The organism is Fructobacillus pseudoficulneus (assembly GCF_900108455.1).
GTDB classification, from domain to species: Bacteria; Bacillota; Bacilli; order Lactobacillales; family Lactobacillaceae; genus Fructobacillus; species Fructobacillus pseudoficulneus.
The window spans coordinates 1-56891 of sequence record NZ_FNWS01000004.1 but is presented as its reverse complement, the minus strand read 5'-3'; the positions used below and the strand labels follow the sequence as shown (position 1 = coordinate 56891).

General features: G+C 44.9%; 56 protein-coding genes, 1 tRNA gene and 1 riboswitch (1 of these 58 running past the window's edge). Of the genes, 42 read left to right on the top strand and 15 right to left on the bottom strand.

Annotated features, from left to right (window positions below; genetic code table 11):
* The 3 genes in view from BLW39_RS04615 to lepB are tightly spaced (at most 45 nt apart) and all read left to right on the top strand, a layout consistent with a single transcriptional unit that may run on beyond the window.
* Window positions 1-332, top strand: partial view of a ribokinase gene (locus BLW39_RS04615; RefSeq protein WP_059378843.1) — the 3' end only. It extends 604 nt beyond the left edge of the window; only the last 332 of its 936 coding nucleotides appear in the window; the start codon falls outside the window, past its left edge; its stop codon occupies window positions 330-332.
* A gap of 15 nt (window positions 333-347) precedes the next feature.
* The gene (locus BLW39_RS04610; protein WP_059378752.1) at window positions 348-656 is read left to right on the top strand and encodes a hypothetical protein; all 309 of its coding nucleotides are present in this window, start codon (window positions 348-350) and stop codon (window positions 654-656) included.
* A gap of 45 nt (window positions 657-701) precedes the next feature.
* A complete protein-coding gene (gene lepB, locus BLW39_RS04605) occupies window positions 702-1331 on the top strand; it encodes a signal peptidase I (protein WP_059378751.1) in 630 nt (209 codons plus the stop codon).
* Between the two features lie 111 nt (window positions 1332-1442).
* On the opposite strand, the gene BLW39_RS04600 is transcribed toward lepB, so the two are convergent.
* Window positions 1443-3107: an alpha-keto acid decarboxylase family protein gene (locus tag BLW39_RS04600; protein WP_059378750.1), complete on the bottom strand. Its 1665-nt coding sequence runs from the start codon at window positions 3105-3107 to the stop codon at window positions 1443-1445.
* A gap of 162 nt (window positions 3108-3269) precedes the next feature.
* Here BLW39_RS04600 and BLW39_RS04595 point away from each other — a divergent pair, with 162 nt between their 5' ends.
* Window positions 3270-3623, top strand: a complete 354-nt coding sequence (locus tag BLW39_RS04595) for a MarR family winged helix-turn-helix transcriptional regulator (protein ID WP_143404253.1) — start codon at window positions 3270-3272, stop codon at window positions 3621-3623.
* Window positions 3624-3648: 25 nt separating this feature from the next.
* Here BLW39_RS04595 and BLW39_RS04590 read toward each other — a convergent pair whose 3' ends face one another.
* A complete protein-coding gene (locus BLW39_RS04590; RefSeq protein ID WP_074717788.1) occupies window positions 3649-4158 on the bottom strand; it encodes a hypothetical protein in 510 nt (169 codons plus the stop codon).
* Window positions 4159-4392: 234 nt separating this feature from the next.
* Window positions 4393-4938 (bottom strand): YbhB/YbcL family Raf kinase inhibitor-like protein, encoded by a 546-nt coding sequence (locus tag BLW39_RS04585; protein WP_059378745.1) that lies wholly within the window; start codon window positions 4936-4938, stop codon window positions 4393-4395.
* Between the two features lie 191 nt (window positions 4939-5129).
* On the opposite strand from BLW39_RS04585, the gene BLW39_RS04580 reads away from it, so the two are divergent.
* The 4 genes from BLW39_RS04580 to BLW39_RS04565 all read left to right on the top strand — a co-directional run bounded on the left by BLW39_RS04580 (window position 5130) and on the right by BLW39_RS04565 (window position 7290).
* A complete protein-coding gene (locus BLW39_RS04580) occupies window positions 5130-5624 on the top strand; it encodes a DUF1440 domain-containing protein (protein ID WP_059378743.1) in 495 nt (164 codons plus the stop codon).
* A gap of 118 nt (window positions 5625-5742) precedes the next feature.
* Window positions 5743-6042, top strand: coding sequence for a helix-turn-helix domain-containing protein (locus BLW39_RS04575; RefSeq protein WP_059378741.1), 300 nt, complete (start codon window positions 5743-5745; stop codon window positions 6040-6042).
* Window positions 6043-6084: 42 nt separating this feature from the next.
* Window positions 6085-6765, top strand: coding sequence for an HD domain-containing protein (locus BLW39_RS04570; RefSeq protein ID WP_059378740.1), 681 nt, complete (start codon window positions 6085-6087; stop codon window positions 6763-6765).
* Window positions 6766-6771: 6 nt separating this feature from the next.
* On the top strand, window positions 6772-7290 hold the full coding sequence (locus tag BLW39_RS04565; protein WP_059378738.1) for a GNAT family N-acetyltransferase: 519 nt from the start codon (window positions 6772-6774) through the stop codon (window positions 7288-7290).
* Window positions 7291-7341: 51 nt separating this feature from the next.
* Here BLW39_RS04565 and zwf read toward each other — a convergent pair whose 3' ends face one another.
* Window positions 7342-8802: a glucose-6-phosphate dehydrogenase gene (gene zwf / locus BLW39_RS04560; protein WP_059378735.1), complete on the bottom strand. Its 1461-nt coding sequence runs from the start codon at window positions 8800-8802 to the stop codon at window positions 7342-7344.
* Window positions 8803-9005: 203 nt separating this feature from the next.
* On the opposite strand from zwf, the gene BLW39_RS04555 reads away from it, so the two are divergent.
* From BLW39_RS04555 to dnaB, 8 genes are all read left to right on the top strand, one after another.
* Window positions 9006-10220, top strand: a complete 1215-nt coding sequence (locus BLW39_RS04555) for an MFS transporter (protein ID WP_059378733.1) — start codon at window positions 9006-9008, stop codon at window positions 10218-10220.
* A 6-nt stretch (window positions 10221-10226) separates the two neighbouring features.
* Window positions 10227-11603 (top strand): Na+/H+ antiporter NhaC family protein, encoded by a 1377-nt coding sequence (locus BLW39_RS04550; protein WP_059378731.1) that lies wholly within the window; start codon window positions 10227-10229, stop codon window positions 11601-11603.
* Between the two features lie 181 nt (window positions 11604-11784).
* Window positions 11785-12081, top strand: a complete 297-nt coding sequence (gene rpsF, locus BLW39_RS04545) for a 30S ribosomal protein S6 (RefSeq protein WP_059378729.1) — start codon at window positions 11785-11787, stop codon at window positions 12079-12081.
* A gap of 31 nt (window positions 12082-12112) precedes the next feature.
* Window positions 12113-12637, top strand: a complete 525-nt coding sequence (gene ssb / locus BLW39_RS04540; RefSeq protein WP_059378727.1) for a single-stranded DNA-binding protein — start codon at window positions 12113-12115, stop codon at window positions 12635-12637.
* Window positions 12638-12667: 30 nt separating this feature from the next.
* Window positions 12668-12931 (top strand): 30S ribosomal protein S18, encoded by a 264-nt coding sequence (gene rpsR, locus BLW39_RS04535; protein ID WP_059378726.1) that lies wholly within the window; start codon window positions 12668-12670, stop codon window positions 12929-12931.
* A 136-nt stretch (window positions 12932-13067) separates the two neighbouring features.
* The gene (locus BLW39_RS04530; protein WP_059378724.1) at window positions 13068-15101 is read left to right on the top strand and encodes a DHH family phosphoesterase; all 2034 of its coding nucleotides are present in this window, start codon (window positions 13068-13070) and stop codon (window positions 15099-15101) included.
* Window positions 15102-15181: 80 nt separating this feature from the next.
* Complete coding sequence (gene rplI / locus BLW39_RS04525; protein WP_059378722.1) at window positions 15182-15634, top strand: 50S ribosomal protein L9; 453 nt, start codon at window positions 15182-15184, stop codon at window positions 15632-15634.
* Window positions 15635-15636: 2 nt separating this feature from the next.
* On the top strand, window positions 15637-17121 hold the full coding sequence (dnaB, locus tag BLW39_RS04520; protein WP_114666323.1) for a replicative DNA helicase: 1485 nt from the start codon (window positions 15637-15639) through the stop codon (window positions 17119-17121).
* A 51-nt stretch (window positions 17122-17172) separates the two neighbouring features.
* Here dnaB and BLW39_RS04515 read toward each other — a convergent pair whose 3' ends face one another.
* Window positions 17173-17670 (bottom strand): aminoacyl-tRNA deacylase, encoded by a 498-nt coding sequence (locus BLW39_RS04515; protein WP_059378720.1) that lies wholly within the window; start codon window positions 17668-17670, stop codon window positions 17173-17175.
* Window positions 17671-17763: 93 nt separating this feature from the next.
* On the opposite strand from BLW39_RS04515, the gene BLW39_RS04510 reads away from it, so the two are divergent.
* The 8 genes from BLW39_RS04510 (at window position 17764) to BLW39_RS04475 (ending at window position 27988) form a co-directional block, all read left to right on the top strand.
* The gene (locus BLW39_RS04510; RefSeq protein WP_059378718.1) at window positions 17764-18492 is read left to right on the top strand and encodes a GntR family transcriptional regulator; all 729 of its coding nucleotides are present in this window, start codon (window positions 17764-17766) and stop codon (window positions 18490-18492) included.
* Window positions 18493-18702: 210 nt separating this feature from the next.
* Window positions 18703-21156 (top strand): phosphoketolase family protein, encoded by a 2454-nt coding sequence (locus BLW39_RS04505; protein WP_059378716.1) that lies wholly within the window; start codon window positions 18703-18705, stop codon window positions 21154-21156.
* 115 nt (window positions 21157-21271) lie between these two features.
* A complete protein-coding gene (locus BLW39_RS04500; protein WP_059378712.1) occupies window positions 21272-22090 on the top strand; it encodes a Cof-type HAD-IIB family hydrolase in 819 nt (272 codons plus the stop codon).
* 127 nt (window positions 22091-22217) lie between these two features.
* A complete protein-coding gene (locus BLW39_RS04495; protein WP_059378710.1) occupies window positions 22218-23201 on the top strand; it encodes a ribose-phosphate diphosphokinase in 984 nt (327 codons plus the stop codon).
* 179 nt (window positions 23202-23380) lie between these two features.
* Window positions 23381-24094 (top strand): response regulator YycF, encoded by a 714-nt coding sequence (yycF, locus tag BLW39_RS04490; RefSeq protein ID WP_059378708.1) that lies wholly within the window; start codon window positions 23381-23383, stop codon window positions 24092-24094.
* Window positions 24095-24139: 45 nt separating this feature from the next.
* Complete coding sequence (locus BLW39_RS04485; RefSeq protein ID WP_059378707.1) at window positions 24140-26017, top strand: ATP-binding protein; 1878 nt, start codon at window positions 24140-24142, stop codon at window positions 26015-26017.
* Window positions 26018-26085: 68 nt separating this feature from the next.
* Complete coding sequence (locus BLW39_RS04480) at window positions 26086-27228, top strand: S1C family serine protease (protein ID WP_059378705.1); 1143 nt, start codon at window positions 26086-26088, stop codon at window positions 27226-27228.
* Between the two features lie 118 nt (window positions 27229-27346).
* Window positions 27347-27988 (top strand): deoxynucleoside kinase, encoded by a 642-nt coding sequence (locus BLW39_RS04475; RefSeq protein WP_059378702.1) that lies wholly within the window; start codon window positions 27347-27349, stop codon window positions 27986-27988.
* A 38-nt stretch (window positions 27989-28026) separates the two neighbouring features.
* On the opposite strand, the gene BLW39_RS04470 is transcribed toward BLW39_RS04475, so the two are convergent.
* Window positions 28027-28983, bottom strand: a complete 957-nt coding sequence (locus BLW39_RS04470; RefSeq protein ID WP_059378700.1) for a nucleoside hydrolase — start codon at window positions 28981-28983, stop codon at window positions 28027-28029.
* A gap of 77 nt (window positions 28984-29060) precedes the next feature.
* On the opposite strand from BLW39_RS04470, the gene BLW39_RS04465 reads away from it, so the two are divergent.
* On the top strand, window positions 29061-30059 hold the full coding sequence (locus BLW39_RS04465; RefSeq protein WP_059378695.1) for an NAD(P)/FAD-dependent oxidoreductase: 999 nt from the start codon (window positions 29061-29063) through the stop codon (window positions 30057-30059).
* 28 nt (window positions 30060-30087) lie between these two features.
* Here BLW39_RS04465 and BLW39_RS04460 read toward each other — a convergent pair whose 3' ends face one another.
* Together BLW39_RS04460 and BLW39_RS04455 are read right to left on the bottom strand one after the other, a co-directional pair.
* The gene (locus BLW39_RS04460) at window positions 30088-30504 is read right to left on the bottom strand and encodes a hypothetical protein (RefSeq protein WP_059378693.1); all 417 of its coding nucleotides are present in this window, start codon (window positions 30502-30504) and stop codon (window positions 30088-30090) included.
* Window positions 30482-31048, bottom strand: a complete 567-nt coding sequence (locus BLW39_RS04455) for a type I phosphomannose isomerase catalytic subunit (RefSeq protein ID WP_059378691.1) — start codon at window positions 31046-31048, stop codon at window positions 30482-30484. The genes BLW39_RS04460 and BLW39_RS04455 overlap by 23 nt, the downstream gene beginning before the upstream one ends.
* 257 nt (window positions 31049-31305) lie before the next feature.
* Here BLW39_RS04455 and BLW39_RS04450 point away from each other — a divergent pair, with 257 nt between their 5' ends.
* The 3 genes from BLW39_RS04450 (at window position 31306) to BLW39_RS04440 (ending at window position 32563) form a co-directional block, all read left to right on the top strand.
* Entirely contained in the window at window positions 31306-31830 is a 525-nt protein-coding gene (locus BLW39_RS04450) for a LysM peptidoglycan-binding domain-containing protein (RefSeq protein WP_059378689.1), read from the top strand.
* 110 nt (window positions 31831-31940) lie between these two features.
* Window positions 31941-32159 carry a hypothetical protein gene (locus BLW39_RS04445; protein ID WP_059378687.1) on the top strand — a complete coding sequence of 73 codons (219 nt, stop codon included), beginning with the start codon at window positions 31941-31943 and terminating at the stop codon, window positions 32157-32159.
* A complete protein-coding gene (locus BLW39_RS04440) occupies window positions 32156-32563 on the top strand; it encodes a peptidoglycan amidohydrolase family protein (protein ID WP_059378686.1) in 408 nt (135 codons plus the stop codon). The genes BLW39_RS04445 and BLW39_RS04440 overlap by 4 nt, the downstream gene beginning before the upstream one ends.
* A 42-nt stretch (window positions 32564-32605) precedes the next feature.
* Here the strand turns inward: BLW39_RS04440 and BLW39_RS04435 are convergent, their stop codons facing one another.
* From BLW39_RS04435 to BLW39_RS04425, 3 genes are all read right to left on the bottom strand, one after another.
* Window positions 32606-33700 (bottom strand): MFS transporter, encoded by a 1095-nt coding sequence (locus BLW39_RS04435; RefSeq protein ID WP_275936414.1) that lies wholly within the window; start codon window positions 33698-33700, stop codon window positions 32606-32608.
* A 353-nt stretch (window positions 33701-34053) separates the two neighbouring features.
* Window positions 34054-34126: transfer RNA gene (locus BLW39_RS04430), tRNA-Lys, on the bottom strand.
* A 108-nt stretch (window positions 34127-34234) separates the two neighbouring features.
* Window positions 34235-34564, bottom strand: a complete 330-nt coding sequence (locus BLW39_RS04425; protein ID WP_059378682.1) for a VOC family protein — start codon at window positions 34562-34564, stop codon at window positions 34235-34237.
* Window positions 34565-34695: 131 nt separating this feature from the next.
* On the opposite strand from BLW39_RS04425, the gene BLW39_RS04420 reads away from it, so the two are divergent.
* From BLW39_RS04420 to BLW39_RS04385, 8 genes are all read left to right on the top strand, one after another.
* Entirely contained in the window at window positions 34696-36252 is a 1557-nt protein-coding gene (locus BLW39_RS04420) for an ABC-F family ATP-binding cassette domain-containing protein (RefSeq protein WP_059378679.1), read from the top strand.
* Window positions 36253-36480: 228 nt separating this feature from the next.
* On the top strand, window positions 36481-38121 hold the full coding sequence (locus tag BLW39_RS04415) for a peptide ABC transporter substrate-binding protein (RefSeq protein ID WP_059378674.1): 1641 nt from the start codon (window positions 36481-36483) through the stop codon (window positions 38119-38121).
* Between the two features lie 188 nt (window positions 38122-38309).
* The gene (locus BLW39_RS04410) at window positions 38310-39227 is read left to right on the top strand and encodes an ABC transporter permease (protein WP_059378670.1); all 918 of its coding nucleotides are present in this window, start codon (window positions 38310-38312) and stop codon (window positions 39225-39227) included.
* 10 nt (window positions 39228-39237) lie between these two features.
* Window positions 39238-40260 carry an ABC transporter permease gene (locus BLW39_RS04405; RefSeq protein WP_059378666.1) on the top strand — a complete coding sequence of 341 codons (1023 nt, stop codon included), beginning with the start codon at window positions 39238-39240 and terminating at the stop codon, window positions 40258-40260.
* 10 nt (window positions 40261-40270) lie between these two features.
* Window positions 40271-41323: an ABC transporter ATP-binding protein gene (locus BLW39_RS04400; RefSeq protein ID WP_059378660.1), complete on the top strand. Its 1053-nt coding sequence runs from the start codon at window positions 40271-40273 to the stop codon at window positions 41321-41323.
* Window positions 41323-42258, top strand: coding sequence for an ABC transporter ATP-binding protein (locus BLW39_RS04395; protein ID WP_059378656.1), 936 nt, complete (start codon window positions 41323-41325; stop codon window positions 42256-42258). The genes BLW39_RS04400 and BLW39_RS04395 overlap by 1 nt, the downstream gene beginning before the upstream one ends.
* Before the next feature lie 140 nt (window positions 42259-42398).
* Window positions 42399-43910: a peptide chain release factor 3 gene (locus tag BLW39_RS04390; RefSeq protein WP_059378654.1), complete on the top strand. Its 1512-nt coding sequence runs from the start codon at window positions 42399-42401 to the stop codon at window positions 43908-43910.
* A 157-nt stretch (window positions 43911-44067) separates the two neighbouring features.
* Window positions 44068-44162, top strand: a riboswitch (THF riboswitch).
* 31 nt (window positions 44163-44193) lie between these two features.
* Window positions 44194-44784, top strand: coding sequence for a folate family ECF transporter S component (locus BLW39_RS04385; RefSeq protein WP_059378651.1), 591 nt, complete (start codon window positions 44194-44196; stop codon window positions 44782-44784).
* Window positions 44785-44823: 39 nt separating this feature from the next.
* Here BLW39_RS04385 and BLW39_RS04380 read toward each other — a convergent pair whose 3' ends face one another.
* The 3 genes from BLW39_RS04380 to BLW39_RS04370 form a co-directional block, all read right to left on the bottom strand.
* Window positions 44824-45528 carry a DUF6198 family protein gene (locus BLW39_RS04380; protein ID WP_059378649.1) on the bottom strand — a complete coding sequence of 235 codons (705 nt, stop codon included), beginning with the start codon at window positions 45526-45528 and terminating at the stop codon, window positions 44824-44826.
* A gap of 84 nt (window positions 45529-45612) precedes the next feature.
* The gene (gene rlmD, locus BLW39_RS04375) at window positions 45613-47061 is read right to left on the bottom strand and encodes a 23S rRNA (uracil(1939)-C(5))-methyltransferase RlmD (protein ID WP_059378647.1); all 1449 of its coding nucleotides are present in this window, start codon (window positions 47059-47061) and stop codon (window positions 45613-45615) included.
* 58 nt (window positions 47062-47119) lie between these two features.
* The gene (locus BLW39_RS04370; protein WP_059378645.1) at window positions 47120-48289 is read right to left on the bottom strand and encodes a DUF998 domain-containing protein; all 1170 of its coding nucleotides are present in this window, start codon (window positions 48287-48289) and stop codon (window positions 47120-47122) included.
* Between the two features lie 204 nt (window positions 48290-48493).
* On the opposite strand from BLW39_RS04370, the gene BLW39_RS04365 reads away from it, so the two are divergent.
* Window positions 48494-48775, top strand: coding sequence for a hypothetical protein (locus tag BLW39_RS04365; RefSeq protein WP_059378644.1), 282 nt, complete (start codon window positions 48494-48496; stop codon window positions 48773-48775).
* Between the two features lie 57 nt (window positions 48776-48832).
* Window positions 48833-50983, top strand: coding sequence for an AAA family ATPase (locus BLW39_RS04360; RefSeq protein WP_059378643.1), 2151 nt, complete (start codon window positions 48833-48835; stop codon window positions 50981-50983).
* A 76-nt stretch (window positions 50984-51059) separates the two neighbouring features.
* Here BLW39_RS04360 and BLW39_RS04355 read toward each other — a convergent pair whose 3' ends face one another.
* Entirely contained in the window at window positions 51060-51374 is a 315-nt protein-coding gene (locus BLW39_RS04355) for a GNAT family N-acetyltransferase (RefSeq protein ID WP_059378641.1), read from the bottom strand.
* A gap of 102 nt (window positions 51375-51476) precedes the next feature.
* On the opposite strand from BLW39_RS04355, the gene dut reads away from it, so the two are divergent.
* The 4 genes from dut to cysS all read left to right on the top strand — a co-directional run bounded on the left by dut (window position 51477) and on the right by cysS (window position 56432).
* Window positions 51477-51947: a dUTP diphosphatase gene (gene dut, locus BLW39_RS04350; protein ID WP_059378640.1), complete on the top strand. Its 471-nt coding sequence runs from the start codon at window positions 51477-51479 to the stop codon at window positions 51945-51947.
* Window positions 51947-53314 carry a DNA repair protein RadA gene (gene radA / locus BLW39_RS04345; RefSeq protein ID WP_074717782.1) on the top strand — a complete coding sequence of 456 codons (1368 nt, stop codon included), beginning with the start codon at window positions 51947-51949 and terminating at the stop codon, window positions 53312-53314. Before dut ends, radA begins: the two co-directional genes overlap by 1 nt.
* Before the next feature lie 127 nt (window positions 53315-53441).
* Window positions 53442-54938, top strand: a complete 1497-nt coding sequence (gltX, locus tag BLW39_RS04340) for a glutamate--tRNA ligase (RefSeq protein WP_059378638.1) — start codon at window positions 53442-53444, stop codon at window positions 54936-54938.
* 72 nt (window positions 54939-55010) lie between these two features.
* A complete protein-coding gene (gene cysS / locus BLW39_RS04335) occupies window positions 55011-56432 on the top strand; it encodes a cysteine--tRNA ligase (RefSeq protein ID WP_059378634.1) in 1422 nt (473 codons plus the stop codon).
* Window positions 56433-56891: the final 459 nt, after the last annotated feature.

Here is a 56891-nt window from a genome sequence, read left to right as displayed (position 1 = left end):
GGGACTCATTGATTCAAAATGCCGAATTTTTCTTTGCGGCCGGAGTGAAGCACGTCTTGATTACTCTTGGCGACCGCGGCGCCTTTTACAAGTCGGTGACTGGTAAGGAAGTCATGGTCAACGCCATCAAGACGACGGCCATTGATACCACGGCTGCGGGCGACACCTTTATCGGTGCTCTGCTGTCACGGTTGACGCCGGACTTTGATAACATTGAAGGTGCCATCAAATTTGCCGTGGCCGCTTCTTCCTTGACGGTGGCTCAGCCAGGGGCGTTGCCATCAATCCCAAAAGAAGCCGATATCTTAGCCCAACTACCGAAAACAAACTGAACTAGGGGAGGAAGTATGCGGATTGCTGAAATGAAATTACCGCGAAAAGATTACTGGGTTTCGCTGCAAGAACAAGTGGCGGCAGGTGCAGAACCGGTTCCCGAACTGGACTATCGGGTGTTGGCCTTTTCTTATGAGGACAACCTGATTATTGATTGGAACCAAACTTTTCCCGGTCCGAACCCAACCGATTTGATTGCCGGCCTGTTAATGGATGACCAGGTCAAAAATTTAAATTTGGTCCACGGAATTTACCATTTCGATACAAATGGGCTCATAAGTGATAAAATCTATCATGTAACAATTAATACCGTCCGTTCGTAGGGAGAGACGAGACGTTATCTTTAATAGAGAATAAGGAAAAACAATATGAAAAAATTTTTAAGCTTTCTCTGGAATTGGATTGCACCGATCGCCTTTGGAATTGCGGTTTACGCCGTGGTCACAACTTTTTGGGTGAACGTGGTTACCATTAACGGTGATTCAATGGCTCCTAATTTGCTTGACCAACAAAAGGTTTTGGTGACCAAGACCCATAATGTGAAGCGTGGGGATGTTGTTGTCTTTGACGCTCGGAAGGAAGATCCGCGTATTCAAGCCGGCAACAAGGACTACGTGAAGCGAGTTATCGGAATCCCTGGTGACACGGTTGAATACCGCGATGGGGATTTGTACGTTAACAACAAGAAGGTGAACGAATCTTTCATTTCAACCGATGAACAACAAAGTGGAACTGAGGCTAGCTTCGGTTCATCATGGTCATTAGGAACGCTTTCTGCTACGGGTATGTGGAAGAAGGATGATCAAGGGAAGACGGTTGTTCCAAAGGGAACTTACTTCGTCCTAGGAGACCACCGTTCCGTTTCAAATGATAGCCGTTACTTTGGTTTTGTTTCCAAGGAACACGTCATTGGTCGTGTTGTGGTGCCATTCTGGTATAGTGACACGGTTCGCAAGAACATTGGTAGCGAACGCAACCACTTCTTTGCAACCGCTTAAAGCGCTTAAAAATTAATACTGAAAAAGCCGGCCTACGAGAAATGTATCTCGTGGGTCGACTTTTTTGTGAGCAAAAAATTTTATAAGCAGGAAAATAGAAATTCTAAAATTTTAGTGGTTTTGGGCTTCAAAACGAATACCAGTTTCAATCAATTGAGCTGGGGCATCCTTCATGGCCATGTTGGCCTGGATGATTACCATCTTATCTGATTCTTGGTCTGCCTTTTGCATGGCGTCCATCAATTCTTGTTCGGTTGAAACTTCGATGAAGTCGTATTGGTCGGCTTGGCCACCAAATGCTTCGGCGATCTTGTTGTAGCGGTACTTTGGCACGTCGTTGTATGGTTCGTCCATTCCGTGAATAACACGTTCAACAGTGTAACCCGTGTTTTCGATAATGAACAAAACAGGGGTCAAACGTTCCTTAAGAGCCAAACCAAAGTCCTGAATCGTAAGTTGCAAAGAACCTTCACCAGTTGACAAAACAGCCCGACGGCTAGGGTTAGCTAATTGCGCCCCGATCGTAGCTGGGAAGGCATAACCGATTGAGCCCCAAAGTGGTTGACCAAAGAACTTGGCACCGCTAGCCAGGTTTTGACTAGCCAAACCGAAGAATGAAGTTCCTTGTTCGGCAACCAAAGTCTTATCAGCAGTGATAAATTCTTGGAGGGCGCGGTCGTAGAAGGCCTGTGTCAAGGCTTTGTCGGTTGCCTTTAATGCAGTGATGTCGCCAGCTGGTGCTTGCACATTTGCCAGCTTCAAATTCAAATCAGTTGAGGCCAACTGCTGCAAAGTAGCAACGAAGTCGTAATCGGCTGGCAGGCTTTGTCCGTAAATTGAACCGGCTGCCGCGAACAAGTTAATCACTTGGCTATCGTCAAATTCCTGGGTGAAGCCACCTGTGACGGAATCGGTTAACTTGGCACCCAAAACCAAAACAGTATCGGCACCTGAAACAAATTGGTTAATTTCTTCATCAGAAATTGTTCCGTTATAAGTTCCAACAAAGTTAGCAAAGGATTCGTCAACGGCACCCTTACCCAAGCCAAGGTCAACAACGGGGATGTTGTTCTTCAATGAAAAGTCTTTGACTGCTTGACCAAGGCTGAAGCGGTCAACTTCATGACCGACTACGATTACTGGTGACTTTGAATCGGCTAGTGCGGCAGAAATGGCTGCAACGCTTTGATCAACGTTTTGTTCTTGCTTAGCAGCAATGCGGTTGGCAATACCACCCTGCAAGGCTGGGTTAACCAGTGCATTGACTAAGTCACTTGGCAAAACCAAGTAAGCTGGTTGCTTAGTCGTATGAATGTAAGCCAAAGTTTCATCAATTTGATCAATGGCATGCTTGGCATCAAGGACTGTCGTCTTAATGCCTAAGGCTTCGTGAGCCTGGATGAAGCGGTCAAAGTTGCTGTCACCAAATGTGTGGTGAACTAATTTGCCGGCGTTTTGAACATCGTTAGTGGGCGCACCAACAATTTCCAAAACGGGGACATGTTCGGCCACGCTACCAGCTAAGCCGTTAATAGCGCTCAGTTCGCCAACACCAAAGGTAGTGACAAAGGTGGCGAAGCCCTTTTCACGGGCGTAGCCATCCGCCATATAAGAGGCGTTCAGTTCGTTGGCATTGCCGACCCATTTCATATCATCACGGTGAGTGATGTGGTCAAGAAATTGAAGGTTGTAGTCGCCGGGGACTCCAAGAATTTCATCGGCACCAAGTGCCTTGATTACATCTAAGAGATAATCTGATATAGTATATTCAGTCATACGTTCTTCCTTTCTTAATAGGTCAAATAAGTTTACCTATAAGCAGAACTATATACCTTGTTTCAAAATAAGTCAACATAATTGACCTAAAAAGGAGAAATTCTTTTGAATATCGACCCCAAATTACCGACAATCTTCTTTGCTTACCAGGAATTTTCCTCGATGGTAGACTTAAGTCACTATAATTTGACCAAGAACCAGCACCGGATTTTGTTTATTATTTTCGCGCTGGAGGATGTTAGCATTAAAAAAATCCTGCTCTTGTTGGGTATCTCAAAGCAGGCGGCAAACGTTGCCCTGCGGGACTTGCTGTCACGCGACCTGGTGACAGAAGAGCGCTCAAAAGAAGACAAGCGGATTAAATATTTGCAACTAACGCCTGCCGGTCGGGCGTTAAGTGATCAAATTAGTGTCGAACAACAGACAATCTTAAACAAGTACTTTGATGCCGCGGATGGTGATTGGCAACAGGCCATGACTAAGTTAGCGGAAAAGTATTTAAATCGAGTGAACTAAAAAAGACAGCCGAGCGGCTGTCTTTTTATTTATCTGAATCGGTCTTATCTTTTTTATTGCGAGACCACCAGTGCTTCTTTTGTTCGTCTTCCATCTCAATTCGTTGGACACGAGAAGTGACCTTGTCTAATTGCGACAAAGTGGCCATTTGAATGTGTTGCTGCTGGTCAACCGTTGTTTGGGTTTTTTCCAAATTCTGTTCGGCCTTGGCCAACGTTGACTTCAAGGTATCGATGTGTTGCTTCCGATCATCGAGTTGTTGGTCCTTGTAGCCAAGTTGTGATTCCAACATTTCCAAGCGCATTTTTAGAATTTCAATTTCTGCCTCGTTATCGACGTTGAGGTCGGCCAAAGCAGATTCCTTGGCGGGCTTAAGAAAACTGAGTTCTTCTTCGGTATATGTACCGTTCAAATCAATTCCGCGTAACTTAGCTCGTTGAAAGAGGACCTCGCGGTCAATACCCAAAAAGAGGGTTAATTCAGCGGTTGAGCCAAAGGTATAGTAGTCCTTCATGTTTTCGCGTTTAATTTTCAACAGACAATCCTCCGTTTATAAATAAAAATCCCTGGATTAAGGGCTGCCGGTCACCGGCTAATTTGTAAATTTTACCTACATAAAAGTTGGCATTGTAGCTAAAATCCTGACAACAGCAGGATTTCATAGCATCCATCCAAAATAATAGTATACCAAACTCCACCAAAGCAAGACATAATTTAAGTTTTTCTTATTAAAAAGCACGAAAATTTAAATTTTCGTGCTTTTGTTGCTTTAGGCTTTGGCTAAAATGTCGATGCTAGCAGTTTCCAAAACTAATTCTGGAGCATCGGTAGCTAGGTGGTGAAGGTCGTTTAAGAAGAAGCCTTCTTCAAGGTCAAGCTTATCCGAGCAAGCAAAGACGGTCAGCGTGTAGCGGTGGTCTTTGTCAGGTGGGACAGGTCCGATGTAGTGACGGCGAAGGCGGTCATCTGTTACATCTAAATAGCGTGAATAGGTTGAGTTTTCCCCCTGAATAAAGTCTTCACCGGCCAAATCAGGCTGGATTGAAAAACTTTGGGATAAGTTCGCCGGTACGCGCACCTTATCCCCATTAACAGGGAAATTAGCTGCGATCCAGTGAATCCAAGCAAAGCCCATAACGGGAATTGAATCAAAGTCGATGTAGGCCCAGGCGAGGTACTTTGTCCCAGCGGGCAGGTCCTTTGCTTCAAAAGGGAAGGACTGAATTGGATAACGTCCGACTTTGACGTTGTCGGCGGCGAACTTACTGTAGGCGGTCGGCAAATAACCATTTTCTTTGGTCACGTTAATTTGCATGCATGTGACTCCAATCATCTTTTTCTGCATTATAGCACTGCTGGCGTCCCAGGCAAAGTGGCCCTGCTGATTGAGCCCGGTTGACCAGTCGTGAAGTTCTCACCAAATGCGGAAAATAACTAAAGCCGTTATCCAAAAGAAATGCCAAAATGTTATGATTTAAGCAGAATTATTTGAGGAGAAATGTTGTTATGATGCATATTATCGTAAATGCTCTCTGGGTTGGTGCTTTAGCAGGAATTTTGGGCGAACTGGTTCGTTTAGGTTGGTCGCAGACTATGCCCATTCACAGCCAGGGTCTAAACCAACAAAGCCCAGCCAAACGCCTGCTTGAACAGCTCGGTCTAACCAAGGCGGAACGTTCGTCCGCAGTTAAGGTGCCGGGTGGACAGCGGATTGAGTATTTGCCACTGGCTTTGCATTACATTTATGCCATTTTACTGGCTGTCTTTTTTGTTGTCTGGGCCAATGTTGACGGCCGGGTGACAGAGGGACTCGGAACGCTGTATGGCTTTGGTTGCTGGGCTGTCTTTGATGTCATCTTGCTTCCGTTGCTTAAGACGGTGCCCATGGTTTGGCGTCGCCCCTGGCCAGAACTGTTAGTTGAATTGATTGGTTACTTGTTGTTTGGCTGGACGCTGTATTTGGTAGCGATTGGCTTGCCAATTTCTGGTGTTTATTTTTAAAATTTGACCTGCAAATGCGGGTCTTTTTTAATGTAAAATTGTTGGAATTTCGGTAAAATATAGTTAGAAATTAAATGGGAAATGAGTCAGATTACGCTCTTCAGTTGGAGGACGGATCATGGTTCAAAAGGTTTCTTGGAAGACACCAATGGCACTGACTGGGGTCTTACCTGACTTAAGTTGGCGTTATTGGCTGCAAGTGCAAGTAGCACGAGAGTTACGAAAGGGTCGCAAGCAGGCGGGGCTCACCCAAGAGGAAGTCGCCAATACCTTGCACATTTGCCAAAGCGCGGTGTCAAAGTATGAGAGCGGCAAAATGATGCCTGACTTTGTTGTTATCTTATCTTTTTGTTACTTGTATGGTTGGACGTTAGAGGATTTTTTGTTGCGCTTGAATATCAAGACGCGGCATGATTGACGAACTGAGTACGGGCTTAGCCCGGCAGAAAGCGAGTGGAAGATGCCAGTTGATTTAACAGCCATTAAGGATTTTGCCGAACAAACGTTGACGGGGGATGCCTCTGGGCATGATTATTTACATGCCGGTCAGGTAGCCCGGCTGGCGGTTTCCCTTTATGAGGATGACCACGGCCAATTAGACGAACAGGACTTTGCTATTTTGGTGGCAGCGGCCCTATTGCACGATACAATCGATGACAAAGTGGTCTCAGACGTCATCGCCCAACAAGACAAAGTCGAAACGTTGTTACAGCAATCAGGGATTGCACCAATTGGGCAGGCAATCGTGGCCGAAACGATTACGCATTTGTCATACTCTGCTAATTTGGAAAAGCATTACGACCTCAGTGAGTTAGGCCAGTATGTCCAGGATGCCGATCGGCTGGAGGCCATCGGTGCGATTGGGATTGCCCGGACCTTCGCTTATGGCGGCCAGAAGGGCCACCCAATTTATGATCCGGCGATTAAGCCGGTTGCGCTCCAAGATAAGGCGCAATATCGGTCGCATCAAACGACAACGATTAATCACTTTTATGAAAAGCTGTTGAAGTTGGCTGACCAGCTAAATACGCCGGCAGGAAAAACGGAAGGAAACCGTCGGACGGCCTTTATGGAGGGCTTCCTGACGGAATTTAACCGAGAAACGGGGGCGCTGTCAGACCCAGCGTTCAAGGTGCAATGAGGGAGAATGAATTTGGATAAGTTGAAAACAGTCGGCCTCGACCAGTTAGCGGAATTACAGGCAATTAGCCGGCAAACATTTGCCGAGACGTTTGCTGACGATAATTCAGCCGCTGATTTAGCGGAATACTTAGACAAAGCCTATGCCGGTGAAAAACTGACTGCCGAATTAGCAGATGACAATAGTGAATTTTTGTTCATCGAGCATAATCAGCAAGTGGCTGGCTACTTGAAGTTGAATTGGAACGAAGCGCAAACTGAGGTCCAGGGGCCCGATGCGCTCGAAGTCGAGCGAATTTATTTGCTGGCAGATTACCAGCGCTTGGGCCTGGGACGGCAGCTATTGGAATACGCATTTGACCGAGCGGAAAAGCTGGGAAAGACCCGAGTTTGGTTAGGTGTTTGGGAGCATAATCAAAAGGCCTTGGCTTTTTATCAAAAACTTGGTTTTACAGCGTTTTCGGACCATGTGTTTCAGTTGGGGGAAGATGCACAGCGGGATATCTTGATGGAAAAGACGTTATAGTAAACAAAAAAGGCACTGACCGTGATTGGCCAGTGCCTTTTTAATATCGAATTATTCGCCACGGAAAACCCAGGCGTCACCATTCTTAGCCAACAAGTCATCAGCGGCTTGTGGACCCATGGTATCTGATTCATAAATTTCAAGTGGTGCCTTATCGGCGGCATAAACGTCTGAAATGGCGTCGGTAAACTTCCAAGCAGTCGCAACACCGTGCCAGTCGGCGAAGTTCGAACCGTTACCGTCCATGGCATCGTGCAACATCCGTTCGTAAGGAGCGGGTGTGATGGCCTTTTGTTCGGCAGTTGGTGCCCAGTTCAAGTCGATTGTTTGCGTGTTGAAGTTGTCAGAAACTTCCTTCGCGTTCAATGACCAAGTAATCTTCTCGTCAGGTGAAACAACAATTGAAAGAACCGTTTCTTGTGGTTCTTGGGCTGAGCCAAATGAGAAGGCACCGGCCTTGAAGACAACGTCGATTCGAGTGGTCTTCTTAGTCAAACGCTTTCCTGAACGAACGTAGAATGGAACGCCTTCCCAACGTGGTGTATTGAAGTGCAATTCACCGGCGATGTAGGTGTTTGTCTTTGAGTCGGCAGGAACATCTGGTTCTTGGTTGTAGGCAATGTGACCGGCAGTCTTACCAGCTCCATATTGACCACGAACGAAGTAGCGGTTAACACCGGCTTCATCATAAATTTCAAGAGCAGAAAAGGCGGCGTTCTTAGCGTCACGGATGGCAACGTCTGAGAAGTCCTTTGGTTCTTCCATCGCCAACCAACCGATGATTTGCATCGTGTGGTTTTGGATCATGTCCAATAAAGCACCGGCTGTATCGTAGTAGCCAGCTCGTTCTTCAACACCCAATGTTTCGGCCAAAGTTACTTGGACGTTCTTGATGTAGTCCTTGTTCCAAGCGTTGTTAATCAATGGGTTCCCAAAGCGGAGTGGGGCGATGTTCAAAACCATTTCCTTACCAAGGAAGTGGTCAATGCGGTAAACTTGGTCTTCATCAAAAGCGGCAGTCAATTCGTTTTGCAACTTTTCGGCCGTTTCATATGAAGTTCCAAATGGCTTTTCAATCATGATTCGGTTGTAGCCCTTGTCGGCCAAGAGCCCTTCAGACTTCAAGAATTGGGCGATGGTTCCAAAGAAACGTGGGGCAACAGACATGTAGAAAATGCGGTTGCCTTCAACGCCAAACTTAGCGGAAGCGGCTTCGATTGTCTTCTTCAAGTTAGCGTAGCCAGCAGCTTCTGTCACGTCGGAAGCATCATAAGAGAAGTGGGCAACGAAGGCAGCAACTTGAGCAGCATCTTGTCCATCTTGAACTGATTCCGTGACCATCTCGCGGTATTCTTCATCCGTCAAGTCTTGACGAGCTGTCCCGACCACGGCAAAGTTCTCTGCTAGATAACCCTTTTTGTAGAGGTTAAAAACAGATGGGTAAAGCAGGCGCTTGGCTAAATCACCAGTGGCACCGAAAAAAGTTACTAAGGTTTTAAGTTCTGCAACCATAAGAATCCCCTTTATCTAATTTGCGTTCGCTATCATTATAACGGAAACGCATCAAAAATTCACGAAAACCGGGAAAATTTAATATTGGAAAAACCCAGTGATTAAAACAAAGAAAGCACTTACATAAACGACTTAGATTGGACCCTTTTTATCAAGGATTAAATTAATTTCATGGTATACTTAGAAAATACAGGGAGGTCGTTATGCAGGTACAAACAAATAAAAAATTATCCGAGCGTTGGCTCTTAACCGCTAATTTAATAACCAATACTGGAAATTCAATGATTTGGCCGGTAACGACCCTTCACATGACTGTTTCTTTGGGGCAGGACTTAACGACCTCGGGAATCGTTATTTTTTTTAGTTCGCTCTTAAATATTTGTGGTGCTTTTATTGCTGGAAAGTTATTTGATTTCTGGCGACCATATCTATCACTGATCGGGGCGAATTTGATTGCCTTGGTTTCATTGATTGCCCTCTTTTTCCATAATGGCTGGCCAATTTTTGCGATTTTGATGATGACGGCCTCCTTTGGAATTGGGGCGACAACGACTTTGCTCAATGCCTATGCGACGACGATTCGGGGCAAGAACACCCGGGTGATCTTCAATAACATGTACATTGTCTTGAACGTTGGGGTTGTGATTGGAACCTTGGCCGTTGGTTATTTATTTGACTACGGCTTCAAATGGTTAATGCTCTTAGCGGCATCGTTGTTCTTCATCTTATTGGTGGTTTCAACTTTTGTTTTCAACGTCAATACTGATATGACGTATGAAGAGGAGGCTGAGCCAGCAACTGGTTCTGAGAAGGCTGAGCCGATTAAGCACGTTGTTCCTGTGGACAAGAAACCGGCTAAGTTTACGATGACACCGCTGCTTTGGTGCCTGGCCGCTTTCTTATTTGTGATTTATCTTTCCTATATGCTGTGGGAGACCGTCATGGCCCCACACATGCGGTCAATTGGGATTTCAACTCGTCATTATGCCGATCTTTGGGTCTTAAACGGCTTGACAATTATCCTATTTCAAAAGATAATTTCAAATTGGGCAAACAAGCACCCATATCGTCTTTCAGTGATTAGTGGTGGTTTTGTTTTTGCTTCGTCGTTTATCTTGATGCTCTTTGTTAACCAATTTTGGCAAATTGTCTTGGTCTTTGAACTCCTGACCCTTGGTGAAATGTTGGCCTCTCCTCAAGTTCCCGCTTGGGTGGCCCAACTGACGCCAAAGGAAGTTTCGGGTCAGGCGCAGGGCTTTGTCAGCATCATGATTTCATTGGGACGAATGGTTGGACCACTGTATGGTGGGATTATGTTGGACCATGGTTGGTTTAACCCGCTGTTCTTCTCTGTCTTTATCGCCATGATTTTGGCAAATATGGGTCTATTAATAATGGCTCGTAAGAAAAGGGAGTAGTTTTTTATGCAACAAAAAGTTAATAAAACGTTGGCTGTTGTCTTATTGGCCGGCGTTATTTTTATTTTGGCCGGTGGAATCATTGGCCTTGGTTTGGCGCCAATTGCACCTTTGTTGGTAGCGATTGCCTGGATCATCTTGGTCATGCGGCTAGCAGGTGTTAGTTTTAAGGATGCGCAATCCGCATTGATTCAAGGGATTGAAGCGGGAATTGCGCCGCTCTTTCTGTTTTTGTTAATCGGTTCGATGATTGCTCTTTGGCTTGGAACGGGTGTGATTCCAACGATGATTTGGTTGGGCTTCAAATTAATTAACCCAACTTGGTTCTTACCAACCGCCTTGTTGACCTCCGCCTTGGTGGGAACGATGATTGGTTCTGCCTTCACAACGATGTCGACTGTTGGGGTGGCTTTGATGGGGGTCGGAACGACCCTTGGTTTCAATCCGGCTTTGGTAGCGGGGATGATTATCTCCGGCGCAATCTTTGGTGACAAGAGTTCGCCATTAGCCGATTCAACGAACTTGGCTGCGGCTGTTTCTGGAACGGATTTGTTTGCGCACTTGCGGAATTTGATGTGGACGACTTTGCCAGCGATGGCCGTCACCCTATTTTTGGCCTTCTTCTTTGGTTTTGCTCACCATGCTGGTGCTGTGAACACCAAGACGGCTGCGGTGACGCAGTTGATTCAACCAACCTGGTGGACAATTGTGCCGATTGCCTTGATTTTGCTGTCAGCCTTGGCTAAAATTCCGGCCATTCCGTCCTTGTTAATTAACGTGACGGTCAACACCGTTTATTATTTGTTCTCTGGTCACTCGTTGACGGCCTGGGCGGACTTGATCGTCAAGGGCTACAAGACAAGCTCAACCAATCCAACTTTGATTGCACTTCTTAACCGTGGGGGGATGACGGCGATGATGGAAACCATCATGTTGATTATGCTCGCCTTGGCTTTGGGTGGCTTGCTTTCAAACTTGGGAATTTTACGGGCAGTGATGAACCCAATCGTTTCACGCTTGCACAGTCAAAAGTCACTGGTCTTTTCAACTTTGATGACGGGAATCGCTACCAACTTCTTGGTTGGGGAACAGTATCTGTCAGTGATGTTGCCGGGACAAATTTTTAAAGAGGACTATCGCCGCTTTGGTTTGTCGCCTTTGGCTTTGTCGCGGGCGATGGAAGATTCCGGTGCCATTGCCAATTACTTGGTGCCCTGGGGAGTCGCCGGTGCCTTTGCGAGCCAAACTTTGCACGTTTCGGTTTTGGCCTTTGTGCCCTTTACTTTCTTAGCGCTCTTCTCGCCGGTCTTCTCTTTGCTATCGGCATTAACGGGAATTGGCTTGCGCCAAGCGTCTCAGGACGAAGAAGAAGCAAAAGCATAATTTTTAATGAGTTGGTCTGAAACGGCCAACTTTTTTCGTCTAATCCAGTAATGGTGGAAATAAGTGTTGAGTGCTTGCAAAATAAGGACGGATTTAGTATAGTTAATGGATGTGAGTGCAGACAAATGCACGCACTCCTTGCAGCTGTTTGGCTGCCAGAGACCAAAAGGAGGAAATATACATGGCTACAGCATACGAATTAACTTATATCATTCGCCCTGACATGGAAGCAGATGCAAAAAAGGCGCTCGTTGAACGCTTTGACAAGATCTTGGCTGACAATGGTGCGACTGTTGTGAAGTCAGCTGATTGGGCTAACCGTCGTTTCGCTTACGAAATCGCCGGCTACCGTGAAGGAACTTACCACGTAATCAACTTCACTGCCGAATCAAATGAAGCAGCTAACGAATTTGATCGTTTGGCTAAGATTTCATCTGACATCTTGCGTAACATGATTGTGAAGCGCGACGCTGAATAATCTAAGATTCCACCGGGAAAGGACCTAGAAAATGATTAATCGAGTTGTTTTAATTGGACGGTTAACCCGTGATGTGGAATTACGTTATACCCAATCGGGTGTAGCAGTGGGTTCCTTCACTCTTGCAGTGAACCGGAATTTCACGAACGCCAATGGGGACCGCGAAGCAGACTTTATCAACGCCGTTATTTGGCGGAAGGCTGCTGAAAACTTTGCCAACTTTACCGGTAAAGGCGCCCTTGTTGCCGTTGAAGGTCGTTTGCAGACCCGTAATTATGAAAATAATGCTGGTCAACGAGTTTACGTGACAGAAGTATCTGTTGATAACTTCTCGCTATTGGAATCAAAGGCCGATAGCGAACGTCGCCGGGCCCAAAATGGTTCAGGTGCTAACCAAGACTTCTCTGGTAATAACCAGGACTTTGGTAACGCCGACCCATTTGCAAGCGCCAACCAAAATAATAATCAACAAAGTGGTAACCAAGGAGGGGCTAATCCCTTCGCGGCTAACAATAATTCAGAGATTGATATTTCTGATGATGACCTACCATTTTAACTTTAACTTCTAAGTGAAAGGAGAAGTACTATGCCTGAACAAAACGCACGTCCACAACGTCGTCGCCCACAAGGTGGACCACGCCGTCGTCGTAAGGTTGACTTTATTGCAGCCAACCACATCGAATACGTGGATTACAAGGATACTGAATTGTTGGAACGTTTCATCTCAGAACGCGGTAAGATTTTGCCACGTCGTGTGACTGGAACTTCAGCAAAGAACCAACGTAAGATCACTGCTGCTATCAAGCGCGCACGGATCATGGCTTTGTTGCCATTCGTCACTGAAGACTAATACGTTAAGAAAGAACCAAGACTTAGGTCTTGGTTCTTTTCTTTTACCAAAGCTAACAAAGAGTGCCGACCGACCTTTGTTCGATGATATGGTAAAATGAATATAACTAATTAAACGAAATGACTTTGAGGCATTCATGAAAACATTTTCGAACTTGCGGGCACTTTCCCGTTACCAACAGAATAAGACCTTTGTCATCGAGACAATTTGGGTTGCAGTTGTAGCGGCCATTTCGCTCATTTTGGCCTTAATGCTGAACTGGCTCTTTGGTTTGCTCTGGCTGCTGTTTTTAATCGTCTTTGTGGTGGTGATGCTCAAGGAATTGATTGAAAGTAGTCAATCAAGCGAGTCTTACTTAGAGGAGCTCACTTACCGAGTCAAGTCTGGTCAACAAGAGGCGATTATTGAAATGCCAATTGGGATTATCCTGCTTGGCCAAGGGGATCGGATTGTTTGGGTCAATCCTTATTTGCAATCGTTGCTTTTAGATGAAGACTTGATTGGCGAAAGCCTTTTGGAAGTCGATGGTGACTTAGCCTTTGCCATCAAAAACTTTTCAGAAGATAAGCAGAACCGCTTCACTTGGCTTGACCGGTCATTTGATTTGGCCTACCAAAAGAATCTGGGTGTGATTTACCTGTTGGATGCAACAGAGAACGTGACCTTAGGCAAGGACTTGGCCGACCATCGTTTGGTAACCGGCCTAGTTTCCGTTGATAACTACGAAGAAGTCACAGAAGGAATGCCGGATTCAGAGACTTCAAAGCTGCGAACGGAAGTGACCGGGCAGTTGACGGATTGGGCGAAGAAGTATGACCTGTATGTCCGCCGACTGTCGCCCGTGACCTATTTGTTGATGGGTTACCAGCGTGACTTGGTCAAAGCAGAAGATGATAAGTTTTCCGTGGTGAAGACCGTCCGTGAAGGAACCGCTCAAAAGAATTCTCCTTTGACCTTGTCAATGGGAATTGCTTATGGTGAACAAGATATTAATTCTTTGGTTCAACTTGCCCAAACCAACTTGGATTTGGCCCTCGGACGTGGTGGTGACCAGGTGGTTGTGAAGGCTGAGGATGCGCCTGCTCGTTTCTATGGTGGAACGACCAATCCAATGGAAAAGCGGACGCGAGTTCGGGCCCGGGTGATTTCACAAACAATTGCGGAATTGATGGACCAGTCTGATCAAATTTTTGTAGTGGGTCACAAGACACCCGACATGGATGCGATTGGCTCTGCCATGGGACTGTGGCGCTTTAGCCAAACCCGTGACAAGAAGGCCTACGTTGTTGTCGATGAAAGCACCGTCTATTCCGATATTCAAGCTTTGCTAGCCACGGTTCGTTCGGATCAAAGTGGTGACGACGCCGGGGAAGACCTCGGGGTTTCCTTCATTACTGAAAAAGAAGCGCTGGATTTGGCAACCGAAAAGTCATTGTTGATTTTGGTTGACCACGCTAAGGAACAGTTGGATGGCGCTCCGGACTTGCTGCACAAATTGGCGGCTCGCGTTGTGATTATTGATCACCACCGTTTGACGGAGGATGCTCTGCCAGAAAAGCCAATTTTGACCTATATTGAACCATATGCTTCCTCAACGTCTGAATTGGTAACGGAACTCTTGCAGTACCAAAACCAAAAGAATGCCCCAATTACACCGTTGGAAGCCACGGCCATGTTGGGTGGAATCCAAGTCGATACCAAGAACTTCGTCTTGCGGACTGGTTCTCGAACTTTTGATGCGGCATCATACCTGCGGGCCAACGGTGCTGATAATGAATTGATTCAATCCTTCTTGAAGGAAAAGTTCTCAGACTTTAAGGCGCGGGCCGAATTGGTTCACTTGGCTGAAATCAAGAACGAGGCTGCTATTTCCGTTGGTGATGACGACACGGTTTATCCTGGTGTCATTACCGCGCAAGCCGCCGATGAATTGCTACAAATCGAAGGCGTTAAGGCTTCATTTGTTATCACTAAGCGTGATGATGGCCGGGTCGGCATTTCTGCCCGCTCAAATGGGGACTTCAACGTCCAAACGGTCATGGAAGACCTTGGTGGTGGTGGTCACTTATCAAATGCGGCCACACAAATGGCTGATGTTAGCACAACTGAGGCTTACGACCAGTTGGTACAAGCCATTGAAAGTCAGGAAGAAGAACAGGCTGCTGAATAAACTTTGACAGTTGTTTTTCTGCTTATTAAAATAAAACAAAAGTGATTATTCTTTTAGTGGGATAGTCCAAGGAGGCACAGATGAAGGTTGTATTTCTAGAAGATGTTAAGGGTCGCGGAAAAAAGGGCGAAGTCAAAGATGTGCCGGACGGTTACGCCAATAACTTTTTGATCAAAAACAAGAAGGCAGAACCGGCAACAGGGAAGAACCTGGGTGCTGTTAAGGGTCGCCAAAAGGCCGAGGAAAAGTGGGCCGCCGAAGAATTAGCTGAAGCCAAGAAGCTGAAAGACTTTTTGGAAGACGAAAAGACGGTTGTGACGATTAAGGGGAAGGCTGGTACCGACGGTCGCCTCTTTGGTGCGGTTTCAACCAAGCAAATTGTTGCGGCTTTGGCTGACCAGTATCAGATTAAGATTGATAAGCGTAAGTTGTTGTTAAACCAACCAATTCATGCCATGGGTTATGTGACGGTACCGGTTAAGGTTCACCGTGACGTGATGGCAGACTTACGTGTTCACGTTAGTGAGGGATAGAGATGGCAGACGTTTCTGTAATGGGAAATGAATATCGCCAAGCACCCAATGATGAAGCCGCTGAACGAGCGGTCTTGGGTGCTATTTTCTTTGATGTAAAGTCGGATGCGGCCATGGTGGCGGCGGAAGCAATTCTGGAACCAAGTGATTTTTACCGGCAAAAGCATCAGGAAATTTTCAAGGCCATGCGACTTTTGGTCGAAGAAGAGCGACCAATTGATATTTTGACTTTGCAAGATAAGTTAAACGCCATGGGCCAACTGGAAAATATCGGTGGCGTTGCCTACCTGGCGGAGCTGTCTCAGTCAACGGCATCGGCCGCCAATTTGAAACACTATGCCCAAATTGTCCATGAAAAGGCGATTTTGCGACGGATGATTCAAACGCTAACGGACTCGATGTCACTAGCTTACGATGGGGCGGAACGTTCATCCGATTTGTTGGAAGATTTGAACCGGCAATTGGACAAATTGGCCCAAAATCAGGGTGATGACGATTTGCGGCGGATTAAGGATGTCTTGAATGAATTTCAAGAAAATCTGGAAATTGCCCGCGATAACGACAATGATATTCTGGGAATTGCTTCCGGGTATCAGGCCCTTGACGAGTTGACCAACGGTTTCCGTGAAGATCAGATGATCGTCATCGGAGCCCGGCCAGCCGTTGGTAAGACGGCCTTTGTTTTGAATATCGCCAAGAACGCTGCGAAGACTGAAAAGAAACCGGTAATTGTCTTTTCATTGGAAATGGGGGCCACCGACTTGGTTACCCGTTTGGTAGCGGCCGAAGGTGGGATTGATTCCCGTAAGCTGACAAATGGTGATTTGAGCGAGCAGGATTGGGCCAACATGACCGTGGCGGTTCAGTCATTGGCCAACATGCAGATTTATATGGACGATACGCCTGGAATCCGAATGTCGCAAATCGCGGCTAAATTACGGAAGTTGGAACGCGATGTTTTGTCTGGCATGTCCGAAGCAGAGCGCGATGAAAATCCACACCCACTTGGGTTGGTCATGATTGATTACCTTGGTCTGATTGAGTCTGCCAACAACGAAAACCGGCAGCAGGCGGTTTCCGAAGTTTCCCGTTCCATCAAGAAATTGGCCAAGGAATTGCGGACGCCAATTATTGCCTTGGCCCAGCTTTCGCGAGGCGTGGAGCAGCGGCAAGATCAGCGACCAATCCTATCGGATTTGCGTGAATCAGGTTCGATTGAACAGGATGCTGACATTGTTGCCTTCTTGTACCGTGATGACTACCATCCCGGCCGGGGTGGCGACGATGGTGCAGAAGGTGGCGAAGCGGAAGAAGAACAAGATGTTGTCCCAATTGAAGTCTTGGTCGAAAAAAACCGTGCCGGTGCACGTGGTAAAGCTGAATTGATGTTTAATAAGCCAACCTTCAAGTTTTCGGATATGGCACCAAGTTTCCGTGGTAATAACGGTGGACCTGGTCCAATTCCGGATATGACGGGTGGCTGGTAAGTTCCAAATAAAAAAGTTCCTCGTTTTGATTTGAACGAGGAACTTTTTTATTTATTCAGTTAGGTCGGCAAATGGCGCCTGAATCATTGCGGCCAGTTCAGCCGGATTGAGGCGGTCGGACCGACCCAATTCACCCGCCGAGACAAGGAAGAAGTCAGCGTCTTTGGCGTGGTTATCAAAGTAGATTGGAAAACCGTGGTTGTGCCAAATACCAACGGGGTTGTTGGCACCATGGACGTAACCGGTAGTGGCTTCTAGCTCTTTTAGTGGCAGCATGTGCGTCTTTTTATTGCCGGAAACGGCTGCTAATTTTTTCATATCGAGTCGTTCGGTCAAGGGTACCACTGCGACTAAGGGGCCAGTCTTGTCACCTTTAACTGCTAGTGTCTTATAAATATCGGACTCTTGAATGCCCAAAACCGCCATTTGTGCATCGATTTCCTCTTGGCTGAGGTCGATTGCGTTCAATTCAACGGGGGTATAGGCAACTTTATGCTTATCAAGCACTTGTTCTGGTAGTGTTTTTTTATCTTTTTTCTTCTTAGCCATGGTCTTATTTTAGCACAAGCCGCTGAAAGTAGGGGTAGAACGTGTAACCAATTTGATAAACTGGTCGGACCAATTCGTGCTAAAATAGAGCTTATGTCAGAAGCAATTTATGTCACGGTGCAAGCCGATATTAAACAAAAAATCTATCAGGGTGCTTATGAGGACCTGAAATTACCGGATGAGCGCAGTTTGGCTGAAAGCTATGCCGTTTCTCGGTCGTCAATCAAACGCGCTTTAAATGTTTTAGTCCAGCAAGGAATTATCTTTAAGAAGCGTGGATCTGGAACCTTCGTGAATCCTTTGTACCTGAAAAACCAGGCCATTTTCCAACACGAAGGGTCTAACCTGGGCGTTTCCGATTCGTTTCGGATTAATGGCCAGGCGCCAAGTATTGAATTATTGGACTTCCGGGTGATTCCCTCAACACCAGAACAGCAGTCTGCCCTTTTCTTGAAGGAAGGCGATTTTGTTTATGAAATTAAACGACTGCGTAAGTTAGACGGCGTTCCCTTTATGATTGAGTACGGCTATGTGCCGATTTCGCTCTTGCCGGGTCTCAATCGGGAAACGGTCTCAAAGTCGATTTATGAATATGTTGAGAAGAAAAAGTCAAAGACCGTCACTCGATCTTTCATGACCATCATGACAGAACCCTCCAATGAAGAAGAACAAAAACTATTGAAATTGAAACGGACGGAACCGGTCGGCATCATGGAAGGTATTTTCTTTATGGACGATGGAACCCCGTTGGAATATTCTAATATGCGTTTGCATTATAAGTATCTCCGCTACAATGCCTTCGTTTCCTTGGGTTCTGAATAAAGTTTCCAAACAAAACAAATATAAATGTTGGATATTTAGGAATTGGACCGGTCCAATTATTCATCTTATCCAACCAAAAACGAAAAAGTTAGGCCCAATGGGCTTTTTTTCTTGAATCAAAAGATTACAGTCGATATAATAATACTTGTAAATATATATCCGGAGTTTGCAGAAGCGGGCTTCGTTGAAAGAAAAAGGAGTACTATTTACATGGTTGATTACAACTCAAAAGAGTACTTGGAACTTGTTGACAAGTGGTGGCGTGCAACCAACTATTTGTCAGCTGGGATGATTTTTTTGAAGTCAAACCCATTGTTCTCAGTAACTAACACACCTATTCAAGCAGAAGATGTTAAGGTTAAGCCTATCGGGCACTGGGGAACAATCTCAGGTCAAACTTTCTTGTATGCTCACGCTAACCGTTTGATCAACAAGTATGACTTGAACATGTTCTACATCGGTGGTCCTGGTCACGGTGGTCAAGTAATGGTTACCAACGCTTACCTTGATGGTGAATATACTGCAGATTACCCAGAAGTTACTCAAGACTTGAAGGGTATGTCAACTTTGTTTAAGCGTTTCTCATTCCCAGGTGGAATTGGATCACACATGACTGCTCAAACTCCAGGTTCATTACACGAAGGTGGAGAATTGGGTTACTCATTGTCACACGCTTTTGGTGCTGTTTTGGATAACCCTGACCAAATCGCTTTTGCGGTTGTTGGTGATGGTGAAGCCGAAACTGGTCCATCAATGACTTCATGGCACTCAATCAAGTTCTTGAACGCTAAGAACGACGGTGCCGTTTTGCCAATCTTGGACTTGAACGGATTTAAGATTTCTAACCCAACTGTGTTCTCACGTATGTCAGATGAAGAAATCAAGAACTTCTTTGCAGGTCTTGGTTACTCAGCTCGTTTCATCGAAAACGACGACATCCATGATTACATGACTTACCACGAAAAGGCTGCTGATATCTTCGATACTGCTATCGAAGACATCCAAGCTATCCAAAAGGATGCTCGTGAAAACGGTAAGTATGAAGATGGTACAATTCCTGCATGGCCAGTGATTATTGCTCGCTTGCCAAAGGGTTGGGGTGGACCTACCCACGACCAAGCTGGAATGCCAATCGAAAACTCATTCCGTGCCCACCAAGTTCCATTGCCTTTGGCACAAGGAAAGTTGGACACATTGCCACAATTCGAAGAATGGATGAACTCATACAAGCCTGAAGAATTGTTCAACGCTGATGGTTCATTGAAGGATGAATTGAAGGCTATCGCTCCTAAGGGCGACAAGCGTATGTCAGCTAACCCAATCGCTAACGGTGGTCGTAAGCGCGGTGAAGATCTTAAGGATCTTGACTTGCCAGACTGGCGCGATTACGTAAACGACATCAACGCTGACAACCGTGGAACTATCTTGCCAGATGGTAACCGCAACATGGACATGTTCACTTTGTCAAACTACCTTGAAAAGGTAATGCAAATGAACCCTAAGTCATTCCGTGTCTTTGGTCCTGATGAAACGATGTCAAACCGTTTGTGGTCATTGTTTGATACTACTAACCGTCAATGGATGGAAGAAGTTAAGAACCCTAACGACCAATACGAAGCCCCAGAAGGCCGTATCTTGGATGCTCAATTGTCAGAGCACCAAGCTGAAGGATGGCTTGAAGGTTACACTTTGACTGGTCGTGTTGGAATCTTCGCTTCATACGAATCATTCTTGCGCGTTGTCGACTCAATGATTACTCAGCACTTCAAGTGGTTGCGTCACGCTTCAGAACAAGCATGGCGTAATGACTACCCATCATTGAACTTGATTTCAACTTCAACTGCCTTCCAACAAGATCACAACGGTTACACTCACCAAGATCCAGGTATGTTGACTCACTTGGCTGAAAAGAAGTCAAACTTCATCCGTCAATACTTGCCAGCTGATGGTAACTCAACTTTGGCAGTGATGGAACGTGCCTTCAGCGAACACTCAAAGGTTAACCACATGGTTATCTCAAAGCAACCACGTCAACAGTGGTTCTCAGCTGCTGAAGCTGAAGTGTTGGCTACTGAAGGTTTGAAGGTTATCGATTGGGCATCTACTGCACCATCAGCTGATGTGGACATCACATTTGCTTCTGCTGGTACAGAACCAACAATCGAAACTTTGGCCGCATTGTGGTTGGTTAACCAGGCATTCCCTGAAGTTAAGTTCCGCTATGTAAACGTTGTTGAATTGCTTCGTTTGCAAAAGAAGTCAGAATCAGCAGGAAACGATGAACGTGAATTGTCAGATGACGAATTCAACAAGTTCTTCCAAGCTGATACACCAGTTATCTTCGGATTCCACGGATACGAAGACTTGGTTGAATCATTCTTCTTCGAACGTAAGTTCCGCGGTGACGTCTTTGTTCACGGATACCGTGAAGATGGTGACATCACAACTACTTACGACATGCGTGTTTACTCACACCTTGATCGTTTCCACCAAGCTAAGGAAGCTGTTGCTGTCCTTGCAGACCGTGGTTCAGTTGATCAAGCTGCTGCCGACACATTCATCACTAAGATGGATGACATCTTGGCAAAGCACATGAAGGTGACCCGTGAAGAAGGTCGCGATATTGAAGAATTCACTAAGTGGCAATGGTCTGCTTTGAAGTAATCCTTTAATACTTGAAAGAATCGCTCCGGCGGTTCTTTTTTTGTACTTTTTAATCCTCAATGCCTCAGTGATTTTTGCTATAATTGACATAATCTTGAAAGGGGTCAACAACTTCATGAATCCAATAAAACTTGTTTCGATTGATATTGATGGGACACTGTACAACGACAATCGTGAAATTACGCCGGCTGTTAAAAAAACGATACAAAAGGCCACGGCTCAGGGCGTCTATGTCGTGATTACGACTGGACGGCCAGAAACCGGCGTTAAAAGCATTTTAAACGAATTAGACTTAGTTGGCTCTGATCATTACGTTATCACCCATAATGGGGGCTTAGTCCAGACGACAGACGGTCAAAAAGTGTTGCACCGTGCCGCGTTGTCATGGGAATCGTTCCAGCAAGCACAACGGTTTGCAGCCGAGAACAATGCATACATCCAGATTGAATCGGATACGGATGCCTATACGATTAATCGTTATGTGAACGTCTTTGCTAGTCAGGAAAATTTCGTGGTTAACATTCCGTTAACGGTGAAAGATAGCCTAGCAGAATTGAAGGAAGTGCCCTTTGTCAAGGCAATTGCTATCGGTGAAAAGGTCTTTATGGATCAAGTGCAGGCCAAGGTACCAGAACAATTGGCCATTGATGCCAACGTGGTGCGGTCAACGCCTAATAATTTGGAGTTCATGAACAATGATGCTTCCAAGGGACAAGCGCTGCTGGCACTGGCAGAAGAGCTGGGCATTAACCAGTCTCAAACAATGGCCATCGGTGACCAAGAAAATGACTTTACCATGATTCAGGCCGCCGGAATTGGGGTGGCAATGGGTAATGCCATTCCTGCGATTAAAGAAGTTGCCAATGCCGAAACCGCTGATAATAATCATGATGGGGTTGCCAAGGCAATTGAGCGTTTTGTTTTGGCTGATTGATCATAAAAGTACAAAAGAACAGTATTTGAGGGCGACTGATGAAAATTCAGTCGCTTTTTTGCCCAGTTTTACCCAATTTATTGTTATAATAAATAGGAAATCGTCGTTTCTTTTATGGAGTAACATAATGCCTAAGTCAAACTTAAAACTCTTTTCTCTCTCATCGAATCATCCCTTGGCTGAAAAAATTGCTGCCGAAGTGGGCGTGCCACTTAGTGATATTTCAGTGAAGCGTTTTGCCGATGGTGAAGTTCAAATTAACATCGAAGAATCCGTTCGTGGAGCCGATGTTTTCGTGATTCAGTCAACGTCACAACCGGTCAATGACAATTTGATGGAATTGTTGATTATGATTGATGCTCTTAAGCGGGCTTCAGCTAATCAAATTAACGTCGTCTTGCCATATTACGGTTATGCACGACAAGACCGAAAGGCCCGTTCTCGCGAACCAATCACCGCTAAGTTGGTTGCCAACATGATTGAACGTGCCGGGGCAACTCGTGTGATGGCATTAGACCTTCACGCTGCCCAGATTCAAGGATTTTTTGACTTACCAATGGATCATTTACAGGGCGCACCTTTGCTAGCTGATTACCTGATTGAGACAGGAATTGCTGATAAGGAAAATGCCGTTGTTGTTTCACCGGATCACGGTGGGATGACCCGAGCCCGCAACTTGAACAACATGCTTGGCTTGGAAGCACCAGTGGCCGTTATTGACAAGCGTCGGCCAAAGCCTAACGTGGCGGAAGTTGGTTCAATCGTCGGGGATGTAGCCGGTAAGACAGCCATCATGATTGACGATATGATTGATACTGCTGGAACCATTACCCAGGGTGCTCAGTTGGTGATGGAACATGGTGCTAAGGAAGTCTACGTAGTGGCCTCACACGCCGTTTTCTCAGGACCAGCTTTGGAACGGTTGCAAAACTCCGTCTTTACGAAGGTCATTGTGACGGATTCAATCAACTTACCGGACTCAAAGAAGTTCGATAAGTTGGAAATTGTCTCAGTTGGGGAATTGATTGGTGAAGCAATTCGCCGTGTGTCAATGAATGAAGCAATTAGTCCAATGTTTAAGCACCGTTTCCGTCGTCGGACACAAGAATAACAGTGTTTCACTGCGACAGCTTTTTAGAAACAAATTAAATAATCACAAAGAAAAAAGCCCATCTTTCGAGAAACAAGTCGAAAAGTGGTCTTTTTTGTGAATAATATTCATAAATCAAGTTAAATCCGAATATAATATGTTACAATAACGAATGAAAAATGTTTTTATTGGAGACGCGTATGTATAAAATTTTAGTGGTTGATGACGAAAAGCCAATCTCTGACATCATCAAGTTCAACTTGGTCAAGGAAGGCTACGAAGTAGTTACTGCAGGTGACGGTGCTGAAGCATTGGAACTTTATAAGTCCGATAATCCTGATTTGGTTTTGTTGGATCAAATGTTGCCTGAAGTTGAAGGGATTGAAGTTCTACGCCAGATTCGGGCGAAGGACAAGACACCAGTAATTATGGTGACGGCCAAGGATTCTGAGATTGACAAAGTCATTGGATTGGAAATGGGAGCTGACGATTACATTACCAAGCCATTCTCAAATCGTGAATTGGTTGCCCGTGTCAAGGCAAACTTGCGTAACCGTCATGTGCCAAGCCGGACAGATGATACTTCAGTAAACCAAGAAGATATCCAATTGGGTAACTTGGTGATTCATACTAAAACTTACATGGTTACCAAGGATGGTGTTGATCTTGAATTGACTCATCGTGAGTTTGAATTGCTTTCATATATGGCACAACACATCGGTCAAGTGATGAACCGTGAAAACTTGTTGCGTCAAGTATGGGGTTATGACTACTTTGGCGACGTACGTGCAGTCGATGTGACGGTTCGTCGTTTACGTGAAAAAATTGAAGACGTTCCTTCACATCCAGTTTGGTTGGGAACACGTCGTGGGGTTGGTTATTACCTTTCTTCAGGAAAAAATCAAAACAAATAAATCGCATCAAATAAATAGAAGGGACAGGCAGCAGTTGTCAGGAATATGAAAGTCATTGTTAAACTCTTACAATCGATTCGATTCCGAATAACTTTTGTCTTTGTCCTTTTTTTGATTGTGATTTTGGAATCATTTGGCGTTTTCTTTGTTCATCAAATTGAACGACATGATTTAATGGCCAGCGAATCCGAGCTGACTTTGCCGACCTACGTTTCTAAGAAAATCACGGCTGGTTTGGTCGACAGTGATGATCCCGAAGCCCAAAGTCGGATGAAAACCGCCATCAAAGATTTTGATGCTAATTTGGTTCAAAACGTTGTTGTCTTTAACCAGGCAGGAAAAGTTGTTGCCAAGCAATCAAATAACTCAGCGTTGACGCCACGACGGTTGGACCAAAATGCTCAATTAGCCTTAGCTGGTGATAATTCTTATCAAAAGATTAAAACGCAGGACCAAGAAACGGGCCAAGGACAACAGGCGGTGGTAACGATGCCACTCTACCGTGATGGTAGCACAAAGCCGACTGCCAAAGATGAAAAGCCGATTGGATTAGCCATTGTCTACGCCGACTTAAATAAGGTCTATGCCAATGCCCGGCAGATCTTAGTGCTCTTTGTTTTGGCCGGCTTGTTAACGCTGGTGGCCTCTGTCTACTTGGCCTTTGTTTTGTCACGAACATTGACCCGACCAATTGAAATTATTAATAAGCAGACTGCTCGAATCGCGGCCGGTGATTATTCGATGATTAATGACATCCGCGGGTCTGATGAAATTTCACAACTAGCACAATCGGTTAACAAACTATCAAATCGAATTGCGGAATCAACCGAAATCATCAGTAATGAACGCAATCGTCTGCATTCAGTCCTGCATCACATGTCTGATGGCGTTTTGCTGACCAATGCCAGTGGACAGCTCTTGATTATTAATCAAGCCGCCACGACGATTTTAGGCATTACTGAGCAGGACGCTTTGGGACAACAGGTCCTAGACTTGATCCAAGTTCCTGAAAGTATTAATGTCCAAGAAATGGTTCAAACCCGAAAGCCGATTATGGTTGAAATCGGGCATCGATCGATTGAAATTAGTGTTTCGCCAGTTAAAAATCCATCGGGATTGATCAATGCGACAGTCCTGATTTTGCACGATATTACCAAGCAAAAGAAGATTGACCAAGACCGACGTGATTTTGTTTCGAATGTCTCCCATGAATTGCGGACGCCATTAACGTCGGTTCGTTCTTATATCGAAGCTTTGCTGGACGGCGCCAAGGATGATCCACAGATTACGGAAGAATTTTTGGAAGTGATTCAGGGCGAAACGGAGCGGATGTCACGAATGGTGGCGGATTTGCTTGAGCTATCGCGGATGGATCAGGGAACTATGGAAGTGAAAACGGAAATTGTTGAGTTAAACGCCATGTTGAACTCGATTTTGGATCGTTTTGACATGATTTTGCTATCACCAAATGCGCAATTTAGTGATAACCGGAAGATTAAGATTGTTCGTGAAATCCCTGAAACACCAGAATTCTGGGTTGATATCGATTACGATAAGATGACGCAAGTGCTGGATAATATTATGAACAATGCGGTCAAGTATTCACCCGATGGTGGGACAATCACCGTCTCTTTGGAGAAGGTCGGTCACAAGGTTCAAATCAGTATTGCAGACCAAGGGCTGGGAATTCCTAAGGAAGACCTGACTCGGGTCTTTGGCCGTTTCTTCCGGGTTGATAAGTCGCGGTCACGCGCGCAAGGTGGTACGGGTCTAGGACTTGCGATTGCCAAAGAAGTGGTGGAAACACTCAATGGAGAGATTTGGGTTGAATCCGAAGAAAATAAGGGATCAACCTTTAAGCTGACTTTTAATTACGTTGAGGATGAACTGTTATTAAGTGGCAAAAATTGGGACGATGACTGATTTTTGTTACTTAATCTTAACTTAACGTCTACTTGCTAAACTAAGTTCAGCTAAAAATGGAGACTGATATGCAAAAGAATTTGACCAATTTAATTTTGGCAGGCGCCTTTGCCGGGTTATTAGGTGGAGGTGCTGTTTTAGCGGGGCAAGAAGTTTATCAAAATTATCAAGTCACGCATAGCCCGGTTCGGACCAAGTCGACGAAGACAGTCGCACTTTCTTCTAAGGACACGGCAACGTCTGCTTATAATAAGGTGGCCAATTCTGTTGTTTCAGTGATCAATTTTAAGAAATCTGGCAGCAATTCCTATACAGAATCGTCTGAGGGTTCAGGATTTGCTTATAAAAAGGCAGAGGGTTCTGCCTTCATCGTGACCAACAACCACGTGATTGATGGTGCTGATAAGATTCAAGTGATTACCAATGATAACAAGACGGTTACTGCGGAATTGGTTGGAAAAGATTCCCTAACTGATTTGGCGGTATTGAAGATTAGCGATTCAACTAATATCTCAACTGCTAGCTTTGGTGATTCAGGTAAAATCGCCGTTGGTGAAAAGGTTTTGGCAATCGGGTCACCATTGGGTTCGCAGTATGCATCATCTGTGACGGAAGGAATTGTTTCCGCTACCAAGCGTTTAGTGCAATCAGACGATGATAGTGGTCAAAATTACGGCGGTTCAACGGTTATTCAAACCGATGCGGCCATTAACCCCGGTAACTCAGGAGGTCCGTTAATTAACCTAGCGGGACAGGTCATTGGAATTAATTCGATGAAACTGTCGACCTCATCTAACGGAACCGCAGTTGAGGGAATTGGTTTTGCCATTCCTTCTGATCAGGTTGTCGATATTGTTAATAAGCTGGTCAAGGATGGTAAGGTAACTCGTCCGGCGCTTGGAATCCAAATGATTAACTTGTCACAGGTTCCAGTTGACGAGCAACAATCTTCCTTGAAGATTCCAAACAGTGTTAACGGTGGGGTAGTCCTTTATAAGGTCAATAGCGATTCACCGGCTGACAAAGCGGGCTTGAAGAAATACGATGTCATCGTTGGCATCGACGGCAAGACTGTTTCGAACCAGGCTGATTTGCGTGAAGAACTTTATACGCACAAGGTTGGCGATAAGGTCACGTTGACCTTCTATCGTGGTACTGCGAAGAAGACAGTAACGGTTAAGTTGAATCAAACACTCAAAACACAAAATTAATAAAAAAGGCTGAAATTTCCAGCCTTTTTTCTTTGCAAAAAATCTGACAGAAGACCGCAAATGCGGGAAGGTTTTTGCTATACTTGAGAGAGCGATAAATGAGGAGATTGATGAACAAATGATTGTATTGGCCGGGACGATTGGCGCTGGGAAAACCAGCTTAACAGAAATTTTAGCAGAGCACCTTGGTGGGCAGGCTTACTATGAAAGTGTGGACAACAACCCAATTTTGCCACTCTTTTACCAAGACCCCAAGAAGTATAGTTTCTTGCTACAAATTTATTTTCTCAATACTCGTCTGGACCAAATTCACGAAGCGCAAAAGCACGAGAATTCCGTTTTGGACCGATCAATCTTTGAAGATGCATTGCTCTTTCAGTTGAATGCGGATTTGGGACGAGCTACCCAAACAGAGGTCGATATTTATAAGGAACTGGTCAACAATGTCTTAGAAGAAGTTTCTGAGGATAAGAAGACCAAGACGCCTGATTTATTAATCCATGTCCGGGTTTCTTTGGATACCATGTTAGCTCGAATTAAAAAGCGTGGTCGTCCATACGAACAAATTGAACAAGATCCAGATTTGTATCAGTACTATGCCGACTTGAATGCCCGCTATGATGCTTGGTTTGACCAGTATGACCGGTCACCAAAGCTGGAAATTAATGGTGACGAGTTAAACTTCGTCGAAGATGCAGCGGCTAAGGAAAAGGTTTTGGCCTTAATTGATGCCAAATTAGCTGAAGTTAATCAAAAATAATGCACAAAAAAAGCTTAGCAATCGCTAAGCTTTTTTCTTTAAGCTAAGACCTTCAACATCATTTGTTGGAAGTCGTTAACAAAGCGGTCTTGGTCAACCAAGATGGCTGCTTTGGAAATAGTTGGCTCTAACAACTTGGCCTTATCACCAATTGTCCGGCCGTAGTCGCCGCTTTCCTTGTCATAAGTAACCTGCATGTTGAGATCAAGGGTAGTGACATAAGAGGGGTCAACGGATACCGCTACAGCTAATGGATCGTGGAGTGCGGCTCCTTTTTTATCAATATCTAGGTTATAATAGGCATCAATATAGTAGTCCATGATGTCGGCATAGTTTTGTCCGGCTGTTGTGCCTAAGTCACGCCACTCTTGAGTGTGCTTCTTAGTTAACAGGGTCCGCAAAGTGACATCCAAGCCGACCATGGTCAGATTGTGCTGCTGTTTGAAAACAACATCGGCTGCTTCTGGGTCTTGGTGAATGTTGGCTTCTGTAAATGGTGTCACATTACCGGGAACTGTGAGGGCGCCACCCATTAAGGTCGTTTGACCAATCAATTCTGCAATGCTTGGATCCTTTTCCAATGCCTTAGCAAGGTTGGTGAGGGGACCAGTTGGTAGGTAAATGAGTTCATCTTGGTATTGATGGGCGGCTTCAATTAAGAAGTCGATACCATTCTCGGAATCTACTTGGCGATCAGAGGCGGCCACTTGGACGTTGCCAATACCGTTTGTTCCATGAATGGCTTCAGAGATGGGCATGACGGTGAAAGAATCAGTTGTTGATGAATGTGTTTCACCAACAAAGACGGGCACGTCATGGGCGCCAAGTAAGTCAAGTAGGTCCAGTGAATTCTGAGCAGTGACATCCGTGAGGGCGTTACCATAGGTAGCGATGATACCAATTAAATCGATGTCATCGTGGCCAACCGCATAAGCTAATGCGAGGGCATCGTCGATACCGGTGTCTAGGTCTAAAATCATTTTTTTGCGGGACATTGCGCAATCTCCTTCAGTTTGGGTACGCTTTCATTATAACAAAAAATAATCGAAAAACACGAAGAAAGACGGATAAAATGGAAAAAACGTACGACATTATTATTGTAGGCGGTGGTCCTGCTGGCATGTTTGCCGCTTTTTATGCTTCTTTGCGCAATATGCGGGTTCTTTTATTAGAAGCGTTAACGGATTTAGGGGGGCAAATTCAGACGCTCTACCCAGATAAGAAAATTTGGGATGTAGCCGGAGTGCCGGGGATTTCTGGTCGTGGATTAGTCGAACAATTACAAGAACAACTAAGCAAATTCCCCGTTGATGTTCGTACCGAAGCAAAGGTGAGCGACATTGCTTGGCAAAATGATCAATGGCAATTAACCGTTAATGAGGGTGAAGCTCTTTATCAGGGGCGGTCGGTCATTTTAGCAACCGGAAAAGGGGCCTTTGAGCCCCGGCGCCTGCAAATTGAAAACGAAAAAGAGCTAGAAGGTCGTGGACTATCTTATTTTGCGCCTGACTTATCGATTTATCGGGGGAAAAAGGTCGCCGTCCTTGGTGGTGGTGATGCGGCAGTTGACTTGGCCACGCAACTTGATGGCATTGCTGCTGAGACGTATTTGATTCATCGACGCAACCAGTTCCGGGCCTTAGAACAGGCGGTGCTCGGTCTTGAAAAGACGGATGTTATTAAAAAGACGCCCTTAAAGGTCGCTAAAGCAGTTTTGCAAGAGGACCAACAGCTGCGGTTAACATTAGAACACGTTAAAGATAAAAGCCAGGTTGAAGACCTGCTAGTTGACCAGCTCCTGGTCCAGTATGGCTTTTTGACCAAGGGACAAGCCGATATGGGTTGGCAAGTTGATTTGGACTGGGATGCTCAGGGAATTGTGGTGGAAGACCATATTAAGACCAAACAAGACAGGTTATTTGCGATTGGGGATGTCTCTTCTTATCCAGGTCATGCTGATTTGATTGCGACCGGCTTTGGCCAGGCGCCTGCAGCGGTTAATGCGGCGATTGCTGCGATTGACCCCGGCCAGGGGGGCCCCGGCCATTCTTCCTCAATGAATATTGATTAAAAAGAGCGTGCTTCATGCACGCTCCTTTTTATGAATGTGGCCAAGCGAGAAAGAATTCACCGTGGCCGCTTAAGTAGTAATAGTCATTTTCTGGCGTTAATAGTAAGGTGGTACCGGCAGTCAAAGTTAATCGTTGCCCATTAAAATTCAAATCAATCTCGCCAGCGACTGCTACTAACAATGTGAATGGTTGTCGGCAAGTAAGGCGACTTTTGCCACGGACAGACCAGTGATTAAGTGTAAAAGGTGGCTGATCAACAAGAGTTTTCACCACGGCTTGTTCGATTAATTCTTGTTTTTGATTGAGTTGCTGTTGACCCTGTGTCAAGGTAATGGCATCAATGCCTTGTTGCACTTGAAGGTCGCGCTTGTTTTGCGTGACTGGATCGATTCGATTGAAGTCAAACAAGCGGTAAGTCGTGTCAGCACTTTCTTGGATTTCCAAGGCGGTGATACGCACCTAAGGAGTGGATAGTGCCGGCAGGTAAGAAGAAAAAATCACCAGCTTGAACAGGAATGGTGGTGAGCACCCGTGACCAATTTTGGCTGCGGGCAGCTTGTTCTAATTGGGCTTTGGTTAAATGGTGATGGCCGAGAAAGATTTCGCTATCGGGTTCCGCGGCTAAAATGTACCAAGCTTCGGTTTTACCAAGGGCTTCGGGGCTCTTGGCTTGCGTCGGATGCACCTGTACAGAGAGATTTTGTGCAGTTGACAGCAGTTTAATTAAAAGTGGAAATGGCCGGCTGGTAGTTTCTGCAGGCTGAAATAAGCCTTGGTGGTGCTGCCATAGTTGGGAGAGGGGCTGCCGGAAGAATGCTTGTTCAGTTTGTTTTAATGAAATGGCAAAACTTTCACCGTGAGGGTGAGCAGAGGCTAACCAGACTTCGCCGATTTGGTGAAGATTCTTCGGGAGGTCGATGAAGTTGGTTAGGGTTGTTCCGGCCCAAAGTCGCTGGTGAAAGGTTGGCTCTAATTTGAAAATTGTCATAGCGGTTTCTCACAATTCGTTTTTCTCTTAGTATCCAGACAAAAGCGACTTACGAGATTAAAGACGTGGGCAAATGGCACAATTGACCATTTTCTTGGCATATTCATCATAAAAATGACAAATTATGTGTTTTAATACACTTTCCTATTTTCTAAAGAAAGTTAAGTAATGTTTAAAATCAAAGTAAAAGCACTGTAATGAAGGCGATAATCAGTTAGTATAAGGCTAAGGAACCAGGAATAATGGAGGTAAAGACCATGACGGAAAAGAAGCAAAACACGGCCGCTGGTAAGCGACTGATGTTTACCGCCGGGGCAACCACCTTGGCGGCAACTGGTGCGGTGTTTGGTGCGGCAGTATTGAACACGAACTTGTCGGCAAGTGCTGACCAGGTTCAGGATCAGTCAACGACGCAAAGTGATCAAAATAAGCAGTGGCAAGCGAACTCTGTTGACCAAGTGAAAGCAGAGATTCAACAGCAAGGCCACGGCCAAAGTATTAAAAACTATTCAGTGCAGTGGGGTGATACCCTGGACGTGATTGCTGAAGCTTATGGTGTTAGCACCGATGAAGCTGCCCAACAATTAGGTTTGCATGATGATACCGGTTTGTTGATTACTGGTTATCAATTAGGGAAGCAGGCACAGGTAATCCAAACATTGAAGGATACTGGTGTTTTGCTGTCAACTCAAAGCGACGTGCAATCCAACCAGACGCCAAGCGGCCAACCTGATTTGATTACGATGCAAAAGGGTACGCCAACTACCGACCAAGACCAGTAGCAGCTGACCAAAGTCAAAATTCTCAGGCCGCTGTCAATGGGCAGGTTGGTTCAACGGCCCCAAGCAGCCAAGCAGCGAGCCAATCAGCGGCAGCCCTAGCTTCACAATCAGTGGCTGATAGTCAATCTTTGTCAGTGGCAAATTCACAGGCTGCTGCCTCTCAAGTTAAGATGAATGTTGGGGCAACTCGTTCAACGAGTGCCACGCAATGGGCACAGTCTGCAGTTCAAAGCCGTAAAGTGGTGACCCGTGCGGCTAGCCAAAACGTGAACACGAACCAACAAGTGGCTGGTTCACAAAGTGCTGATTTGGCTTCGCAAACTCAATGACTGGATCACGAAACGGTTCTGATGGAACGGCGGACTGTTCTGGTGCGATGACTGAAGCCTTGTATGAAGCAGGGGCATCTAAGCCGGCCTATTTGTACAATACTGATTCTTTGCACGGTTACTTGCAACAGAATGGTTATCAGTTGATTTCAACCAACACACCTTGGAATGCTCAGCGTGGCGATATCGTTATCTGGGGACAACGTGGTGCATCTGGTGGGTCAGCTGGTCACGTTCAAGTGATTGTTTCAAATGATCCAAATGCTCGTGCTATTTCTGTTAACTACGCTACTGGTGGACAAACTGGTACAGCCGTTAAGGAATGGAATTACGATGCAGCCTATGACTACACTGCCAAAGAAAATGGTGGTAGCTTAGCCTACTACGTTTATCGACAAGCATAAAGAAAACGCCTTGAATAAATTTCAAGGCGTTTTTTCTTTTGATTAGGATTCCGGTTCTTGAAAGAATGGAATTGATTGTAAGAGCAAAATAATTGCTGCAGCAATTACTGCGCAAACGCGCATTGTATTGTTTTTACCAATAATGGAGTAGCCACCAACAAATAGGACACTACCAATTGGTGCGGCAACCATGACGACGGTTGTTAAAATACCCATCACGGAACTAATGGTTTTCGCATCAGTATTCGCCATCATCAGTGCACTTAACTGTGGGTTTAGTTTTCCAGTTAAATAGGTAGCTGAAAAGGATATGAATAGAATCCAAAACAATCCCAGGTTGAAGAATAACACTAAGTAGAGTAGCAGTAAGCAGGTGGCTGTTAGTGAAATCATACCTTTGAAATCAACATGCTTTAGTGGGTCGTTCACCAAAACAGATCCTAAGACATTACCCAAAACAAATGTAAGGTTGATTAATAAAATTGTGAAGCCAAAGTTAAAAGGGCTGACATAGGGATGGCCTAAAACATAAAGGGTTAGAATCCCGTCAATTGATGAGCCCAAGGCATTGACTAAAATGGTCGCAGAAACAACATGAACGGTTGGTAAGTGTGTGACTTTCCCAAAAAGACGAAGACCATCGATGATTCGGACTTTTTCAGTGGACTTAGCCGTTGGTTCCGACTGCTGTTCTGCCTCGTTGACGTTAAAATTTTGACGATAAATAAATAAGAGGCAAGCGGAAATAAAAAATGTGCCCGCGTTAATCAAACTACCAGCAACGTAGTTGTGTGTCATGGAGATATAAGTGACACCTAATGCCTGTCCAATTGGTTCAATGAAAGTTGGAATGCTTTGATAAATCCCCAAAGCCTGGCGACGATTCTTCTCTTCAACTTTTTGTTGGATAATTGGCAGTTTCATCAGACCAATGACATTGCCAGTTAAATTAGAAATTAGGTTCATCAGGATAGCAAAACCAATAAAGGTCTGGTTTCGCCGAAAAAGAATTGCCAATAGGATGAAGAACAAACTTTGCAAAAAGGTTAATGAAATAATCCAGCGCCCTTTTTTGTCGATGGCACTGGCGACCTTTCCTAAGAACATGCCAGCAAATCCTGGTAACACCGTGACAATGGAAACGATGGTGACTCATAAAGTGGGTGTAGGACTGCTTTTAGCAAGGAGAAGAAGAATGATGTTGAAAAAACTAATCCCAATTACTTCAAATAGAGTGCTAAAAGCAAGTCCTTGCATTGCTTTATTTTTGAACGTTGTTAACATAAAAGTCCTCACAAGAAATTGTTTTTAATAGCGGTTAGATGATTTTAATTAGTAAATTTTAATCTATAGTTAATCTAATTATAGGTGAGGAATTGAAAAAAGCAAGTGAAATATTCTAAACAAAAAAACAGACAGGTCTTTGGGCCTGCCTGTTCTTCGTTTTTAAACAAAAGAAAACCCTCACGTCATGACGTGAGGGTTATTAGTGGTCAGTCAGGGGCTCGAACCCTGGACCCACGGATTAAGAGTCCGTTGCTCTACCAACTGAGCTAACTAACCATGGAGTTGTCTTAAACAACAAAAAATAGTATATCATGCCTGTGGTGGAACGGCAAGCTTTTTTGCAGAAAAAATTAGCTTTTAGTTGGAAATTTTTCCTAGTCGAAATTAAGCGTTGGCTTCAATCACAACCGTATTTCCCTCGGAATCATGGACAGTCACGGCGACCTTATTACCAAAGCGAACTTCTTCTTGCTCAATGGCAACAAAGTTGTTTGCTAAATGCTGCCTAAGCTCAGGCAGATGGTCTCTGACCAGTAGCTCAAAATCGGCTCGGGGTTCTCCCGTCACGAAGGTTAAATCTTCATGGTCGACAACTAAAATTCGGTCCGTTTGCTGACCGGTTTGTGGTAAGTCAAAGACGTCGCGCCAGAAGCGAAAGGCGCGGTTAGGGTCGGTGGCTGGAATTTCTTTATGATTTAATTTACGTGCTTTCATTTGTTTCTCCGAGCCGAATCAATCGGGTAGTGAATTGACTGATGATTAGGATTAAATTGCTTTTACTAGTATAGAACAAATCCTTGCCCTTAGCCATGCTTAGCCGTCTGAAATATGGTAAACTTAACCCTATGGCATTATTAGAAGTAAGTGGGCTGTCAATGGCCTACGCAGAAAAAACATTATATGAAGACGCTGACTTGGAACTTCAAGCTGGCGAGCACATGGGGATTGTCGGCCAAAACGGTGCCGGTAAGTCAACATTGATTCGCATTTTAACGGGGCAAATTCTGCCCTTATCAGGTCGAATTGATTGGGCCAAAAACCTGAAAATTGGTTATTTGGACCAGTATGCGGAAATTCCAGAGGGGATGACTTTAGTTGACTTCCTCCACACCGCTTACCAAGACTTATACGATAAGCAAGACCGGGCAACTGAGCTTTATGAGCAGTACGCCGCCACTGCTGATGATAAGTTACTGGAGCGGGCGGGTCGTTTGCAAGAGGAACTTGATGCGGCTGGTTTTTACGACGTTGATACTGAAATCGAACGGGTGATTTCTGGGCTTGGTTTGGAAGCGATTGGTCGTGACCGAGAACTGGAACACATGTCCGGTGGTCAACGAGCTAAGGTTATTTTGGCTAAGCTGTTGCTTGAAAACGACGACGTCATTATCTTGGATGAGCCGACCAACTATTTGGATGTCTCACACATCGAATGGTTGGAAGGGTTCTTGCAGAGCTTTGAAGGCGCTGCCATGATTATTTCCCACGACTTTGACTTCCTTGATAAGGTGACTAACGCGATTGCTGATGTTTCCTTTGGAAAGATTACTAAGTATCGTGGGTCATTCCAAAAGGCAATGCGGCAAAAGGAAGAACGTTCTGAACAGCAAATGCGGCAATACGAAAAGCAGCAAGTCGAAATTGCCAAGGCTGAAAAGTTTATTGCTAAGAACAAGGCACGGGCGTCAACCTCAAAGCAGGCCAAGTCTCGTGAAAAGATGCTGGCCCGGATGGATAAGGTTGATCCGCCTTCAGAAAACTTGAAGGCTAAGTTTGACTTCCCTTATGTTAACTCGCAGTCGGCCGCTGCCTTGACGGTGACAGACTTGTCCGTTGGTTATGAACAGGCCATCCTGGAACCTGTCTCATTTTCGTTAACGACTGAGAAGAAAATTGTCTTTGCTGGTTTTAACGGTGCCGGAAAGTCAACTTTGATTAAGTCGATTTTGGGCGAAATTCCATCTTTGGGTGGGCAGGTTGAGTTTTCACCATCCGCTGTGGTGAATTATTTTGACCAGGATTTGGCCTGGGACAATGACCAGCAAACGCCTTTGCAAGCAATGCAGGATTTGTTCCCGACGATTATGCCAAAAGAATTGCGGCAACGTCTCGCTGGCGCAGGAATCAACGCTGAAAACGCACAAAAACCCTTATTCCAGCTTTCTGGAGGGGAACAGACAAAGGTAAAGTTGGCCATCATGGAAATGAAGCCATCAAACTTTTTAATCCTGGATGAACCGACGAACCATTTGGATGAAGAAACGAAGCAAGCTTTGTATAAGGCAATTAAGGCCTTTCCGGGCAATGCCATTATCGTTTCTCACGAAGTGTCCTTTACTAAGGACTTAGCAGATCAAACATTAAATGTTGCGGCACTTTCTTATAAAGAAAATCCAGAATAGTATGATAGAAAACTGAATAAATATGATAAAAGAGCTTATTTTGTTAAGAAAATAAGCTCTTTTTATTTGTCAGGTAAGTTGTCACAACCTATTGAAATGAGCATTCTAAGAGAGAAAATTACCTATGAAATAACAATGTAATCATTTTTATTAAAAAAATATTTGAAAATGATGTTTTTCTCTGATAAGATTAAACAAACATTAAGTTGGATACGAGGAGGACGCACGATGAAACAGTGGCAGAAATGGACTGCAGCAGCAGTCGTTGTTCTAGCCGTGGCCGGGGGATCCCGCGCCGCTGGCTGGTGGGGAACTAGCCCCGCAGATGATAAATCAACGTTGAACTACGGTTTGGCAACTGATATTCAGACTTTGGACATGTCTAAGGCAACTGATCAATATTCAGATACCATTCTTGGTAATACTGAAGCAAACTTGTTGCGGACAAACGCTAAAGGGGACGTTGTTCCAGACTTGGCAAAGTCATACAGCGTTTCTTCAGACGGTTTGACTTATACAGTTAAGTTGCGCTCAGGTTTGAAGTGGTCAGATGGTTCAGCTTTGACTGCTAAGGACTTTGTCTATTCATGGCAGCGAATTGTTGATCCAAAGACAGCATCACAGTACTCATACTTGACTTCAGGTGTGAAGAACGCTGATGATATCGTGGCTGGTAAGAAGCCAGTTTCTGATTTGGGTGTTAAGGCCGATGGCGATACATTGACTTTCACTTTGGAACGACCAATGCCACAATTTAAGTACTTGTTGAGTTTTGCTCAATTCACGCCACAAAAGGAATCATTCGTGAAGGAAAAGGGATCTAAGTACGGTACAACTGCCGCAACTCAGATTTACTCAGGAGCTTACAAGTTCGAAGGTTGGAACGGAACTAACAGCAAGTTCAAGATGGTTAAGAACGATAACTACTGGGATGCTAAGAACGTCAAGACTAAGACAATCAACTGGCAAGTTATCAAGAACCCAGAAACTGCTATTAAGTTGTACAAGCAAGGTAAGTTGGACCGTGCCGCAATCACGAACTCACCTGAAATGTACTCAGCTAACAAGAACAACAAGGATGCTGTGACAACTGCGGTTGCTTCATCAACATACTTGGAGTACAACCAAGCTAAGAACCCATACCTACAAAACGAAAAGATTCGTCAAGCTTTGAACTTGGCTACAAACCGTAAGGACTTGGCTTCACAAGCAACTGGTGGATCACGTGATGCCGCTAAGAGTTTGGTTTCAAACAACTTGGTTAAGGCTTCTAACGGTCAAGACTTGTCAACTTATGTAGCTCCTGGTTACACTTACGACAAGGACAAGGCAAAGCAACTCTTTGCTGAAGGTATCAAGGAAGTTAACAAGGGTAAGATGAACGTTACCCTTGAAACGGATGCTGATAGCCCAATCGCTAAGAACACGGCTGATTACTTGAAGCAAGCATACGAATCAACATTCGGTGATCAGATTTCAGTTACTGAAAAGATCGTGCCATTCAAGCAACGTATCCAAGATGGTGCAAACGGTGACTTCGATATCTTGGTAATGAACTGGAACGGTGATTACCCTGATGGTTCAACCTTCTACGACATGTTTAAGGCAACTGACACAGGTATGAACGATGGTCAATTCAAGAACCAAACTTATATCGATGCCGTAACGAAGGCTGAAAGTACTGATGCTAACAACCCATCTGCTCGTGACGCTGACTGGAAGGCAGCTGAAAAGGCTTTGATGGATTCAGCTAACATCAACCCACTTTACTCATGGAAGGGTGGCTTCTTGCAACGTTCAAACGTTAAGGGCGTTGTGACGAACCCTGCTGGTTTGCCATTAGACTTGACTCGGGCATACCGTAAGTAAGGTAATTTAATAATTATTCAATTTGAATACACTAGGCAGGTCATTGAGAGAGGCGTCCAAGAACGATTAAGGATGAAATCCAAAGGTGACCTGCCTTTGGTATGAATGGTGTCTTTCTAAAAAACACACCTAATTTACTTTGAACTAAACGAACAGAACTTTGTCATCGCACTAGGAGAGTCATTAAAATGGCCAAATACATTTTAAAGCGAGTGTTATTCCTGCTGGTTACATTGTGGATTGTCGTAACGGCGACATTCTTCTTAATGCAGATCTTGCCAGGAACACCTTATAACAACCCGCACTTGTCGGCTTCGGCAATTGCACAATTGGATCAGACGTACGGATTAGATAAGCCGGTCATGGTGCAATACTTTGATTACCTAGTTAATCTTTTGCATGGTGATATGGGAACGTCATTCCAATACCAAAACCAGTCAGTGACCATGCTAATTGGTCAACGACTACCAGTTTCGGCCCAACTTGGGTTGCAAGCATTAGTCGTTGGAATCTTACTTGGACTTTGGTTTGGGGCTGTCTCAGCTAAAAACCAAAATAATAAAGTTGATGGATTCCTTGGCATTATTTCAACATTAGGAATTTCGGTTCCTTCCTTTATTTTAGCCATCGTCTTGCTCTACGTCTTTGGCTATAACCTTGGCTGGTTGCCAGTTTCTGGTTGGGGCGATAGCTTCTCAGAAACAATTTTGCCGACCTTGGCCTTGGCCGTTGGTCCGGCAGCAACCACAACCCGATTTGTCCGTTCTGAAATGATTGATGTTTTGCATTCTGATTATATTCAGTTAGCCCGGGCGAAGGGGTTGAATGGGACCCAATTAATTCGTAAGCACGCTTACCGAAACTCAATGATTCCGATTTTGACATTGATTGGTCCAATGGTGGCCAATCTGTTGACTGGGTCGACTTTGGTCGAAAACATTTTCTCAATTCCTGGAATTGGACAGCAGTTCGTTTCATCAATTCCAACCAAGGATTATCCAGTTATCATGGGAACAACAATCGTTTATGCAGCAATGTTGATGGTCTGCATCCTGATAACGGATATCTTGACCGCAATCGTTGATCCACGAGTTCGATTGAAGTAAGGGGAGAAACATGGAAGACGTACAAAATGAATTTTCCCTCGTTGGGATTAAAGATAAAGCGGCCAGCGAAACGATTGTGAAGCCAACTTTGTCAACATGGCAGAGTGTTTGGCACCGTTTGCGCAAAAATAAGTTAGCCGTTGTCAGTTTGGTGTTCTTGGTTTTGGTGATGTTGTATGCTTTGATTTCATTGCCAATTGTCAGTCAAAATTCTGCCAACCAATTCGATACCAATACTGCTAAGTATAAGAACTTGCCACCAAAGTCTGGTTTGCCAATCCCTGGTTGGAATGGAAACACGACGACCCCTGGTGCGAGTGAATCAGTTGATGTATACGCCAAGAATGACGTTGACCAAAACTTTATTTTGGGAACGGATAACCTTGGTCGATCAGTTGCCAAACGTGTCACGGTTGGTCTACGAATTTCACTCTTTGTGGCGATTGCCGCAACGGCAATCGATCTGTTGATCGGGGTTAGTTATGGTTTGATCTCTGGCTGGGTTGGTGGCTGGCTTGATAACATCATGCAACGAATTATCGAAGTGATTTCTGCCATTCCTAATTTGGTTGTGGTGACATTGCTAGCGATGTTGTTTGGGTCAAGCATCTGGTCAATCATCTTGGCAATTGCCTTGACAAGTTGGACCGGAATGGCCCGTCAGGTACGAAATTTGACCTTGACTTACAAGGAGCGTGATTTCGTTTTGGCTGCTCGAACACTGGGTGAGTCAGGACCAAAGATTGCTGTTAAGCACTTGGTACCAAACATGTCTGGAACAATTATTGTTCAAATCATGATGACTGTTCCTGCTGCCATCATGTTCGAAGCTGTTTTGTCAGCGATTAACTTGGGTGTTAAGGCGCCAACTGCCTCATTGGGAACGTTGATTACCGATGGACAGAACATGTTGCAGTACTACCCATATCAAATTTTGATTCCATCTGTTGTTTTGGTCTTGGTATCACTAGCCTTCATCCTTTTGGGAGACGGTTTGCGTGACGCCTTTGATCCAAAGATGGCTGATGAATAAGGAGCGCAAAATGGTAGAACCAATTTTACAAGTAAAAGACCTCCAAGTGAGCTTCAATACCTATGCAGGTAAAATTCAGGCCATTCGTGGTGTCGACTTTGATTTGAATGCTGGCGAAACGTTGGCAATCGTTGGGGAATCAGGATCTGGTAAGTCAGTAACGACCAAGACCTTGCTTGGTTTGAACGCTGAAAACGCCGAATTGGGCGAAAACAGCCAAATTCTATACGGTGGTAAGAACCTAGCAAAGTTGACTGAAAAGGAATGGGAAGATTACCGTGGTTCCGAAGTAGCCATGGTTTTCCAAGATCCAATGACTTCTTTGGATCCAACGATGAAAATCGGTAACCAGATTGCCGAACCAATCATGAAGCACCATGGGGTGGAAAAGGCGGACGCCTTGAAGAGGGCGTTGCAATTGATGAAGGATGTTGGGATTCCGGAAGCGGAAGAACACATCAATGATTATCCTCACCAATGGTCTGGTGGAATGCGGCAACGTGCCGTTATCGCAATTGCTTTGGCTGCTGAACCAAAAGTTTTGATTGCCGATGAACCAACAACTGCTTTGGATGTGACTATCCAAGCGCAAATCTTGCGTGTTTTGAAGGACTTGCAGGAAAAAAACGGAACAGCGATTATCTTTATCACCCACGATTTGGGTGTGGTGGCTGGAATTGCTGACCGAGTGGCTGTTATGTATGCCGGTAAGATTGTTGAGACCGGAACCGTTAACGAAGTCTTTTATAACCCACAGCACCCATACACTTGGGGTTTGCTAGGTTCAATGCCTTCAACCAAGACGGAATCTGGTACTTTGCAGGCAATTCCCGGAACACCACCGGACTTGCTTTACCCACCAAAGGGTGATGCTTTTGCCAACCGTAATCCTTACGGACTTGAGATTGACCATGAAAAGCAACCACCATTATTCAAAGTTTCAGACACACACTATGCTGCAACTTGGTTGCTAGATGAACGTGCACCAAAGGTTGAACCACCGTTGGAAATCCAACGACGCCAAGCATTTTGGCAGACCTTGCAGCAAGAGGGGGCCCGCTAATGCAAAACGAAAACGCAAAAAAGTTAGTTGAAATTAGCAATTTGGATTTGACTTTTAATGCTGGAAAAAGCAACGCCACTAAGGCAATTGATAACATTTCCTTTGATATTTACGAAGGAGAAACCTTTGGTTTGGTTGGTGAGTCAGGTTCAGGAAAGACCACCATTGGTCGAACAATCCTAAAGCTTTACGATCAAGATTCAGGAACGATTAAGTTTGACGGCGAAGATCTTGGTAAGTTGAAGAAGAAGGATTTGCAAAGTTTCCGTAAGAAAGCACAAATGATTTTCCAAGACCCACAGGCCTCTTTGAATGGACGTTTGCGAGTGGAAAACATCATTGGTGAAGGGTTGGACCAAGTCGGTTTCACCAAGAAACATGACGAACGAGCTGCAAAAGTTCTGGAATTGTTGAAGATGGTCGGTTTGAACAAGGACCACGCTTCTCGTTACCCGCACGAATTTTCGGGTGGACAGAAGCAACGAATTGGGATTGCTCGCGCCTTGGCTGTTCAACCAAAGTTCATCATTGCCGATGAACCAATCTCTGCCTTGGACGTTTCTGTTCAGGCGCAGGTGGTTAACTTGCTGGCAGACTTGCAAAAAAAGAACAATCTGACTTATCTCTTTATCGCCCACGATTTGGCGATGGTTAAGTACATCTCTGATCGGATTGGTGTGATGCACTGGGGAAAGCTGGTGGAATTGGGTACGGCTGATGAAGTTTACAACCACCCATTACATCCTTATACAAAGAGCTTGCTTTCCGCTGTGCCAGAGCCAGATCCAATTTCAGAAAAGAAGCGGGTTATCAAACCATATGATGCTAGCTTTGAACAAGACGGCCAAGACCGTCAAATGGTGGAAGTTGAACCAGGACACTTTGTCTTGGCAACACCTGCCGAAGCCGAAAAGTATAAGGCAGAACAAAAGTAATGCTTTGACTCTTTCAAATGGCTAATTTTTAGACGATGACAAGTTAAAAGTTTAAACCGCTCAAGGCGGGCTCTGTTAGCAGAAGAAATTCTGGTGCGGGCCTAGCCTTGAGCGGTTTTTTCCTGTAGAATAAGTTTGCTATGGAAAACTTTGAACAAGAACTTAAAAACCGGCGAACATTCGCCATTATTTCCCACCCCGATGCGGGTAAGACAACTTTGACTGAACAGTTGCTTTTGCATGGTGGGGTCATCCGTGAAGCCGGAACCGTTAAGGGTCGCGGCGCTAAGAAAATGGCTTCTTCCGATTGGATGGCCATCGAACAGCAACGTGGAATCTCGGTCACGTCATCTGTTTTGCAGTTTGACTATGATGGCAAGCGCATTAACATTTTGGATACACCGGGTCACGAAGATTTCTCAGAAGATACCTACCGGACTTTGATGGCCGTTGATTCGGTTGTGATGGTGGTTGATGCTGCCAAGGGAATTGAGCCCCAGACAAAGAAACTTTTTGAAATTGTTTCCAAGCGCGGTATTCCTGTTTTCACTTTCTTCAACAAGATTGACCGTGACGCTCGGTCACCATTGGACTTGGTGGATGAATTGGAAAGCATCCTAGGAATTCAGGCCTATCCAATGAACTGGCCAATTGGTTCTGGTCAAATCTTGCAGGGAATCTATGACTTGAAAGAAAAGGAATTGATTCCATTTAAGAATGCGGCCGATCATCCTGAAGTTCGAGCAGAAGGAATGGATGAAATTGAATTGCTGGAAGACGCCGGGAATGAATTTGACGAAGAGGCAGTTGCAACTGGTAAGTTGACACCGGTCTTCTTCGGTTCTGCTTTGGCGAACTTCGGGGTGACGGAATTCTTGCGTGAGTACTTACAATACGCACCGATGCCGTCACCGGTGAAGACGGTTGACGACCAGGTAATCGAACCGGATTCAAGCCAATTTACTGGTTTCGTCTTTAAAATTCAGGCAAACATGGATCCTCGTCACCGTGACCGAATTGCCTTTGTGCGGATTGTTTCGGGAGCATTCGAGCGTGGAATGGATGTGACTTTGGAACGCACGGGCAAGAAGTTGCGCTTGGCTAATGTGACCCAGTTTATGGCAGAGGAACGTGAAAACGTTCAGGGGGCTGTTCCTGGTGATATTATCGGGGTTTATGATACCGGTAATTTCCAAATTGGGGACACCATTTTCTCCGGTAAAAAAGAGGTTCGTTTCCCTGATTTGCCAACCTTCACGCCTGAATTTTTCAATAAGGTGATTGCCAAGGATGTTATGAAGCAAAAGTCTTACCACAAGGGGATTACCCAACTGGTTCAAGAAGGAACAATTCAGCTTTATAAGTCTTGGAATTCAAATGAGTACATCTTGGGTGCGGTTGGTCAACTACAATTTGAAGTTTTCAAGTTCCGGATGGAAAATGAATATAACGTTGAAATCCAATTTGAACCAATTGGTTCAAAGGTCGCTCGCTGGATTGATCCTGATCAGGTAGACGAAAAGATGGCTTCTTCACGAAACTTACTAGTCAAGGATCGTTACGACCGTCCCGTCTTTTTGTTTGAAAATCAATTTGCTTTGAATTGGTTTAAGGATAAGTATCCGGATGTTCATCTAGAAGCGAAAATGTAAGCAAAAGTTCGGCTATTGGCCGGGCTTTTTTCTTTTATAAAATCTTGAAAAAAATCTCACCGATAATAATCGAACGTGTTATAATGGATATCGGCATTTGTTCGTGTTTTTATTGAATTAGAGTTTAATAAGGACGAAAAAATGACTAAAAATTAAATACGGGGTAGGAATTCGTGCGTTAAGTGCGGCAGAAACGGAATGTGAGCTGCTGACGAAACATTTATGTGCGGTACGAATTTCGCATTCACCACCAGGTGAACACTCCTTTAGGAGGTTCAATACAATGAACAAGCACACAGCTTTTAAGAAGTGGGGACTGTCTCCACTTTCAGTGCAACAATTGGTACTCTTGGCCGTTTTGATGGCTTTGAGCTTGGTGATTGGTAAGTTTTCGGTTTACCTAACACCAACCATTAAGGTTGCTTTTGTCTTTTTGGCCTCATCGCTAATTGGTAAGTTTTACGGACCAATTTGGACGATGATTGTCATGCTCTTACTGGACTTTGTCAACGTGACTTTTTTCGTTGCCAATGCTACTTGGTCACCATTTATGGCGGTTGGTGTCGCCATGTCTGGGCTGATTTACGGTGGTTTCTTCTACCAACGGTCAGCTGATAAGCAAGTCATTTGGTGGAAGGTTTTGCTAGCGGTTTTGCTCATCACCTTCATTGTTAACTTGATTGTTAACACATGTGCCATGATGATCTTGTATTCACCACACCATTCTTGGAAGGTCTTTGATGCAATGTTGGCAACTCGCTTGCCTAAGCAATTAATCTTTTTCCCAATCCAATTCGTTTTGACGTACTTTGTCTTGAATAATCGAATTGTGACAATGATTAGCCAACAATTTTTTCCGGCTAAGCAAAGTTAATAACTAAAAAAGCTGCTGATTTCAAATCAGCAGCTTTTTTTAATTTTCGACGGGAATGTCTTTGTGAATCATGTCCATATTGCCGTGGACCAAATGTGGAAAGACTAAGCGGTCTGACCAAGCAATAACCTGGCCTTGCATAAAGAATGAAAAGGCGGTTCCGATATTTACCGAGACAATTGAACCAGAAATTGCCCAACAAACGAGCGAAATGCCGATGGCGAAGATGAAGTTTGAAATTTGTGCCTTCGGTGCTGAGCCGTGGAAGTATGAGAAGCGAAGAATGTTGGTCATGTCATCAATCGGATGTAAAATGAAATTAACCCGCTGATACACAGAGATGGCAATCCCAACAACCGCAACCCCAAAGAGGTCAAAGGGAATTCGTAACCAAAGGGGAACCGTGCAAACCCCCATGTTAACAAAAATGGTGTTAAAGTAGCCGGCCATAAAGGAAAAGAGCAGGCCGAAGATAATATTCCCGATAAAGCGCTTTAAAATGAATTTTTTGGCCAAGAAGATATTAGCAACTGCGACCAAAAAGGTTGTGATTGCTAAGTAAAGGGCAATCGGCAAACCAGTGACGTGAGCCAGGTTGGCAGCTCCAGCTGTCCAGGGCGCCGAACCAAGGTTGGTGGCAACTGAGAGCCCATTCCCCAAGGCGTCCAGGGTCAGTGATAGAAGGAAGTAAAAGTAAATTTGCCCCCAATTGAGTTCAAAATATTGTCCGTCACGATAGTACATGGTTTCCCTCGCCTTGCATTTTTTGTTCTGATTCACATTGTTTTCATTATAATCAAAAAAGCCGTTAAAACCAACGGCTCCGACTTATTTTTTCAACGATAATTTGACGACACCTTCCCATCGTGGTGTTTGTGGGAACATGTCAATCGGCTGAATGAAATCAACTCGATATGCCGACGATAAATCAGCTAAATCGCGGGCTAAAGTTGAGGGGTTACATGAAATATAGACAAATTTTTCTGGTTTAGCCCGTAAAACAGCCTTCTTGAAGGCGGGGTCTAGACCGGGACGCGGTGGATCAACCACTAGAGCGGTTGGCTTAAAGCCGTCTTTGGCCCACTTTGGAAAGACTTTTTCGGCACTACCAACTTCATAATGGGCATTCTCGATGCCGTTATCTTGAGCGTTCTTTTTCGCATCAACAACGGCTTCCGGGATAATCTCCATCCCACGAACTTCCTGAACTAAAAAGGCCATGGAAAGACCGAGGGTTCCAACCCCTGAATAGGCATCGACGAGACGGTCATTTTTATTCAGGTTTAGCGCCTGAATGGCTGTTTCGTAGGTTTTGGTCATTTGCTCGTAGTTGAGTTGCAAAAAGGCCCGTGGGGAAAGGGAGAAGGTCAGGCCCAGAATTTCTTCTTGTAGGTAATCGTCACCCCAAAGCTTAATGGTTTCATCGCCCCAAATTAAGGAACTCTTGCCGGGGTTGATGTTTTGAAAAATCCCAGTAATAGCCGGAATCTGTTCGGTCAAAGCGGTGATAATCGCTTCTTTGCCGGGAAATTCCTCCTGGTTGGTTACCAAGACTAATTGGGCTTGACCCGCTTGGTTAGCACGGACAATGACGGTTTTGACCAAACCGGAATTCTTAACCTCGTTGTAAAAGGAAACGGAGGCCTCGGCCAAAATCTTTCCTACTGCCCGAACAATGGTCATGGATGCCTCGTCCTGGGTGGCAATTGTTGGCAAATCAACCAAGTCATGACTGCCACGCTTATAGAGGCCAAGTTTCACTTCGCCCTTAATCTTACGGATTGGCAAAGAAGCCTTGTTGCGGTAGTGGTCCGGTTGGCTCATACCGATGGTGTCGCGGATGTCGTAGTTAGCGTATCCCTGTGGCTGAAACTTTTCTAGGGCCTGTTGAGTCAGGTCTTTTTTAAAGGCTAATTGGGCTGGATAAGCCAGATGGGCCAGTTCAAAGCCACCAACTAAGTCGGCGGCAGGGTCGGTTGGTGTGACTCGCTCGGGACTGGCTTCACGAATCGTAACCACTTTGGCTTCAATATACTTTTCTGTAAAATCGGTCACCTTGGCAGTGACAACTTCGTTGGGTAAGGCGCCCGGAATGAAGACAATCTTACGTTTAAAATAGCCAATCCCTTCCCCATTGATTCCTAAGCGTTTGATGGTTAGGGGGAACTTTTGGCCGATCTTAACTTCGACGGGTTGATTTGCCCGACTTGGCTTGCGATAAGGGCGGCGCCCTTGGTTGTTATGACTTGTTTGGGTGTTTTTTTGTCTTTCTGACATGATGGTTTAGGTCCTTTTTATGGTACAAAAGCGTTGAAATAATCTTAGAAATTTGGCATTAGAGATAGTGCAGGTGCACCTGATAGGAAACAGATTTGCTTTCATAAAGCAGGTGAACATTTTGCATCAGCAATAATAGCCAAGAAATTCCCAAACCGAGAATAATAATTTCAAAGGCGGTTAGGGACAGGTAGCGTACAACGTAGAAGAGCATGGCGGTGATTGACATCGAAATCGCAGTTCCGATAGAGAACAGCTTAAATTCGTGGGTCGCATTTGGTAAGAGCCAATAAATTAAGAGCATCGGCAAACCGGTACCGGCGATTAACAAATTAGCCGCGGTATCGTGGGCGATGTGCAAGAAACCGGGATTGTTTGGCAGGGCGCCGATTGCCAGCAAGCAAAGGGCGTCAAAGGTTAAAAAGCCCCGAAGAATACTAAGGCGACGGTGTTGAGGTAGCCGTTTTTGAATGGGCACGAAAAGATAATCGATTAACGTTCCCCAGAGGATTCCTGAAATGATCAAGGTCGCGTTAAAGGTCCATGCAAATTGGGCCTGGTTGGTACCCAGAAATGAAAAGTTGTGCTGCCACCAAAGTTGCCGGGAGTTGGTCACCATGGCGACCAAGACGCCGCAGACGATGGTGATGATTAACAAAGTCATCATGAAGGGCGTTGAAATCAACGTGGCGGTATAGACCATCAAGTAGTTGATGATACTGATAAAGACGAAGAAAAGGATGGTCGCGGTCAGGCGGTCAAAGATGGCGGCTTGAAAGAGGTAGCCGACGGCCCAGAAGAGGGCAATTGATGCAAATGCTTGGATTAAAGCAATCGAGAGAAAGAGGGTTGGTGCCAGTCTCTTATCCGTTTTTTTCTTGATTGGGTCTTTTTCTTGGGAAATGTGCAGTAAATGGAGGCGGATGAAGGCCCCCATTCCCGTCACTTCACCGAGCACAATTGTAGCGGTTGCCAAAGAATTGCTACCTGTTAATGGAATGAGTGGGTCTGCCTGCCACAAAATCCAAAAAGTAAAGGCGATGGTTGCCAAAAAAGAAGGAACTAAAAAGCGGCGAATGGAAAGTTCTTGTTTATTGCTGTTTGTTCTTTCGGGCGTAAGGGTGAGGGCATTGTCACTAACGACTAAGTTTAGCTGAGCGCCGTCGCTCAAGGCCAGGTCTTGGACTGCTTCTTCGGGAATTTCAATTTCGTAACGCTGGTTGGCCATTCGGCACCTCATTTTAATAGAAAGATAATTATTTTTTTATCTAGAGTGATTCTGCTACAACCGCATGGCTGTAAGTAACCACTCTATTTTAATAAAAAAATAAAAAAATAGATATAGCACACTTGTGTTATATCATATATGTGCTATAATAATAGATAAGGAAGTGGAAGATGTTAGAGAAATATCGAAACTGGGGTGATCAAAATGGTACGTTTTAACATTAAGGCTTATCTTGTTGATAAGTCACTCACAATTTATCAGGTTTCTAAGAAATCTGGTTATGGGTACACCACGATTCACCGATCTTTTAATAAAGATCAGAGTCAAGCCACTTCCCTCAATATTCGAGACTTAGACGCCTTAGCCCGGGCCCAGGAAATGGAAATGTGGCAAGTATTAAGAGAATTGGAGCGGGGTTATCGAAAACCAAATCCAGATCAAGACTCCCTTTTAGAGAATAAAAAGGATTCGAAATCCGACGGTTGAGAGAGCCTGCCAGTTTCGAAAGAAAAGAATAAATAATAGAGGAAGGTATATTTATTTATGGCAAACCAAAATGATGGATTTAACAACGGATTTAACTCAGATATGAATAATATCTTTGATAGTATGATGGGTAATTTAAACGGTTTTAATTCAGAAAACCGTCGTTACCTAATTAATGGTCGTGAAGTAACGCCAGAAGAATTTGCTCAGTATCGTCAAAGTGGTCAATTACCAAATGACGCAATTGCTGGTCAAACTGCTGGTAATGGTCGACCACAGGCAACAAAGCCAGGCGAAATCAAGCAAGATGGTATGTTGGCAAAGTTGGGTCGGAATTTGACCCAAGAAGCAAAGGATGGCTTGCTTGACCCAGTTATTGGTCGTAACAAGGAAATTCAAGAGACGGCTGAAATCTTAAGCCGCCGGACGAAGAATAACCCTGTCTTAGTCGGAGATGCCGGTGTTGGTAAGACAGCGGTTATCGAAGGTTTGGCACAGGCGATTGTCGCCGGGGATGTTCCTGCTGCCATTCAAGATAAGCAGATTTACTCAATTGATATTTCTGCCCTTGAAGCCGGTACCCAATACCGGGGTGCTTTTGAAGAAAACGTGCAAAAGTTAATTGATGAAGTCAAGAATGCTGGTAACGTTGTGCTCTTCTTTGATGAAATTCACCAAATCCTAGGCGCTGGTTCTACTGGTGGTGAAGATGGTGGTAAGGGCTTGGCCGATATTTTGAAGCCTGCCTTGTCACGTGGCGAATTATCATTAATCGGTGCAACGACTCAAGATGAGTACCGGAACACAATTTTGAAGAACGCTGCCTTGGCTCGTCGTTTCAACGAAGTCAAAGTGAACGCCCCTTCAGCAGCTGATACGTTGAAGATTTTGGAAGGAATTGCTCCTCTTTACGAGAAGCACCACAACGTTGAATTGCCTGAAAATGTTTTGCAGGCTGCCGTGGACTATTCAATTCAATATATCCCACAACGATCATTGCCTGATAAGGCCATCGATTTGATCGATATGACGGCTGCACATTTGTCAGCAAAGAACCCAGCAACGGACAAGGTTTCTTTGGAAAAGAAGTTAACTTCTTTGAAGAAGGATCAGGAAGAAGCTGTTGGTAAGGAAGACTACGAAAAGGCCTTGAAGGTTAAGAATGAAATTGCCGACGTGCAAAAGAAGCTTGACTCAGCTAAGAACGTTGAAAAAGTCAAGGCAACGCCAAATGATGTGGCGGAAGCTGTTGAACGTTTGACGGGTATTCCTGTTTCACAAATGGGTGCTTCAGATATTGAACACTTGAAGCAAATTGACAAACGCTTGGCTGGTAAGGTCATTGGTCAAGATGAGGCCGTCGACATGGTGGCTCGTGCCATCCGTCGTAACCGGGCTGGCTTTGACGAAGGAAATCGTCCAATTGGATCATTCCTCTTTGTTGGACCAACCGGTGTTGGTAAGACCGAATTGGCTAAGCAATTAGCTCAGGACCTCTTTGGTTCAAAGGATTCGATTATTCGTTTGGACATGTCAGAGTATTCTGATGTGACGGCGGTTTCAAAGTTAATTGGTGCAACTGCTGGATACGTTGGTTACGACGATAACAGCAATACCTTGACTGAAAAGGTTCGTCGAAACCCTTATTCAATCGTCTTGCTTGACGAAATTGAAAAGGCCAACCCACAAGTCTTGACCCTGTTGTTGCAGGTTTTGGATGATGGTCGGTTGACCGATGGTCAAGGAAACGTTGTCAACTTTAAGAACACGGTTGTGATTGCTACTTCTAACGCCGGCTTTGGTAATAAGGCTGTTGAAGAAGGCGACCTGATGGATCGCTTGTCAAAGTTCTTCCGTCCAGAATTCTTGAACCGTTTCAACGGTGTCGTTGAATTCTCTGCTTTGACGAAGGAAGACTTGAAGCAGATTGTGGACTTGATGTTGGCTGATGTGGATAAGACATTGGCTAAGAAGGACTTAACTTTGCAGATTTCGGATGCGGTCAAGGACCACTTGATTGAAGATGGTTATGATGAAGCCCTTGGTGCTCGTCCATTGCGTCGAGTAATCGAGCAACAAATCCGTGACCAAGTCACTGATTTCTACTTGGACAACCCAGGCAAGAAGGCCTTGTCGGCTGACTTAGTCGATGGCAAAGTCGTTATCTCAGCTGTCGAAGAAACAAAAGACGCTGCTAAAAAAGATTAATTTTAGGCAAAAGTAAAAGCCCAGCTGCAAACGCAGTTGGGCTTTTTTGTTAGCAATTTTTGATTACTTCGTCTAATCAAGTAGCCGAAGAATCCTTGTTGTGCCCTTCAGCGGCTGGCAGGGCCACATCGGCGTAGTCATCTGGGAAACGGCGGAATAAAACGGCCGCATAGCGGCAAGCTGGTCGAACCTTTTTGTTTTCGTTGCGTGCTTTTTCAACAACGGCGTCGACAAGGTTTTTGGCGATGTTTTGGCCCCGTAATGATGGGTCAACATAGGTGTGGTAGAGGGTGAAAACCTGCCCATGGTCTTCTGTTAGGTAGGACACCTCGCCCATTTTCTCGCCATCTTGTTCGTAGTAAAAGAAACCTGGTTTTGCGGTGATTGTCATGGGTACCTCCAAAAACTGAATTGACCGGTTTAGAATTTACCGGCTATGACGTATAATAAACAGGTTATATGATATTTTCGGGAAAATGTAAAGGGGTTTGTAATGAAAGTACGTGGATTTGAAATTGTCAGTAAGTATGCTGAAGAAGGCTTAACCCTGCCAGCCCGGTCAACAGAGCGTGCTGCGGGTTATGATTTTGCTGCTGCTCAAGATACGGTGATTCCGGCCAAGAGTGACAATGGCCAACGCCCGGTTTTGATTCCGACTGGGATTAAGGTTTACATGCAAGAAAATGAATACCTACAACTGGTATCGCGGTCATCATTGCCAAAGAAAAAGCATTTGGTGATGCCAAATGCGGTTGGCATCATTGACGCGGACTACTATAATAACGAACAAAATGAAGGTGAAATCATGGTTCAAGTACTGAACTTGAGCGATGAAGAAGTCCTTGTTCAAAAGGGCGAGCGGATTGCCCAGGGGATTTTCTTGCCTTATTTGCTAGCTGACCAAGATGCAGAGACTGAAAAGGCTGTGCGTGCTGGTGGCTTTGGTTCAACGGGAATTGGTTAATGGCGAAGGTCAAAACACAATTTATTTGTTCAAACTGTGACTTTATTTCAGCCCGGTACTTAGGGCGGTGCCCGAATTGTGGGGAATGGGGAACCTTTGTTGAGGAAAAAATTCAACCGGAAACCACTAACCGCAAGGCCCGGGTCGGCATTGATGGGAAGACTGCCAAAGTGCAGGCCATCAATGACGTGACCCTTGAGGAGACGCCGCGGGTTACAACGGGATTGAAGGAGCTCAACCGAGTGCTTGGCGGGGGTGTTGTTGCCGGAACCCTGGTCTTAATTGGTGGTGATCCCGGTATTGGAAAGTCGACTTTGCTCCTCCAAGTCTCCGGCCAGTTATCAGAGCACGGTAAGGTCTTGTATGTGACTGGTGAAGAATCGGCCTCACAGGTGAAGTTACGGGCAGACCGCTTAGCGGTTGGTGGTCAGGACTTCTTCTTGTATCCGGAAACGGATATGACGGCAGTCAAAAAGCAGGTCGAAGAGATGAAACCTAACTTTTTGGTAATCGATTCCGTCCAAACAATGCAGGAACCGGATTTGACCTCACCGATTGGCTCTGTTGCTCAAATTCGCGAAGTAACAGCCGACCTCCTACAGATTGCCAAGACCAACAATATTACGGTCTTTATTGTCGGTCACGTCACCAAGGATGGGGCGATTGCTGGTCCCAAAATTTTGGAACACATGGTTGATACGGTGCTCTACTTTGAGGGAGACCGTCACTACAAGTACCGTATTTTACGGGCGGTCAAGAACCGTTTTGGCGCAACCAACGAGCTTGGCATCTTTGAAATGCGTGATCATGGCTTGGCGGAAGTGGCTAATCCATCTGAGATTTTCTTAGAAGAACGTTTGGAAGGGGCTACTGGATCAGCGATTGTCGCTACCTTAGAGGGAAACCGACCAATTTTGGCCGAATTACAGGCACTCGTTACGCCGTCGGTCTTTGGTAATGCGCAACGAACGGCGACGGGGTTAGACCGAAATCGCGTCTCAGTTATCATGGCCGTCTTGGAAAAGCGGGCCAACTTGTTGCTACAAAACCAGGATGCTTATTTGAAGGCAGCTGGTGGAGTAAAGCTCGACGAGCCGGCCATCGATTTGGCCATTGCGGTGGCGATTGCTTCTTCCTACCAAGATAAGGAATCAAAGCCCAGCGATGTCTTCATCGGTGAAATCGGCTTGACTGGTGAAGTGCGCTCGGTTGCCGATTTAGAGGGACGACTAAAAGAAGCCCATAAGCTTGGTTTCCAGCGAGCTATTGTTCCCAAAAATAACTTAGCGGGGATGGCCGTGCCCGATGGCTTAGAAGTAATTGGTGTGACGACCATCAAACAAGCCCTGCATTTGGCCCTTGATTAAACATTTTCAAACGGCAAATGAAGCAAAACAAGCCGCAGCAAGCCCGGAGCTGAAAGCGCCCGAGACTTGTTGTATACTTATAATGAAGAATTTTTTCAGCAAAAGCTGATTTAGGAGATAGATACTAATGACAGACGATTTTCGTGTCCGCTACGCCCCATCGCCCACTGGATATTTGCATATTGGAAATGCCCGTACGGCGCTTTTTAACTGGCTCTTTGCTCGCCATTACAATGGAACTTTTGTGATTCGAATTGAAGATACCGATTCGGCCCGCAACATTGAAAACGGTGAAAAGTCACAGTTGGAAAACTTGAAGTGGCTCGGACTTGACTGGGATGAATCACCTGATAAGCCAGGCAAATACGGACCATACCGCCAATCAGAACGAAATGAACAAGGAATTTACCAAGAATTCATCGATGAACTGTTGGCCAAAGGATTGGCTTACAAGTCATATAAGACTTCTGAACAATTGGCAGAAGAGCGCGCTGCGCAACAAGCTGCTAAGCAGGCGCCCCATTATATCTATGAATATGAAGGCTTAACAAACGAAGAACGCGAAGCTAAGTATGCCGAATTTGAAGCTCAAGGCTTGAAGCCAGTGGTTCGCTTCCGTGTGCCCGAAGAAAAGGTTTATGCCTGGGACGACATCGTTAAGGGGCATATTGAAATCGGCGCTAAAGAAGTCGGTGGTGACTGGGTTATTCAAAAAGCCGATGGCATGCCAACTTATAACTTCGCCGTTGTGGTTGATGACCATTTGATGAAGATTTCACACGTCTTGCGTGGGGATGATCACGTTTCAAACACACCTAAGCAAATGATGATTTATGAGGCCTTGGGCTGGGATGTGCCGGAATTTGGTCACATGGCATTGATTATTAACGGGGCAACGGGGAAGAAGTTGTCAAAGCGTGATAATGATGTCTTGCAGTTTGTGGAACAATACCGCGAATTGGGTTACCAACCTGAAGCAATGGATAACTTTATTGGTTTGTTGGGCTGGTCACCAAAGGGTGAAGACGAAATCTTCTCTTTGGAAGAATTTAAGAACATGTTTGACGAAAGCCGTTTGTCAAAGGCCAATGCCAAGTTTGACCAAAAGAAATTGGAATGGATTAACAACCAATGGATTCGCAAGGATAAAGACCGCATCATGCCACAACTCTTTGATCAAATCATTAATGCTGGTTTGATTAGCAAAGAAGAGGCTGAAAAGCGTTCTGGCTGGTTGAAGGAAGTCATTGAAGTTGCCGGAGTTGATGGTATTTCATACACGAAGCAAATTATTGACTTGGTTCGTGAACCATTCTTCCAATTGGGCGAAGTGACCGATGACATGGTTGATTATTTGACTAGTGAAGCTGGCCGTAAGGTTTTCGCCGCTTGGGAAAAGGCTTATACTGACTTGTCTGAAGATACGGATGCCGCAACTTACATGGCAACTATTCGTGCCATTCAAAATGAATTGGAAATCAAGGGTCGCGACCTTTGGAATCCAATTCGAATTGCCACGACACACCAAATTCAGGGACCTAATTTGCCTGAAATGCTGGTCTTGCTGGATAAGAAGCAGGTCTTGCAAACAATGGCTGATGTGAAGGCTAAATATTTGAATTAAGTCAATGACAAAGCACTCGTTACCGGGTGCTTTTTGTTATAATGAAAGAAAAATCGCTAAAAGAGGCCCAATATGCTCCAAGTCTATAACACTTATAGCCTACAGAAGGAAAAGTTTACCCCACAAGTATCTGGTAAGATTTTGATGTATTTGTGTGGACCAACTGTTTACAACTATATTCATATTGGAAATGCCCGATCGGCAGTTGCTTTTGATACAATCCGACGTTATCTGGAGTGGCGCGGTTACGAAGTGAATTTTGTCTCGAATTTCACGGATCTGGGTGATAAGGTAATTGCTCAAGGGGAAAAAGAAGGCCTGACTGAGCAAGAAGTGGCCGACAAATACGCAGAAGCCTTCCACCAGGATGCTGGTCAATTGAACGTCAAACCGGCGACTACCCGGCCACGGGCAACCGAGTACATGGCTGAAATGGTGCGGTTTGTTGAAAGGTTGATTGAGCAAGGGCAGGCTTATGAAGTCGATGGGGATGTGTATTTTTCAACCACCAAGTTTGAAAACTATACGGCTCTCTCACACCAAAAAATGTCTGAATTGGAAGAAAATGCTGCGGGCCGGTTGGGGGATGATGACCAAGAACACAAGCAAGACCCAACCGACTTTGCCCTTTGGAAAAAGGAGACCCGGCCAAATGTGACGGCCTGGCCATCGCCATGGGGACCGGGACGACCTGGTTGGCACCTGGAGTGCTCGGTGATGAATGACGAGTTGTTAGGGGAAACGATTGATATTCACGCTGGTGGAGTTGACCTGACTTTCCCACACCATACCAATGAGTTGGCACAATCCGAGTCTTACCACCACCGCCAATTTGTTCGCTACTGGCTCCATAATGGTTTTGTGAATGTTAACGACGAAAAAATGTCCAAGTCCTTGGGCAACTTTGTGACCATTCATGACTTACTACAAACCGATATTGACCCGCAAGGCTTGCGTTTCTTCCTAACAAAGACGCATTACCGCCGTCCGATTTCTTATAGCCAAGACCGCCTTGACCAAAGTCAAAAGGAATTGGACCGTCTTTACCGGACCTACCAAGCATTGGAACGAGCCAAGGCAAGTAGTGACGGCGAAATCATTTCGCAAGAAGTGTTGAGTCGGGTAGCTGAATTGGATGCGGCCTTCATTCAAGCGATGGATGATGACTTTAATACGGAAAACGCTTTGACGGTGATCTTTGACGCCGCCAACTTTGCTAACCGTTTGCTACAAGAGGATGCTAGCTTGGCCGACCTCAAGACTTTGCAAGAACGGTTGCAAACGTGGTTAGGAATTTTTGGGATTGAGAACTTGTTACCAGTTAAGGGAATAACTGCTGAGCAACAAGACCTCCTCGATCAACGACAAGCTGCTCGAGAGGCGAAAGATTTCGCAACATCCGACGCTTTACGCGACAAACTGTTGATAACTGGTCTGATTGTCAGGGATAGTCCCCAGGGACAAAGTTGGGAATTCGTTGATAAAAGCGAATAATAATTAATTTTTTAAATTGATTCATTTGTTTAATCCGAACAAATGAATCACTTTTTATTTGAAAGAACGTCTTTATTTATTTACTTAAATTAAGGCAAAAAAACTGTTGACGACCCCGGGAAATGCCAGTATACTAGTTATTGTTCGTTACGAAGCGAAGGTGCTTCTAACGAGGAGCTGGGGTCTGGCAACAGGAACCGGACAACAAAAAGTTTTCCAAAAAGTCATTGACAAGCGTTGATGATTCAGGTAAACTAAATGAGTTGCCCTAACAAGGCATCGCACATTGAAAACTGAACAAAACTTTGAACAAACAAATCTGTAACGGTGGCTACTTGGTAAGTAGTCACAAACAAATTTGCGAAGTCAATTCGTAACAAACAATAAACGGATAGGCGTTATCGAGAGATAATAACTAGTCAGTTTAATCGAAGAGCAATCTTCAAACTTTTAACATGA

Coding starts and splice junctions, on each gene's coding strand:
- dut (WP_059378640.1), top strand. CDS start 51,477: ATGAAAGTACGTGGATTTGAAATTGTCAGTAAGTATGCTGAAGAAGGC.
- BLW39_RS04480 (WP_059378705.1), top strand. CDS start 26,086: ATGCAAAAGAATTTGACCAATTTAATTTTGGCAGGCGCCTTTGCCGGG.
- BLW39_RS04500 (WP_059378712.1), top strand. CDS start 21,272: ATGAATCCAATAAAACTTGTTTCGATTGATATTGATGGGACACTGTAC.
- BLW39_RS04355 (WP_059378641.1), bottom strand. CDS start 51,374: ATGACAATCACCGCAAAACCAGGTTTCTTTTACTACGAACAAGATGGC.
- BLW39_RS04565 (WP_059378738.1), top strand. CDS start 6,772: ATGAATTTGGATAAGTTGAAAACAGTCGGCCTCGACCAGTTAGCGGAA.
- BLW39_RS04515 (WP_059378720.1), bottom strand. CDS start 17,670: ATGGCTAAGAAGAAAAAAGATAAAAAAACACTACCAGAACAAGTGCTT.
- BLW39_RS04510 (WP_059378718.1), top strand. CDS start 17,764: ATGTCAGAAGCAATTTATGTCACGGTGCAAGCCGATATTAAACAAAAA.
- BLW39_RS04410 (WP_059378670.1), top strand. CDS start 38,310: ATGGCCAAATACATTTTAAAGCGAGTGTTATTCCTGCTGGTTACATTG.
- BLW39_RS04475 (WP_059378702.1), top strand. CDS start 27,347: ATGATTGTATTGGCCGGGACGATTGGCGCTGGGAAAACCAGCTTAACA.
- BLW39_RS04610 (WP_059378752.1), top strand. CDS start 348: ATGCGGATTGCTGAAATGAAATTACCGCGAAAAGATTACTGGGTTTCG.
- rlmD (WP_059378647.1), bottom strand. CDS start 47,061: ATGTCAGAAAGACAAAAAAACACCCAAACAAGTCATAACAACCAAGGG.
- radA (WP_074717782.1), top strand. CDS start 51,947: ATGGCGAAGGTCAAAACACAATTTATTTGTTCAAACTGTGACTTTATT.
- BLW39_RS04585 (WP_059378745.1), bottom strand. CDS start 4,938: ATGCAAATTAACGTGACCAAAGAAAATGGTTATTTGCCGACCGCCTAC.
- BLW39_RS04420 (WP_059378679.1), top strand. CDS start 34,696: ATGGCATTATTAGAAGTAAGTGGGCTGTCAATGGCCTACGCAGAAAAA.
- zwf (WP_059378735.1), bottom strand. CDS start 8,802: ATGGTTGCAGAACTTAAAACCTTAGTAACTTTTTTCGGTGCCACTGGT.
- BLW39_RS04405 (WP_059378666.1), top strand. CDS start 39,238: ATGGAAGACGTACAAAATGAATTTTCCCTCGTTGGGATTAAAGATAAA.
- BLW39_RS04370 (WP_059378645.1), bottom strand. CDS start 48,289: ATGGCCAACCAGCGTTACGAAATTGAAATTCCCGAAGAAGCAGTCCAA.
- BLW39_RS04575 (WP_059378741.1), top strand. CDS start 5,743: ATGGTTCAAAAGGTTTCTTGGAAGACACCAATGGCACTGACTGGGGTC.
- BLW39_RS04570 (WP_059378740.1), top strand. CDS start 6,085: ATGCCAGTTGATTTAACAGCCATTAAGGATTTTGCCGAACAAACGTTG.
- BLW39_RS04365 (WP_059378644.1), top strand. CDS start 48,494: ATGGTACGTTTTAACATTAAGGCTTATCTTGTTGATAAGTCACTCACA.
- BLW39_RS04385 (WP_059378651.1), top strand. CDS start 44,194: ATGAACAAGCACACAGCTTTTAAGAAGTGGGGACTGTCTCCACTTTCA.
- BLW39_RS04555 (WP_059378733.1), top strand. CDS start 9,006: ATGCAGGTACAAACAAATAAAAAATTATCCGAGCGTTGGCTCTTAACC.
- BLW39_RS04530 (WP_059378724.1), top strand. CDS start 13,068: ATGAAAACATTTTCGAACTTGCGGGCACTTTCCCGTTACCAACAGAAT.
- BLW39_RS04550 (WP_059378731.1), top strand. CDS start 10,227: ATGCAACAAAAAGTTAATAAAACGTTGGCTGTTGTCTTATTGGCCGGC.
- rplI (WP_059378722.1), top strand. CDS start 15,182: ATGAAGGTTGTATTTCTAGAAGATGTTAAGGGTCGCGGAAAAAAGGGC.
- BLW39_RS04505 (WP_059378716.1), top strand. CDS start 18,703: ATGGTTGATTACAACTCAAAAGAGTACTTGGAACTTGTTGACAAGTGG.
- BLW39_RS04595 (WP_143404253.1), top strand. CDS start 3,270: ATGGTAGACTTAAGTCACTATAATTTGACCAAGAACCAGCACCGGATT.
- BLW39_RS04450 (WP_059378689.1), top strand. CDS start 31,306: ATGACGGAAAAGAAGCAAAACACGGCCGCTGGTAAGCGACTGATGTTT.
- ssb (WP_059378727.1), top strand. CDS start 12,113: ATGATTAATCGAGTTGTTTTAATTGGACGGTTAACCCGTGATGTGGAA.
- BLW39_RS04415 (WP_059378674.1), top strand. CDS start 36,481: ATGAAACAGTGGCAGAAATGGACTGCAGCAGCAGTCGTTGTTCTAGCC.
- rpsF (WP_059378729.1), top strand. CDS start 11,785: ATGGCTACAGCATACGAATTAACTTATATCATTCGCCCTGACATGGAA.
- BLW39_RS04380 (WP_059378649.1), bottom strand. CDS start 45,528: ATGTACTATCGTGACGGACAATATTTTGAACTCAATTGGGGGCAAATT.
- cysS (WP_059378634.1), top strand. CDS start 55,011: ATGCTCCAAGTCTATAACACTTATAGCCTACAGAAGGAAAAGTTTACC.
- BLW39_RS04390 (WP_059378654.1), top strand. CDS start 42,399: ATGGAAAACTTTGAACAAGAACTTAAAAACCGGCGAACATTCGCCATT.
- BLW39_RS04600 (WP_059378750.1), bottom strand. CDS start 3,107: ATGACTGAATATACTATATCAGATTATCTCTTAGATGTAATCAAGGCA.
- BLW39_RS04360 (WP_059378643.1), top strand. CDS start 48,833: ATGGCAAACCAAAATGATGGATTTAACAACGGATTTAACTCAGATATG.
- rpsR (WP_059378726.1), top strand. CDS start 12,668: ATGCCTGAACAAAACGCACGTCCACAACGTCGTCGCCCACAAGGTGGA.
- BLW39_RS04580 (WP_059378743.1), top strand. CDS start 5,130: ATGATGCATATTATCGTAAATGCTCTCTGGGTTGGTGCTTTAGCAGGA.
- BLW39_RS04470 (WP_059378700.1), bottom strand. CDS start 28,983: ATGTCCCGCAAAAAAATGATTTTAGACCTAGACACCGGTATCGACGAT.
- BLW39_RS04395 (WP_059378656.1), top strand. CDS start 41,323: ATGCAAAACGAAAACGCAAAAAAGTTAGTTGAAATTAGCAATTTGGAT.
- BLW39_RS04485 (WP_059378707.1), top strand. CDS start 24,140: ATGAAAGTCATTGTTAAACTCTTACAATCGATTCGATTCCGAATAACT.
- BLW39_RS04425 (WP_059378682.1), bottom strand. CDS start 34,564: ATGAAAGCACGTAAATTAAATCATAAAGAAATTCCAGCCACCGACCCT.
- BLW39_RS04440 (WP_059378686.1), top strand. CDS start 32,156: ATGACTGGATCACGAAACGGTTCTGATGGAACGGCGGACTGTTCTGGT.
- yycF (WP_059378708.1), top strand. CDS start 23,381: ATGTATAAAATTTTAGTGGTTGATGACGAAAAGCCAATCTCTGACATC.
- BLW39_RS04455 (WP_059378691.1), bottom strand. CDS start 31,048: ATGACAATTTTCAAATTAGAGCCAACCTTTCACCAGCGACTTTGGGCC.
- BLW39_RS04465 (WP_059378695.1), top strand. CDS start 29,061: ATGGAAAAAACGTACGACATTATTATTGTAGGCGGTGGTCCTGCTGGC.
- gltX (WP_059378638.1), top strand. CDS start 53,442: ATGACAGACGATTTTCGTGTCCGCTACGCCCCATCGCCCACTGGATAT.
- BLW39_RS04495 (WP_059378710.1), top strand. CDS start 22,218: ATGCCTAAGTCAAACTTAAAACTCTTTTCTCTCTCATCGAATCATCCC.
- lepB (WP_059378751.1), top strand. CDS start 702: ATGAAAAAATTTTTAAGCTTTCTCTGGAATTGGATTGCACCGATCGCC.
- dnaB (WP_114666323.1), top strand. CDS start 15,637: ATGGCAGACGTTTCTGTAATGGGAAATGAATATCGCCAAGCACCCAAT.
- BLW39_RS04400 (WP_059378660.1), top strand. CDS start 40,271: ATGGTAGAACCAATTTTACAAGTAAAAGACCTCCAAGTGAGCTTCAAT.